This is a genomic window from Chromohalobacter nigrandesensis, assembly GCF_023061285.1.
GTDB classification, from domain to species: Bacteria; Pseudomonadota; Gammaproteobacteria; order Pseudomonadales; family Halomonadaceae; genus Chromohalobacter; species Chromohalobacter nigrandesensis.
Genome location: NZ_JAKGAM010000008.1, coordinates 55726 through 113396 on the forward strand (window position 1 = coordinate 55726; position 57671 = coordinate 113396).

The window sequence follows — 57671 nt, forward strand, 5'->3', positions numbered from 1 at the left end:
TGCCGGCGGTGGATTGAGTGGATTGGAAGCGCTTGCGCCGGAGCGTGTCTTCATCGCCATGCATGGCCGGGACGGTGAGGACGGCTCCCTGCAGGGTGCCCTGGAGCTGCTGGACATCCCTTATACGGGCAGCGGTGTGCTGGCCTCTGCGTTGGGGATGGACAAGGAACGCACCAAACAGTTCTGGCGTGCCCATGGCCTGCCCACACCGGAAAGCGTCATGTTGGAAGGGGCGGTGGACTGGGATGCCGTCATCGAGACCCTGGGGCTGCCTTTGATCGTCAAACCGGTGCATGAAGGCTCGACCCTCGGGATCAGCATCGTCGGCACACGGCAAGAGTTGATCGCGGCGCATGCCGAGGCGGCGCGCTTCGATAGCGCGATCATGGCCGAGCGTTTCGTGCAGGGCGAGGAATATACCGTGTCGCTGCTTGGCGACGAGGTCTTGCCGGCGATTCGCGTCGAGGTACCCAGCGGCTTTTACGATTACCAGGCCAAGTATCATTCCGATACCACACGCTATCTACTGCCTTGCGGCCTCGAGGCTACCGAGGAGCGGGCACTGGGCGAGCTGTGCCGCTGCGCGTTCGAGGTGATCGGCGGCAGCGGCTGGGGACGTGTCGATGTGATGCGCGATGCGCAGGGAGGCTTCTGGCTCCTCGAAGTCAACACGGTGCCGGGCATGACCGATCATAGCCTGGTGCCGCAAGCGGCAGCGCATGCCGGGCTCGACTTCGACGCGCTGGTGTTGCGAATTCTCGACGCCACGTTCGACGAGTGACGCGGCAATGAAGGAGGCCGGTTTGCGCGGAGCCTTGTTAGGCTTGATCTTGTTGGCCGTTTTACTCGGCGCGGGTGGGCGTACGTTGTGGCTGTGGCTCGACCGGCCCATCGAGCGGGTCTCCATCGGCGGTGATCTGCACTACGTTTCGGCGGCCTACTTGCAGCGCAATCTCGCGCCCTTGGTCAGCGGCGAGACCTGGCTATCCATCGATCTCGACGAAGTGCGCGACAAGGCACGCGATGTCGACTGGCTGTCGGAGGTGAAAGTCTCGCGAGAGTGGCCGGATGCGCTACGCTTCGAGCTTTTCGAACAAGCACCGGTCGCATACTGGAATGACGACGAGCTGCTCAATACGCATGGCGAACCTTTTTCGCCAGGCCCCGTCGATGACTTCGATGAACCCTTGCCGGATCTGGCGGGCCCCGAGGGTAGCGGGCCGGAAGTATTGGCATATCTCGATTCGTTGCGGCGCCGCCTGGAAACCTTGGACTTGAGTGTGACGCAATTGCGGTTGGAAGACCGTGGCGCTTGGCGTTTTCAGGTCAATGATAGTGTGTGGGTTATCCTGGGGCGTGCCGATCTCGAATCTCGTCTGGCGCGTTTTACCGCGGCTTGGCAACGACAGTTGGGGACGCAGGCGTCGCAAATTCGCTACATCGATTTACGCTACCCCAATGGTGTTTCCGTCGCCTGGCATGGACAGACCGAAACAGATGCGACAGAGTAATGGTACAGTTGCCTTTTTCGGCGCCAGGCCACGAAATCCGGGCGGTGGGGGTTTCCCTTTTTGAAAAAATCACCGTATTCTGAGTCCGGTTTCATTTGTTGGGTGGTGATGTGAAGTCACATGTTCCTATAATTGGCCCAGTACGTTTTTATAGATCAATGAATTTCAACCCCAGTGCAGTTCGAGGAGTGACCCCGACCTATGGCAGGACAATCCAATGATTCCAACATGGTGGTCGGGCTGGATATCGGAACGTCCAAGGTGGTGGCTATCGTCGGCCAGCCTTCCGATGATGGAAGCATCGAGATCGCAGGTATCGGCTCGCACCCCTCGCGTGGCATGAAAAAAGGGGTCGTCATCAATATCGAGTCGACCGTGCAGTCGATTCAGCGTGCCGTCGAGGAAGCCGAGTTGATGGCGGGTTGCGATATTCACTCGGTGTATGTTGGCGTGGCGGGTAGTCATATCAGCTCGATGAATTCCGACGGTGTCGTGGCCATCAAGGAGCGGGAAGTAACACCTTCGGATATCGATCGGGTCATCGATTCGGCCCGCGCACGTGCTATTTCCGAAGGGCAGCGTATTCTTCATGTGTTGCCCCAGGAATTCGCCATCGACAATCAGGAAGGTATCCGCGAGCCTTTGGGAATGTCCGGTGTACGTCTCGAGGCGCGGGTTCACTTGGTCACGGCGGCATTGAATGCCGTGCAGAATATCGAAAAATGCGTGCGTCGCTGCGGTCTGGAAGTCGATGACATCATTCTGGAGCAGTTGGCTTCCAGTCATGCGGTATTGACGGAAGACGAACGCGAGCTGGGCGTATGCATGGTGGATATCGGCGGCGGTACCACCGATATCGCCGTGTTTACCGAAGGCGCCATACGCCATACGGCGGTGATTCCCATCGCGGGGGATCAGGTGACCAACGATATCGCCATGGCATTGCGCACGCCGACGCAGTATGCGGAAGACATCAAGGTCAAATACGCCTGCGCGCTGACCCAGCTCGCGAGCAGCGATGAAATGATCAAGGTTCCCAGCGTGGGAGACAGGCCGGCGCGCGATCTTTCTCGCCAGGCGTTGGCCGAAGTGGTCGAACCGCGCTATGAAGAATTGTTTACATTGGTACGCGAAGAATTACGGCGTAGTGGCTACGAAGATCTCGTGGCGGCCGGTGTGGTGCTGACCGGTGGTACGTCGCGCATGGAGGGTGTCGTCGAGCTGGCTGAAGAAATCTTTCACATGCCCGTGCGAATTGCTTATCCCCAAAACGTTCGCGGCCTCGCCGATGTCGTTCGTAACCCGATTTATTCGACGGGAGTGGGTTTGCTACTCTACGGTATGAATGATGCCAAACGTAATGCTGTCGTGTCGGCTCAGCCCCGTAGAGAAGAGGCTCATACCCGACGTGGACAAAGGCAGGAACGCTCGGGGTTGGAAAGGATCAAAGGCTGGTTTAAAGGAAATTTCTGAGAGGGCCGCACTGGTAGCGGTCACAGGAGACGGGGCTTATGTTCGAACTGGTAGATAACGCACCTTCTAGCAGCGCGGTTATCAAGGTGATTGGCGTCGGTGGTGGTGGTGGCAATGCCGTCAACCACATGGTCGAAAGCAACATCGAAGGCGTTGAGTTCATCTGCGCCAATACCGACGCTCAGGCACTCAAGCGCGTCGCTGCCAAGACCGTGCTTCAGCTCGGCAGTGAAATCACCAAGGGGCTGGGAGCTGGCGCCAGCCCCGAGGTTGGTCGTCAAGCGGCGACGGAAGACCGTGAACGGATCGCCGAGCTGCTGCAAGGCGCTGACATGGTGTTCATCACGGCTGGCATGGGCGGTGGTACTGGTACCGGTGGCGCGCCTATCGTGGCTCAAGTCGCCAAGGAACTGGGTATTTTGACCGTGGCGGTGGTGACGCGTCCGTTCCCCTTCGAGGGGCCCAAGCGTATGCGGGCTGCCGAGGAAGGCATGGAAGCGCTGTCCGAGTATGTCGACTCGCTGATTACCATTCCCAACGAGAAGCTGCTCGCGGTGCTCGGCAAGAATGCCAGCCTGCTGTCGGCATTCAGTGCCGCCAACGACGTGCTGCTGGGCGCCGTCCAGGGAATCGCCGAGCTGATCACCAGCCCGGGCATCATCAACGTCGACTTTGCCGATGTGCGCACCGTGATGTCCGAGATGGGCATGGCGATGATGGGGACCGGCGCAGCGGCTGGCGAAAATCGCGCTCGTGAAGCCGCAGAAAAGGCTATCCGTAGTCCCTTGCTGGAAGATATCGACCTGCATGGCGCGCGCGGCATTCTGGTCAACATTACAGCGGGGCCAGACCTTTCCATCGGCGAGTTCAACGATGTCGGGGCTACCGTGCAGGAGTTCGCTTCCCAGGAGGCGACGATCGTGGTGGGGACGTCCATCGATATGGAATTGTCCGACGAGTTGCGCGTCACCGTGGTGGCGGCGGGTCTCGAGGGCGTCAAGGAGAAAGCGACAGTCGCCGCACCGCAACGCGAAACTGTTGCGGCGGCGCGCAGTGCCGAATCGCCTGATTATCGCAAGCTGCAGCAGCCCACAGTCATGCGTCAGCAGGCTGCCAAGGAGCAGGATGAGTCGACAAAATCTCGGCAGGAGTCGCGTCGCAAGTCGCAAGAACTCGATGACTACCTGGATATCCCGGCGTTTCTGCGCCGTCAGGCAGATTGAACGGACGACATGCTGGGCGCATAGGCGTGGCCAGGCGACATTTTTTTGTTGAAACGCTCGTTCGGTGTTATAGTGAACAGCGTTTCATAACGATTTCCAAGCTTGGCTTACGCCCATGATTAGACAACGAACATTAAAGAATACTATCCGTGCCACTGGTGTGGGGTTGCACTCAGGTGAAAAGGTCTACCTGACGTTGCGTCCTGCGCCGGTCAATACTGGCGTCGTCTTCGTACGTACCGATCTCGATCCAGTGGTCCAGATTGCTGCCAGCGCCGAATATGTGACCGATACGACGCTTTGCACCGCACTGTCGCGTGATGGCGTCAAGGTCGCGACGGTGGAGCATCTGATGTCGGCGTTTGCCGGCCTGGGGATCGACAATATTTTCGTCGAGCTCAGTGCCCCGGAAGTGCCTATCATGGATGGCAGTGCCGGTCCGTTCGTCTTCTTGATTCAGTCGGCAGGCATCGCTGAACAGGGGGCGGCCAAGAAGTTCATCCGCATCAAGCGTGAGATCGTGGTGGAAGAGGATGACAAGGAAGCGCGCTTCTTGCCGCATAACGGTTTTAAAGTAGCGTTTGCCATCGACTTCGATCATCCTGTCTTCGCGCACCAGAAGCAGACGGCAAGCGTCGACTTCTCGACGACTTCTTTCGTGAAGGAAGTTTCCCGCGCGCGCACTTTTGGTTTCATGCGTGATCTGGAGTTCCTGCGCGCCCAGAATCTGGCGCTTGGTGGAAGCCTGGATAACGCCATCGTCGTCGATGATTACCGGATCGTGAACGAAGGTGGGTTGCGCTATGACGATGAGTTCGTCAAGCACAAGGTGCTCGACGCCATCGGCGACCTGTATCAACTCGGGCATAGTCTTATCGGTGAATTCCGAGGCGTCAAATCCGGCCATGGCTTGAATAACAAGTTATGCCGTGCCTTGATGGCTCAGCAGGATGCCTGGGAAATCGTGACCTTCGAAGACGAGACGCAAGCAGCGCCTATCTCCTATGCGGCGCCAGCATTGGCCTGATAGTCACGCCGTTTGTAAGATGTAAGCGTAAGACCAAGCTTTTATTGACGCCGACCGATGGGTCGGCGTTTTTTTATTCATGGGGCGTGACGCGGCTTTCTAGGCGTTGTCCGGGGTATGGGAAGCCAGGCGTGTCAGCGCCTTTTTCAGCTTGGGGTCCGTGGTGTCGTCCGCGCATGTCTTGAGATGATGCGCCGCTTCGGAAGAAAGTGCGCGTGGCTGGTAAGCGGGTGCCTTGAGAGGATGTACGGGACGGACCTTGAAATTGAGCGTCAGTACGGCTTCGAATTCAGGAAGTTGACGCAGCAGTTTGAGGAGTCGTTGGCGTTCGTAGCGTAGCCACGTCAACCATACGGCGCCATCGGTGATGAGGGTCAGGGCGCCTTCTCGATAGCCACCGACATAGACGTGTTCGGCGATTTCGGTAGGAAGCCCGGCACGCAGGTGTTGTTGAGCCTTTTGCAGCAGTGTTGCCATACGTACCACCGACCCCAACTCGCCGGAACCGTCGATGAGATGGTGTATGGACTGGGCTCGGAAACGCTTAGCCTTTATACTCATGGGCTTGCCCGCGCGAAGGAAAGCAGAATGTCTGCGCAATCTACCATGAGCCGGAGCTCGTCGATAGCATGACCAGCGCCACGCACCATAGCTCAACGCCATCGCGTCGCGTTCGTACGCGACATCGTGCGCAATGGTGGCTTGCCGGTCTGTTGGTTGGGTGCCTATTGCCGGCGGGGTTGATGCACCCCGACGCGCTGCGTATTGCCGAGCGGTTGACGCAGATATGCCTAATGGCGCCGGACACCATTCGTGCCCAATCGCGCCGGGTGGCGCGGAGCAAGCGGTTGCTGGGCACCGGACGGCGGCGTCCCCGGTCTCCGCGCCTGTGGCGCTTGCCGCAGCGCTTCTATCATGTGTTGAGCGTGGGATTGGATGCCCTCTCGCGCCGAGGTCCACCACACAGTGTCTCGTTCCGAGATATCAGGCGACTAACCGCCTGATATCGACGTCGGCATCGCGTCTATGCGATGGCCGATATTGCGTTTTAGGCACTTTTGTATTTCAGGATCTCACATGCTCAATACTATTGTACGTAAGCTGATCGGCTCGAAGAACGAGCGGGAAGTCAAACGCATGCGCAAGGCCACCGAGGCCATCAACGCGCTGGAGCCCACGTTCGAGTCTCTCGATGATGCCGCGCTGTCGGCAAAGACCCGCGAATTCCGCAAGCGCCTGGAATCGGGTGAATCCATTGACAAGATACTTCCCGAAGCTTTCGCCGTGGTGCGCGAGGCGAGTAAACGCGTGATGGGAATGCGTCACTTCGATGTACAGATGGTCGGCGGGATGACACTGCACGAAGGGCGCATCGCCGAGATGAAAACCGGTGAGGGCAAGACCCTGGTCGGGACCCTGTCGGTCTATCTCAATGCGTTGCCCGGCAAGGGCGTACACGTAGTGACAGTCAATGACTATCTGGCGAGTCGTGATGCCGAGTGGATGCGCCCTCTCTACGAATTTCTCGACCTCAGCGTGGGTACGATCTACTCAGGCCAGGCCTCGCCCCAGAAGCGTGAAGCCTACGCCTGCGATATCACTTACGGGACCAACAACGAATTCGGCTTCGACTATCTGCGCGACAACATGGCGTTTTCACTGGATGACAAGGTCCAGCGGGCGCTGCACTACGCGATCATCGACGAGGTCGACTCGATTCTCATCGATGAGGCGCGCACGCCGCTGATCATTTCCGGCCCGGTCGAAGAAAACGTCGAACTTTATCGGCGTATCAATCAGCTTTCCCTGGGGCTCGAAGAGTGCAGCGACGAAGAGGACCCCACCAGCGGGGACTTTATCCTCGATGAGAAACAAAAGCAGGTGGAACTGACGGAAACCGGTCACCAGAAACTTGAAGGGATACTGAGAGAGTCGGAGCTTCTGGGCGCGGACGACTCGCTGTACTCGGCTCAGAATCTGGGGCTTCTGCAGCATGTGCATTCGGCGTTGCGCGCGCGCTATCTCTATCATCGCGACGTCGATTACATCGTTAACAACGATGAAGTGGTCATCGTCGACGAGCATACCGGGCGTAGCATGCCCGGTCGCCGCTGGTCCGAGGGGCTGCACCAAGCGGTCGAGGCGAAGGAAAGCGTGACGATTCAGAAAGAGAGTCAGACGCTGGCCTCGACGACTTTCCAGAATTACTTCCGTCTGTATGACAAGCTCTCGGGGATGACGGGGACCGCCGATACCGAAGCCTTCGAGTTCCGCCAGATCTACGGGCTGGATGTCATGGTGATTCCCACCAACCGCCCGTTGGTCCGTGTGGACCACAACGATCTGGTCTACATGAGCAGCGAGGAGAAATTCGAAGCCATCATCGACGACGTCAAGACGCAACGCGAAGCGGGGCGTCCCGTCTTGGTGGGCACGGCGTCGATCGAAACCTCCGAATACCTCGCCCAGCTGATGCGGCAGTATCAGATGCCGCACAATGTGCTTAACGCCAAGCAGCACCAGAGCGAAGCGGAAATCATCGCCCAGGCGGGCCAGCCCGGTGCTGTGACCATCGCCACCAACATGGCTGGACGCGGTACTGATATCGTGCTGGGCGGTAACTGGGAAGCCGAAGCGGCGGCTCTCGATGACCCTTCCGAAGATCAGATCGCGGCCCTCAAGGCGGCATGGCAGGAACGCCACGATGCTGTACTGGAGGCGGGAGGGCTCCACGTGATTGGCTCCGAGCGCCACGAATCGCGGCGTATCGACAATCAGTTGCGTGGGCGTTCCGGTCGTCAGGGCGATCCGGGCTCAACGCGCTTCTTCCTCTCGCTGGAAGATAACCTCATGCGGTTGTTCGGCTCCGATCGGGTGCAGCGGTTGATGAATGCTCTGGGCCTGGAGCATGGCGAGGCGATCGAGCACAAGATGGTGTCCAACGCCGTCGAGCGTGCCCAGAAAAAGGTCGAGGGCCGCAACTTCGATATCCGCAAGCAGTTGCTCGAATACGATGACGTCTCCAACGATCAACGCCGTGTCGTCTATCAGCAACGCGATGAGGTGCTCGCCACGGATGATCTCTCATCCAATATCGCCGAGATTCGCGAGCAGGTCCTGTCCGAAGCCATCACTAGTTATGTGCCGGCCCAGAGTCTGGCCGAGCAGTGGGATCTTCCCGGGTTGCAGGATTATCTCAGGCAGGAGTTCAACCTCGATGTGCCCTTGGTGCAATGGGCCGAGGAAGACGAACACTTCCATGAAGAATTGCTGCGTGAACGTCTGCACGATCAGCATCGCGGCCTCTTTGCCAGCAAGGCCGAGGCGGTCGGGCCGGAGCTGATGCGTCGTTTCGAGAAGCAGGTCATGTTGCAGGTCCTCGATACGCGCTGGAAGGAGCATCTGCAGCACATGGACCATCTGCGTCGCGGGATCCATCTGCGTGGTTATGCACAGAAGAATCCCAAGCAGGAATACAAGCGTGAAGCCTTCGAACTCTTCCAAACGCTGCTGGCGAATATCAAGCACGATGTCATTCGCATCCTGAGTCATGTGCAAGTGCGGCGTCAGGAGGAAGTCGATGAGCTGGAACGTGAGCGGCGTGCCACGCTGGAACGCGAACGCGCGGTCAGCCAGCCGGTTCATGAAGACGCTGTGGCCTCGGCCGAGGCGGTTGCCGCCGAAGGCGAGGAGCGTACTGGTGACGAAGACGACGGACAGCCGGTGCGCCGCGAAGGTCCCAAGGTGGGTCGCAACGACCTGTGCCATTGCGGCTCTGGCAAGAAATACAAGCATTGCCACGGCAAGTTGAGCTGAGTTCGGCGAACGTGGCGTGAGGAGAAGCGACATGGCGGTGGGAGAAGCGAGTTTTCCGGCGATGCCGGCCATCGAAGGCATTCGCCTGGGAGCGGCGATGGCGGGCATCAAAACATCAGGACGCCATGATCTGGTGGTGATCGAGTTACCCGAGGCGACGACGCTGGTGGCGGCGTTTACGCGCAATGCATTTTGCGCGGCGCCGGTTCATGTAGCGCGACGCCATCTCGAGACGGCCAAGCCTCGTTATCTGCTGGTCAATACCGGTAATGCCAATGCCGGCACTGGTGAGCAGGGCATGCGCGATGCCGAGACGAGTTGTCAAGCGTTGGGCGAGCTGGCAGGGGTCGCCGTGCAGTCTGTCTTGCCGTTTTCGACCGGAGTGATCGGCGAGCTCCTGCCGGTGAATCGGCTATGCGATGCCTTGCCGCAGGCAATTGCCGCGTTGTCGGCGGATGGCTGGCAGACGGCGGCCGAAGGCATTCTGACGACGGATACGCGTGCCAAGGGGGCCACGAGGTGTCTCGAGATCGACGGCCAGTCGGTGACGATCAACGGCATCGCCAAGGGCTCGGGCATGATCAAGCCCGATATGGCGACGATGCTGAGCTTCGTCTTCACCGATGCCGCTATCGATGACGCGCGTCTGCAAGTACTGCTGCGGTGTGCCGTCGATGACTCCTTCAACTGCATCACCGTAGACTCGGATACCTCGACCAATGACGCCTGCACATTGGCTGCCACTGGACGCGGCGCTCGCATCGACACCCCCGATCAAGAGGCTCGCTTTGCTGCGGGATTGACCGAGGTGCTGGTAGAATTGGCGCAGGCCATCATTCGTGACGCCGAGGGCGCGACCAAGTTCGTTACCCTCACGGTCGAAGGGGCAACGACTCGCCAGGAAGCGTTGGACGTTGCCTTTACCGTGGCGCATTCGCCATTGGTGAAAACGGCGCTTTATGCCAGTGATGCCAATTGGGGACGCATACTGGCAGCAGTCGGGCGTGCGCCGGTACCCGACCTGGATGTATCGCGTATCGCGATCGATCTCGGGGACGTGCCGCTCGTCGAGCGTGGCGGCCGCGCTGGCTCTTATACCGAGGAGGCAGGCAGCGCGGTCATGGCCGAGCCCGAGATCACGATCCGTATCCATCTGGGGCGCGGCGATGTTGCGGCGACGGTCTGGACGTCGGACCTGTCACACGATTATGTCTCCATCAATGCCGACTACCGTAGTTGAGTGCGAGCCTAAATACGGCTAGCCGAGTGCGGATGGCAGCAGCGATAAGCGGACCGGCTTCGGTCCGCGGATCATGAACAGTCAGTCAAGGTGAAATGACCAACATGGTGAAGAGAAGGGTACACGTAGCGGCGGCTGCCATCATTCGCGAGGATGGTCATGTGCTACTGGCACGCCGTCCCTCGATCGTCGATCAGGGTGGGCTATGGGAATTTCCGGGGGGCAAACTGGCACCCTACGAAACCGGTTATGAAGCGCTCAGGCGTGAGCTCCGCGAAGAGTTGGGCATCGAGATCCTGCGCGCTCAACCGCTCATTCGCGTTCACCATGAATATGCCGATAAGCGTATTTTGCTCGATGTCTGGCAAGTGCACGATTTCGAGGGCGAGCCCTTCGGTCGCGAGGGCCAGGCGGTGCGCTGGGTGCCACAGGCGGAGCTTAATAATTACCCGTTCCCGGAAGCCAATCATCCGATCTTGCGGGCGGTGTGTCTGCCGCACGAGTATCTGATCAGTGACGAGGAAGCCGACGACACGGTGTTTCTCGACAAGCTCGAACGTGCCCTGCGCGACGATAGCGTCCGTCTGGTGCAGCTACGGGCCAAGACACTGGATGAGAGTGCCTATCTAAAGCGTGCCGAACAAGCGTTGGCACTCTGCCGGCGTTACGAGGCACGCCTGATTCTCAATGGCGACCCCGCGCTGCTCGACAGCATCGATGCCGATGGCATTCATCTGCCCAGTCGTGTTCTGATGGCGCTCAAGCATCGTCCCATCGCCGATGATAAATGGCTGGGGGCATCGACGCACGATCCCCAACAGCTCGAACAGGCGGCTGCTATTGGTTGCGACTTCGTGACGTTCTCGCCGGTGCGCGTGACGCCAAGTCACCCAGGCGCTGCGCCCGTCGGCTGGCACGACTTTCAGCAACTGGTGGAGACGTCGGGCATGCCGGTCTATGCGCTGGGCGGCGTCACACGGGACGATATCGACCAGGCGCGTGCAGTGGGCGCTCAAGGGATCGCGACGATTCGCGATCTCTGGAAATAACGCTCTCGAAGCATCGCGATAATGCGATATCGCTTACCAACGGCTCGCCATCTTGGCGAGCCGTTGGCGTTTATGCCCTTCCTATTGGCGTGGTTCGCCTCGCTCCAGATCGTCGATCAAGCGGTCGAGATCGGTTTCATCCATGGCGGGCTCGCCCGCGATACGATGGGATTCATCGGCCCAGGCGCCAAGGTCGAGCAAGCGGCAGCGCTTCGAGCAGAAGGGGCGATACGGGTTGTCGGTTGTCCAGGCGACCTTGGTGCGACACTGGGGACAGGCGACTTCAAGGGGGCGGTCTTGGGATGTCTCCGTCATGCTAAGGCGAGTGCTCCTGATGAGTGCCATCGAATAGTTGCCGGTAACGCGCGTCGAGCTTGGCGACCTGCGCCTTCAGCGCCGTCATGTCGCCATGATTCTCGATCACGTCGTCGGCAAGCGCCAACCGCTCTTGGCGGGGCATCTGTGCTGCGAGGATAGCATGCGCCTGGGTCTCGCTCACTTCGTCGCGTGCCTGGGTACGTGTCACCTGCAGCGCTTCGGGGATATCGATCACCAAGCGACGGTCGACTAGCGAGATTTGGTCCGTCTCGAACAGCAGCGGTGACACCAGCAAGCCATAGGGCGCGTCGCCCTGGCGTATCGTCTCGAGCCGCTCGCGCAATCGCTGGCGGATGCGTGGATGCGTGACGCTTTCCAGCCACTGACGCTCGCCGTCATCGGCGAAGACAATGTCGCGCAAGGCACGACGTTGCAAGTGACCCTGGGCATCGAGCAGCGAGGAGCCGTAGCGTGCCACGATTTCATCCAGCGCGGGTTCGCCGGGCGCGACGATATCGCGTGCCACGAGGTCGGCATCGACCCAGGGAATGCCCAGTTCGGTGAACATGGCGGCGACGGTGGACTTGCCCGAGGCGATGCCACCGGTCACGCCGATGATGGGGGCGGTGGATGTCATGGCAAATTCCTCATAAGCCGGTCCAGGCGCGTAGCGGTGCGCCGAAGAGTACCGCGATCCACCCGGCGAGAGCGAGAAAGGGGCCGAACGGCAACGGCATGCCGCGCAGGCGCGGCAGCGAGAGCTGCAGCAGCACCCCGATGATCGCACCCAGCCCGGCGGAGAGCATCAGTAGCATCGGCAGCATTGTCCAGCCGAACCAGGCGCCCAGCGCCGCCAGCAGCTTGAAGTCACCGTAGCCCATGCCTTCCTTCTTGGTCAGCCACTTGAACAGCCAGTAGAAGCTCCACAGCAGCAGATAGCCGGCCATGGCGCCGACGACGGCATTCTCGAGCATATAGGGCTGAAAGAAGAGCTGATAAAGCAGGCCGGCCCAGAGCAAAGGCAGCGTGATGATATCGGGCAGTAACTGGGTGCGCAGATCGATGACGGCCAGCACCAGCAACGCCAGGCACAGTCCGCTCCAGGCCAATGCCGCCCAGGTGGCGCCATGCACGATGATGACGCTCGCCATCAACAGACCCGCCATCAGCTCGATCAATGGGTACTGTACGCTGATGCGCGTCTGGCAATGCGCGCAGCGGCCACGGCGCTTGAACCAGCCGATGAGGGGCAGGTTGTCGTGCCAGGCGATCGGCTGGCGGCAACTTGGGCATTGCGAGCGCGGTGTGCACAGGTTGTAGCGCGCCACTTCCTCCTCGGGAAGCGCCAGTGAATCGCGTGCTTCCTGGCGCCATTGCTGCATCAGCATCACCGGCAGACGTACGATGACGACATTGAGAAAACTGCCCAGCAAGGCACCGAGGACGAACGCCATTACGGCCAGCCATGCTAAAGGGATATCGGCGAGCAACGTGCCACTCCTGAAACGAACGCGCCCGGCGAAATGCCGGGGCGGATGAATGATAAACGTACCAACGTTCGAGGTCTGTCTAGATTGCCGAGCCCATCTCGAAGATCGGCAGATACATCGACACCACGAGGCCGCCGACCAGAACGCCCAGCACCACGATGATGAAGGGTTCGAGCAATGATGTCAGGGCGTCGACCTTGGTGTCGACGTCTTCTTCGTAGAAGTCCGCCACCTTGTTGAGCATCGCGTCCAGCGCGCCGGACTCTTCGCCGACCCCGATCATCTGCACTGCCAGGTTGGGAAAGCGTCCGGTGGCGCGCATGGCAAAGTTGAGTTGCTGGCCACTGGCGACGTGTTCACGCACCTCGTCGATGGCGCGCTGGTAGACGCGATTGCCGGTCGAGCCTGCTGCGGTATGCAGCGATTCGACCAAGGGCACCCCGGCGCTGAAGGTCGTCGCCAGCGTTCGCGAGAAACGCGCCACCGACGACTTGTCGAGGATATCGCCGATCACCGGCAGGCGCAGCATCAGCCCGTCGACGCGATAGGCGAAGCGCGGCGAGCGCCGTATGCCGAGACGTATCAGCAAGCCGGCAGCGATGAAGGCGCCCAGCAAGTGTGGCCAATAGGCCTGGACCCACGCCGAGAGATGAATGGTCAATTGCGTGAAGGCGGGCAGGTCGGCGCCGAAGCCGCGAAACAGGCTCTCGAATTGGGGGACGACCTTGATCAGCAGCAGGGCGGTCACTCCCATGCCCACGAGCACGACGGCGGTGGGATAATAAAGCGCCTTGCGCACGCGGGCCCGCAGCGAGTCGATCTTTTCCTTGTAGCTGGCGACGCGCTCCAGCATGCGATCCAGCGAGCCGGACTGCTCGCCGGCTTCGACCATGTTGACGAACATGCGGTCGAAATGCTGCGGATGCTGTGACAACGCCTCAGAGAAGCTGGCACCGGCCGAGACTTCATTCATCAGTGTCTCGATGAGGTGATGCATGGCGGGGCGCTTGAGGCTTTCCGAGACCACGCTGAATGCCTGCAGCAAGGGGATGCCGGCACGGATCATGGTCGCCATCTGGCGCGCGAATAGAGTGATGTCCTGTGAACGTATGCGGCCGATGCCGAAGGGACTGCGCACGCGCTGAATGCGCTTGACGAGGATATTTTGACGCCCGAGCTCCTGACGGACGCCCATTTCGTCCGCAGCAACCAGTTCGCCTTGAATGGTCTCGCCGCGGGAATTCTTGCCCTTCCACCGCCAGCGGTGCAGGACGACGCGCCGAGGCGCCTTGCTGCGTGTCGCTACCGCCATGTCGTTGCCCTCATGTCACTTGCCCTGGTCGCTTATTCCAGCACCACGCGATTGATTTCCTCGAGGCTGGTAATGCCCGCAAGTACTTTGCTCAGACCGCTGCGCCGCAGATCGGGATGGCCTTCTTGACGGGCCAGTTCGCCGAGTTCCAATGAATTGCCGTCGGCCATGATCAGTTTGCTCATGGCCTCGCTGACGGGGAGTACTTCGTAGAGACCGACGCGCCCTTTGTAGCCGTGGGTGCATTGTGAACAGCCCGTGGCGTGATAGCAGGTCGCGGTCTCGATTTCTTCAGCCGTGAAGCCTGCATCGAGAAAGAGTTCCCGAGGCAGCTCGACGGGTGCCTTGCAATGGGGGCACAGCTGACGTACCAGGCGCTGGGCGACGATCAGGGTCACCGAGCTGGCAATGTTGTAGGCCGCAACCCCCATGTTGCGCAGTCGCGTCAGGGTTTCCGCCGCCGAGTTGGTGTGCAGTGTCGAGAGTACCAGGTGGCCGGTCTGCGCGGCCTTGACGGAGATCTCTGCGGTTTCCAGGTCGCGGACCTCGCCGACCATCACCACATCGGGATCCTGACGCAGGAAGGCGCGCAGCGCGCTGGCAAAATCCAGCCCGATCTTGGGCAGCACATTGACCTGATTGATGCCGTCCAGCTTGAGTTCGACGGGGTCCTCGGCGGTGGCGATATTGCGCGCATCGGTATTGAGGATGTTGAGCCCGGTATACAGGGTCACGGTCTTGCCGCTACCGGTAGGGCCGGTGGCGAGTATCATCCCTTGCGGCTGCGCGAGCGCGTGTTCGAACAGCGCTTTCTGTGATTCGCTGAAGCCCAGTGCATCGATGCCTAGGCGCGTGGCGCCGGCATCCAGCAAACGCAGCACGATTTTTTCGCCGTGTACCGTGGGTAGCGTGCTGACACGAAAGTCGATGGTGCGCGAGGCCGAGACACGCAGTTTGATGGCGCCATCCTGCGGCAAACGGCGCTCGGAGATATCCAGGCGCGACATGACCTTGAGGCGTGCCGACAGGCGCGCGCGCAGATTGAACGGCGGCCGCGCGACCTCGACCAGGATGCCGTCGATGCGAAAGCGGATGCGAAAGGTCGACTCATAAGGCTCGAAGTGGATATCCGAGGCGCCACGCCGCGCGGCATCGAGCATCATCTTGTGTACGAAGCGCACCACCGGGGCGTCGTCGTCATCGGTGTCGAGCCCTTCGTTGAGGGGCTCGACATCATCGAGATCGAGCGTCTCGAGTGCCTCGCTGGCATCGTCGAGAGCTTCGAGCATACCGTGCGTCTCGCGCTGGACGAGATAACGCTCGATGGCCGGCTGCAACTGATCGGCGGCGACCAGCACGCCCTCGGCGGTAAGTCCGGTGGTGAACTGCAGTTCGTCGAGTTTGGCCAGCGTCGAGGGGTAGGGGATCGCCACGCTGATATGGCGCTCGCCACGCGCCAGCGGCAAGACCCCGAGACGACGAATCAACGTGTCGGACAGCCCCTCGCCGATGGGCAGGCGCTCGGGACTGACGGCCTCCAGGTCGACGAACGGCAGGCCATATTCCCACGCGGCACTCTGGGTGGCTTCGCGTGCGGGAACCCAATGTTGCTCGATGACGTACTCGAGCACCGACTGATGCGTGTCGCGCACGGCCTCCATGGCACGCTGCGCCTTGGACTCCTCGAGCAGGCCTTCCGAGACCAAGCGCGCGGCGAGCCCTTTCAAGAGCGGTGCGCCGGGGGCGGTAGGAGATGAAGACGAATGCATAAGCGTTCCGACACCAAAAGGAGTGACCAGGTGGGGTGGTCTCTACCCCGTGACTTCTCGCATCCTACCTCATGCATGACCGCCTTGGTGACCCTTGGTATGAGATATCTCGTCAATTAGAGTATGGGTATATAATCGGCCAAAAATAGGCAAACTTTAACCTCAAGTATCTTGCCAGCATGAGAAGTGTAATTTAACGTAACAGTCAGGTGGCTGCCTTGCCGTCAGCCCGCGAGGCGCCGGCGCCTCGCGGGAGCATCTGCAACGCGTTATCATCCGCCCGCGTCGGGCCCGCCCCACAGACGAACGACAGGGCATTCAACAAGGGATCACAGGAGAGCTTAATGAAACGTCAACAACACGGTTTTACACTCATCGAACTAATGATCGTCGTCGCGATCATCGGCATCCTCGCCGCCATCGCGGTTCCGCAGTACCAGAACTACGTCGCACGCTCGGAAGTCAGCTCCGCACTCGCGACCCTCAAGTCACTGCAAACGCCAGCGGAACTGGCAGTGCAAGAAGGTGATACGCCGTCGTCTGCTTCCGACCTTGGGCTTTCGGATAATGCAGTTCAGAATGGTAAAATTACGGTTGATCAGTTCGGTGACGACAAAAAGCAACCGAAACTGACCTTTACGTTTGATGATGAGGGTAACTTTTCAAGCGAAACTTTGACGCTTGAGCGTCAAGACGATGGAGGCTGGCAGTGCACAGCATCGAAGGATATTGACGACGATGTCGTGCCCGATAGCTGTGGCTAACTCTAACTAAAGGATGGCTGAGAAGTTTCCTGGTAAGCCAAAGGCCGGCATTCGCCGGCCTTTTTAGTGTCTCGCTTGTGGATTGTCTCTGAGGCCCTTCGTTCTTCTTCCTTCCCTCTTAAAACTTCCAGCTTCCAGCTTAAACCTTCAGTAAAGCGCCTTCCCTTCGTCGACGACTTCCTTCAACACTTCCAGAAACAGCCGGTCGGCTTCCGAGTGTTCGCTGGGGTCTTCGGGAATGTGCACGCTGGTGTTGTTCGAGATCTCGTTGGCGATGGTGGCCCACATCTGGCGGCTGTCGCCATCATCGCTGTAGCGCGCTCGGGCGATGACCAGGGATTGCTCGAGAATCGCCGGATCCTGCAGCAGTTTCTTGATGAATTCGCGCAGCTCGTTGATGATCCGGATTTTCTGCATTTCGGACGCGGAACTCATGGGCTCTCTCCGTATGGCCGTATGGCCGTGTTGCCGTGTGGCGCATGCGGGAACGCGTGCCGTGCATTTACGGCGTCGCGAATCGACGCGCAGGACGATGTCGCGGACGATAGCACATCGTTGCGGCGGACGGCAGTAGGCCGCCACGCTGAATGGCGGCCGCAAGGTGCGCGAGTAGCGCGCCATGATAATGAGCGCCTAGAGATCCTCACCATGCTGGTGCTGTTGACGCCCACGTTCTGGCGGAAGTGACGCTTCAGGCGTCTTCCTCGATATATCCGGCACGGTTGAGGATGGGGTTGGCGTACTGGCGCAGCCACCAATGGCGCAGGTGGTCGGGCACCGTGGCCAGACGTGCCTCGAAGCGTTCGCGGTCGGCGTCGGTGACCTCGCTGAGATCGACCAGTTCTGGTGCCAGCCCCGTGGCTTCGAGCGCGAGTTGATGGCTGGGGAACATATGGTAGTTCGCCAGCACCTGACGATCGATTTCCTCGGTGACGGCTTCCGGAGTCGCGAAGTCGCTCCCCAGGGGCGTGCCGAAGGTCAGGCGGATACGTCCCTTGTGGCCTGTGATGCCGGCGACGATGGACTGAATATCCTCGAATTCGACCTTGTCGTAGCGGCCGGCCGTGTGGCGGGCGTACAGCTCGCGTGCCTTCTGCAGGTCGCAGGGATCGTATTCGTAGCTGATGGACACCGGCACCAGGCGCAGCTCGGATACCGCGGCGCCGATATCGGCCTCGCCGTCGTCCATGCGTTGGGCCATGCCCAGCATCTTGACGATAGCGGTGTCGGCGCGGTCGATGCCGTCCTTGGCGCGTCCTTCGCGCTCGGCGATCCAGATCGAGTGGTTGTCGGCGGTGATCGAATGACGGATATAGCGCGACAACGTCTGATAGGCCTGCAGCATCGCCCGCTTGCCCTTGGCCGAACGGGGCACGATGAAGCTCTTGTTGAGGCGCATCAGGTCATTGACGAACGGCTTCTGCAGCAGGTTGTCGCCGATCGCAATGCGCACGGTATTGCGACCTTCCTGGTAGAGCGCGTAATTGACGAATGCCGGGTCCATGGCGATATCGCGATGATTGCCGATGAACAGACAGGCCTTGTCGGCGTCGAGGTGCTCGAGTCCCTCGACCTCGAAGGCATCCGTGGTGGTGGCGATCATCCGCGCCATGTAGCGCGCGATGCGCTGCTGAAAGGCGGCGACGCTGTCGATGTTGCGCATTTCGTGTTGTAGCCCCAGGCGCGCGATGAAGCGCGCCATGGGCGGTGCGTAACGCGCTAGCCGGGGCAGGCGAAAATGCGTGATCGCATCGAGCAGTTCGTCGCAGTGGGCCAGGCGGTCGAGTACCTTCGCCACCTCGTCGTCGTGATAAGGACGAATGGCGTCGAAATCGTGGGGAGCGGTTTGGGGAGTCGGTGCGTGCGTCATGATGTAGGCGCTGCCGGGTCGGCTTCGCCGCCCAGCCAGTCGATGAGTTGTTCGATGAATCCAGAGAGCACTTGGGCCATGAGAGCGAAGTCCGTTTCCAGGCGTAGCGTGGGGTCGTCATCGTCTTCTTGTTGAGAAGCTTCGTCGAGCAAGGCGTCGGCGAAGCGCAGCGATTTGAGCGTCAGGTCGTCATGCAGGATCAGCGATAGCTGATCTTCGACGTCCAGCGCCAAGCGACTGGCCTGACGCCCGCTGGCGAGCACACTTTGCACTTCTTCGCCGTCGAGGTCGATGCCGCGTGCGCGCCACACGCCATCGTCGCCATTGGCGTCTTTGAGCTCGACCTGATCGCCCAACTGCAGCCCCTCGGGACGCGAAGCGATATCCTCGAGCCAGGCGGTCATGCTGCGCGAGGGCAGTTGGCGCACGGCGAGTGGCGTGACTTTCAGCGACCCCAGCGACTGACGCAGCAGGTCCAGGGCGTCTTCGGCGCGGGCGCGGCTGGCGCAATTGACACCGATGAGGCCGCGCCGAGTATCCCACCAAATATCAATGCGCTGGCTACGCGTGAAGGCGCGCGGCAAGAATTCCTCCACGACCTGTTCCTTGAGTGCCTGGCGTTCGCGGCGCGGCAACGGGCCACCTTCGGCGGCCTCGCGCTCGGCGGCACGTTCGTCGACTTCCTCACGCACCACCGAGGCCGGCAGCAGGCGCTCCTGGCGTAACAAAGACAGCAGGCGGTGGCCCTGGATCTCATGGGCGAGCTGTTGACCGTGGCGCCCCGCAGGGCGTTGCCAGCCGAGGCGCTTGCCTTCACTTGGCGACACCGGGCGAAAGGCGAAGGCCTCCAAGGCCGATTCGAGTGCCTCGAGCGCGATGGGCGTCGTGTCGTGCAGACGATAGAGATGCAAGTGCTTGAACCACATGGGCCTATTCCGTCACAAAGGGGCTCATTATGGCGAAACGCCAAGGCGGGTGCCACTCCCCCGGTCGGACGCGTTTATTCAACGGGGCGGGAGGGCGTGTATTTTCGCGCGCTTGCGTAATGGGCGCGATTGCATTGCCAAGCCTGCCGCATCGCCACGTGAAATGGTATGATGGCACGATTCGGGCCTCCTTGAGGTGGGCCCGCCATCGAAGCTCAATGATTGCTGTGACGGCCATTGGCGTCGAGCGCTGAAGAGTCGCCTGCGGGGTTTCGTGCTTCGCAAGGCCGCTGTTCGTTTCATTCAGTGCCATGACCGATGGTATGGCGCGGTGCAAAGGATTGAACGACCCATGGGTGAGATCGCCAGAGAAATTCTGCCAGTCAATATCGAGGACGAACTCAAGCAGTCGTATCTCGATTACGCCATGAGCGTGATCATCGGCCGTGCGTTGCCGGATGTACGAGATGGCCTCAAGCCAGTGCATCGGCGCGTATTGTTTGCCATGCATGAGCTCAGCAATGACTGGAACAAAGCCTACAAGAAATCGGCGCGTGTCGTGGGTGACGTGATCGGTAAATATCACCCGCACGGGGATAGTGCGGTCTACGACACTATTGTACGCATGGCGCAGACATTCTCGATGCGTTATGTGCTGGTCGATGGCCAGGGCAACTTCGGTTCCATCGACGGCGACAGCGCGGCGGCCATGCGTTACACCGAGGTGCGCATGGCGCGGCTTGCCCATGAGCTTCTCGCCGATCTGGAAAAAGATACCGTCGACTGGGTCGACAACTACGACGGCACCGAACGCATTCCCGAGGTGCTGCCGACCAAGGTCCCTAACCTGCTGGTCAACGGGGCCTCGGGTATCGCCGTGGGCATGGCGACCAACATTCCGCCGCATAACATGCGCGAGGTGATCGATGGCTGTCTGGCGCTGATCGACGATTACACGCTCAGCATCGACGATCTCATGGCGTATATTCCGGCCCCCGATTTCCCCACCGGCGGGATCATCAACGGGCGCGCGGGAATTCTCGATGCGTACCGTACCGGGCGCGGGCGCATCTATGTGCGGGCTCGCCATACCATTGAGCACCACGACAAGACCGGTCGCGATCACATCATCGTCACCGAACTGCCGTATCAGGTGAACAAGGCGCGTCTGATCGAGAAGATCGCCGAGCTGGTCAAGGACAAGCGTATCGACGGCATCGCCGAGCTGCGCGACGAGTCCGACAAGGAAGGCCTGCGGGTGGTGATCGAGGTCAAGCGCGGCGAGTCCGGCGAAGTGGTCGTCAACAACCTGTTCGCGCATACTCAACTGCAGACCGTGTTCGGCATCAATATGGTGGCGCTGGATAACGGCCAGCCGAAGATTCTCAATCTCAAGGAGATTCTCGAGGCGTTCATTCGCCACCGTCGTGAGGTGGTGACGCGGCGTACGCTGTTCGAGCTCAAGAAGGCGCGCGACCGTGGCCATATCCTCGAAGGTCTGGCCGTGGCGATCTCCAACATCGACGATGTGATCGAGCTCATCAAAGCATCGCCCTCGGCGACCGAGGCCAAGGAAAAGCTGGTCGCGCGTGCCTGGCAACCGGGACAGGTCACCGGCATGCTCGAGCGCGCCGGGGCGACGTCCTGCAAGCCGGAAGATCTCGATGAAAGCTACGGACTCGCCGACGACGAGCGTGAATATCGCCTGTCGCCGGCCCAGGCGCAGGCGATTCTGGAATTGCGCCTGCATCGTCTGACGGGGCTCGAAACCGAGAAGCTGCTCGACGAATATCTGTCGATCCTCAAGCGTATCGCCGAGCTCAACGAGATTCTCGCCTCGCCGGAGCGCCTGCTGGAAGTTATTCGCGAGGAACTTGGCGCGATTCGTGATCAGTACGGCAACGACCGCAAGACCGAGATCCAGGCCAGTCATCTGGATCTGACCATCGAGGATCTGATCAACGAAGAAGACATGGTGGTCACCATCTCGCGCAGCGGCTATGCCAAGACGCAGCCGCTTTCCGACTACCAGGCTCAGCGGCGTGGCGGGCGTGGCAAGTCGGCGACCACCATGAAGGACGAGGATATCATCGAGCACCTGTTGGTCGCCTCGACGCATGACACCATGTTGCTGTTCTCCAATCGCGGCAAGGTCTACTGGCTCAAGGTCTACGAGATGCCCAACGCCAGTCGTGGTTCGCGGGGCAAGCCGCTGGTCAACATGCTGCCGCTGGATGATGGCGAGTCGATCAACGCCATCCTGTCGGTACGCGAATACCGCGACGACTGCTATATCTTCTTCGCCACCGCCAAGGGTACCGTCAAGCGGACCTCGCTGGAGCAATTCTCGCGGCCGCGCAGCGTGGGCTTGATCGCCATCGACCTCGAAGAAGACGACCGTCTGGTCGGTGCCGCGATTACCTCCGGCAACGATCACGCGATGCTGTTCTCGTCCAACGGCAAGGCCATTCGCTTCGAGGAAGGCAAGGTGCGCGCCATGGGACGCACCGCGCGCGGGGTACGTGGCATGCGCCTGCAGGGCGACGCCGAGGTGATCAGCTTGATCATTCCGCAGTCGTTGACCATCGATGCCGAGGCCGACGACACCGATGGCGGCGCCGAAGGGGCGTCGGTCCAGACGGTGAGCGAAGACCAGGTCTATATCCTCACCGCCTCCGAGAATGGCTACGGCAAGCGCACGCGTCTCGATGAGTTCCCGCTGCGTGGACGCGGTGGCCAAGGGGTGATCGCCATGCAGACATCGCGGCGCAACGGCGCCCTGGTGGCGGCGATTCAGGTCCGCGACAGCGATGAAATGATGCTGATCACCGACAAGGGCACGTTGGTGCGCACGCGGGTCGAGGAAATCTCGGTAAGCTCGCGCAATACCCAAGGGGTCACCCTGATTCGTACCGGTGAAGGCGAGCATCTGGTCGCCACGGTGCGGGTCGATGAGCCGGTCGAGGAATCAGCCCCTGATGAAGAAGGGGCAGTGGTCGACGAGGTGGCGCCCGCGCCGGATGACGACGCGGCACCACAAGGCGATTGAGTCTCAATGCGGCCGCTCCTCCGGGAGTGGTCGCTTTACGTTTGGAATCACGCTGATGACACGCAAGTTCAATTTCTGTGCCGGTCCAGCGGCACTTCCCGCCTCCGTGCTCGAGCGCGCCCGCGACGAGTTGCTCGACTATCAGGGCCATGGCTTGTCGGTCATGGAAATGAGTCACCGCAGCGAGGCCTTCGCGGAGATCGCCGCGCGTGCCGAGCGCGACCTGCGTGCGCTGCTGGCCGTGCCGGACAATTATCGCGTGCTGTTCATGCAGGGCGGCGCCTCCAGCCAGTTCGCGATGGTGCCCTATAACCTGCTGGGGACGGGCGGTACGCCGAACTATCTGTACACCGGTATCTGGGGCAAGAAGGCGATTGCCGAGGCACGTCATCTTGCCGGCGCGCACGTGGCGGCTTCCAGTGAGGCCAATGGACTGACGGCGGTGCCGCGGCCCGATGACATCGCCTTGTCGTCGGATGCTGCCTATCTGCATTACACGGCCAATGAAACCATCGGGGGCCTGGCATTCGACTACATTCCCGAGGTCGGCGATGTACCGCTGGTATGCGATATGTCGTCGTCGATCCTCTCGGAGCCGCTGGATGTGTCCCGCTTCGGCGTCATCTATGCCGGGGCGCAGAAGAATATCGGCCCGGCGGGACTGACATTGGTCATCGTGCGTGACGACCTGCTCGAGCGCGCCTTGCCGAACACCCCGACCATGTTCAACTATCGGGTCATGGCCGAGAATGGCTCGATGTTCAATACGCCGCCGACGTATGCCTGGTATCTCGCGGGGCTGGTTTTCGACTGGTTGCGCCACGACATGGGCGGGGTCGAAGCGATGGACCGCCTCAACGCGCGCAAGTCCGAAAAGCTGTATGCGGCCATCGATACCAGCGACTTCTATTCCAACCCCATCGCCCTGGCCAATCGGTCGCGCATGAACGTGCCTTTCGTGCTGGCGGATGAGACGCTCAATGCTGCGTTCCTCAAAGATGCCGAGGCGGAAGGGCTGTTGAATCTCAAGGGCCACCGCAGCGTGGGCGGCATGCGGGCCAGCCTCTATAATGCGGTGCCGGAAGCTGCAGTGGATGCGCTGGTCGATTTCATGAGGGAGTTCGAACGACGCCATGGCTGATCACGATATGTCCGATCACGATGCCTCTATCACATCGGCCGACCTGCCGGCACTGCGCGAGCGAATCGATACGCTGGATAGCGAGATTCTCAAGCTGATCAGCGAGCGCGCGCACTGCGCACAGCAGGTAGCGCAGGTGAAAACCGACAGCGACCCGCAGGCGACGTTCTATCGACCCGAGCGTGAGGCTCAGGTGCTGCGTCGCATCATGGCGCTCAACAAGGGCCCTCTCGATGACGAGGAAATGGCGCGCTTGTTTCGCGAGATCATGTCGGCATGCCTGGCGCTGGAGCGGCCGGTCAAGGTGGCCTATCTGGGCCCCGAGGGCACGTTTACTCAGCAGGCGGCGCTCAAGCATTTCGGCGACAGCGCGGTGAGCCTGCCGATGGCGGCCATCGATGAGGTCTTTCGCGAAGTGGAAGCGGGGGCCGCGCATTTTGGCGTGGTGCCGGTGGAAAACTCCACCGAGGGCATCGTCAATAGCACCCTGGATACCTTCATGGATGCCAGCCTGCGCATCTGTGGCGAAGTAGTGCTGCGCATTCATCATCATCTGCTGGTGTCCAGCAATACGCGCCGCGACAAGGTCTCGCGCATTTATTCGCATCCCCAGTCCCTGGCGCAGTGCCGCAAGTGGTTGGACGCGCATTATCCCCATGCCGAGCGGGTGCCGGTGTCGTCCAATGCCGAGGCGGCGCGTCTGATCAAGAGCGAATGGCACAGTGCCGCGATTGCCGGCGATATGGCCGCCAAGCGTTACGAGCTCGAGAAGGTCGCCGAGAAGATCGAGGACCGTCCCGACAACTCGACACGCTTTTTGATTATCGGCCATCAGGACACGCCGGTCTCCGAGGATGACAAGACGTCCATTGTCGTGGCCATGCGCAATCAGCCCGGAGCGTTGCACGACCTACTCGAGCCGTTCCACCGCCACAAGATCGATCTGACGCGCGTCGAGACGCGGCCGTCACGCACCGGAATCTGGAATTACGTGTTCTTCATCGACTTCAAGGGCCATCGTGACGATCCGCAGGTCGCGGCGGTACTGGAAGAGATTACGTTGCGTGCTGCCGAGCTCAAGGTGCTGGGGTCCTACCCCGTGGGTGTGCTGTAAATGTCGGAGCAGTCCTGTGCGCCGACCGAGCGCGGTATCCTCATCATCGGGTTGGGCCTGATCGGCGGCTCGCTGGCGGCGGCCTTGAAGGAAGCGGGCTTCGAGGGGCGGATTGTAGCCTGTGACCGTGATGCCGACGAAGTGGCGCGTGGCATCGATATGGGGCTGATCGATGCAGGCAGTACCGAGCTGGCCCCTTGGGTGGCCGACAGCAGCTTGATCGTGCTGGCGGTGCCGGTGTTGGCGATGGAGGCCGTGCTGCGCGAGTTGGCGCCACATCTCGGCGATCAGGTGATCACCGATGTCGGCAGCACCAAGGGCGCCATCGAGGCGACGGTCGAACGCGTTTTCGGTGACATGCCGCCGCGCTTCGTACCAGGGCATCCGATCGCGGGGTCCGAAAAAAGCGGCGTGACGGCGTCCAATCCCGCGCTTTATCGCCGCCATAAGGTGATACTGACGCCGCGCGACACTACCGATCCCGATGCCTTGGCGCGTGTGAGAGCGCTATGGGCGGCATGCGGGGCGCAACTGCTGGAAATGGACGTGGCACGTCACGATCAGGTCTTGGCGCGCACCAGTCATCTCCCCCATTTGCTGGCGTTTTCGTTGGTCGACACTCTGGCACGTCAGGACGAGCGCCTGGAGATCTTTCGCTATGCGGCGGGGGGCTTTCGCGATTTCACGCGTATCGCCGGTAGCGACCCGGTCATGTGGCGCGATATCTTCAGTGCCAACCGCGAGGCGGTGCTGGGCGCACTGGATGAGTTCGAGGCGGGCGTTGCTCGTTTACGACGCGCCATGACCGACAATGATGGCGATGCCATGCTGGCGGTCTTCGATCGTGCCAGTCATGCGCGGCAGTATTTCGATACGCTTTTGAACCAGACGAGTTATCAAGCGATGGAACAATGCAATATCCGTTACCGCGTGAGTCCCGGTGGCGATGTGCGCGGCCGGATCCGCGTGCCGGGAGACAAATCGATTTCGCATCGCTCGATCATGCTCGGTGCGCTTGCCGAAGGCGTGACCGAAGTGCATGGCTTCCTCGAGGGCGAGGATAGCCTGGCGACGCTGCAGGCGTTTCGTGACATGGGCGTGGCCATCGAAGGTCCGCACCAGGGGCGCGTGACCATCCATGGCGTCGGCTTGCATGGCCTGACGGCGCCTGCCGGCCCCCTTTATGTGGGCAATTCAGGTACGGCCATGCGTCTGTTCGCCGGCTTGCTGGCCGGGCAGGCCTTCGATACCGAATTGACCGGCGATGTGTCGCTCAACAAGCGGCCGATGGGTCGGGTGGCCGATCCGCTGCGCGAGATGGGCGCGGTGATCGAAACCGCCGAGGGCGGCCGGCCGCCGCTGACGATTCGCGGCGGCCAGGACCTTCGCGGCATTCGTTATGACATGCCCATGGCGAGCGCCCAGGTGAAGTCCTGCCTGTTGCTCGCAGGGCTCTATGCCGAGGGTGAGACGCGGGTGCGTGAGCCGGCACCGACGCGCGATCACACCGAGCGCATGCTCAACGGCTTCGGTTATGCGGTGCAGCGCGCCGCTGACGAGGCCTGGCTACAGGGCGGCGGGCGTTTGACGGCGGCGCCCATCGACGTGCCGTCGGATATTTCGTCGGCGGCGTTCTATCTGGTGGCGGCGGCCATTACGCCCGGTTCGGATCTGCTCCTGGAGCATGTGGGTACCAATCCGACGCGTATCGGGGTCATCAATATCCTCAAGGCCATGGGCGCCGATCTTGAATTGCTCAATCCTCGGGAAGTCGGCGGTGAGCCGGTCGCCGATATTCGCGTTCGCCATGCGCCGCTCAAGGGGATCGATATTCCCGTGGATCAGGTGCCACTGGCCATCGACGAGTTTCCCGTGCTGTTCATTGCTGCGGCCAATGCCGAAGGCGTGACACGCTTGCGAGGCGCGGAAGAATTGCGCGTCAAGGAATCCGATCGCATCCAGGCGATGGCCGATGGCCTGGCGATCCTGGGTGTCGAGAATACCGTCCATCCCGATGGCATCGACATCGTCGGTCGCGCCGACGCCAGCGATACGCATGTCGCGCATTATCGCGGCGGGCATGTCGATAGCCTGGGTGATCATCGCATTGCCATGGCCTTCGCCATTGCCGCCTTGCGTGCCGAGGGTGAGATCGCCATCGATGACTGCGCCAATGTAACTACGTCCTTCCCGGGGTTCGTTGACCTGGCGCGTCGCGTGGGCCTGTCGCTCGAAGAACAGGAGGTTTCATGAGCTTGTCGCACGATGAAGTGCCCGTACTGACCGTCGACGGGCCAGGCGGCGCAGGCAAGGGGACGGTCAGTCGCTTGATTGCCGAGCGGTTGGGCTGGCACTTGCTGGACTCCGGTGCGCTGTATCGTCTCACCGCGCTGGCGGCACTCAAGCACGGCCTGGTGCTGGACGATGAAGCCGCGTTGGCGACGTGTGCCGAAACCTTGGATGTCCGCTTCGTGGCGTGCGATGGCGAAACGCGTATCGAGCTGGAAGGCCATGACGTGAGTGGCGACATTCGTACCGAACAGGTCGGCGACGTTGCTTCTCAGATAGCCTCGTTGCCTCGGGTGCGTGATGCGCTGTTGACGCGCCAGCGTGACTTTCGCGATATGCCGGGACTGGTAGCGGATGGGCGAGATATGGGGACGGTGGTATTCCCCCAGGCGTCCCTGAAAGTCTATCTGACGGCTTCGGCGGAAGAGCGGGCGCGGCGACGCCATGAACAGTTGCTGAATGCCGGTCGGGATGCTAATCTAACGAGTCTTCTAGAGGAAATTAAGGCTCGTGACGCGCGCGATATGCAGCGTGCCGTAGCGCCACTCAAGCCGGCAGACGATGCCGTCTTGTTGGATAGTACGAGTCTTGCGATACCGGACGTGGTGGAGTGTATCGAAAGGCTGCTCAGTGCACGTGGGCTCGGCCTCCCGAACTGAGTAGCTGGGGTGAAACGGGCACCCATCCGGAGACCCTGGCCAGACGTCATGACGTGTGCGGGCGATAATTGAGAGCCTTCGCAGGTCGAACCAGCGCCAACGTCCCCAGGGATATGTAGGAAAGGCCCGCGCTTGCTGGTGGTGCGGAGAATGAGCGGCCTGGCCGCTATTAACGTTGATCACGTAGGAACAACATGAGCGAAAGCTTTGCTGAACTGTTCGAACAGTCTCTCCAGGACATCAATATGGAACCCGGTGCCATCGTCATGGCAACCGTGGTCGATATCGAAGGTGACTGGATTACCGTCAACGCGGGTCTGAAGTCCGAGGGGCAAATCCCCGTGGCGCAGTTCCGTGATGACAATGGCGAATTGACCATCTCCGTGGGAGATGAAGTCAAGGTTGCCCTTGAAGCCGTTGAAGACGGCTTCGGCGAGACGCGTCTGTCTCGCGAAAAGGCCAAGCGTGCCGAGGCCTGGAAAGAGCTGGAAGCGGCCTTCGAGAAGGACGAAATCGTCAAGGGCGTGATCAACGGCAAGGTCAAGGGCGGCTTCACGGTCGAAGTTTCTTCCATCCGCGCGTTCCTGCCCGGTTCTCTCGTCGACGTCCGTCCGGTACGCGATACTGCTCACCTAGAGCACAAAGAGCTGGACTTCAAGGTCATCAAGCTCGATCCCAAGCGTAACAACGTCGTTGTCTCTCGCCGTGCCGTTCTTGAGGCCGAGAACAGCGCCGAGCGTGAAGCGCTGCTGTCCACGCTTCAAGAAGGTCAGCAGATCGACGGTATCGTCAAGAACCTCACCGACTACGGTGCGTTCGTCGACTTGGGCGGCGTCGATGGCCTGCTGCACATCACCGACATGGCGTGGAAGCGCATCAAGCATCCCAGCGAGATTGTGGCCGTTGGTGATGAGGTCAACGTCAAGGTGCTCAAGTTCGATCGCGAGCGCAACCGTGTGTCTCTCGGCTTGAAGCAGCTGGGTGAAGATCCGTGGGTCAACATCAAGGATCGTTATCCGGAAAATACCCGCGTCAATGCTCGCGTCACCAACCTGACCGACTACGGCTGCTTTGCTGAGCTCGAGGAAGGTGTCGAAGGCTTGGTTCACGTCTCGGAAATGGACTGGACCAACAAGAACATCCATCCCTCGAAGGTCGTGCAGGTCGGCGATGACGTGGAAGTCATGGTGCTGGATATCGACGAAGAACGTCGTCGTATCTCCTTGGGTATCAAGCAGTGCACCACCAATCCGTGGGAAGATTTCAGCGCGCGCTATAACAAGGGCGACCGCGTCTCGGGCACCATCAAGTCAATCACCGACTTCGGTATCTTCATCGGTCTGGAAGGTGGTATTGACGGTCTGGTTCACCTGTCCGATATCTCTTGGAGCGAAACCGGCGAAGAAGCCGTGCGTAATTTCAAGAAGGGCGATGAAGCCGAAGCGGTCATTCTCTCGATCGATCCGGAACGCGAGCGTATCTCGCTCGGTATCAAGCAGCTCGAAACCGATCCGGTTTCCGAGTACTTGGCCGTCAACGACAAGGGCGCCATCGTCACCGGTCGCGTTGTCGAAGTCGATGCCAAGGAAGCACATGTCGAGTTGGCGACTGATGTTGTAGCCGTACTCAAGGCCTCCGAGATCAGCCCTGATCGCGTCGAAGATGCACGCAACGCGCTCAACGAAGGCGATAGCGTCGAAGCCAAGATCGTCGGTGTCGATCGCAAAAACCGTGCGATCAACCTGTCGGTCAAGGCGAAAGACCAGGTCGATACACGCCGTGCGATGGGCAAACTGCGCGATCAGGAAGCTGAGCCGCAGAAAGGCCCGACCACCATCGGTGATCTGATCAAGCAGCAGATGGGCGGCGAATAAGCCACGTCGCCGCTGCGTCTTCGACGCGGTGGCGGGTGCTTTATTGAGCCGTAAAAAAACCGCGCCTCTTCGAGGCGCGGTTTTTTGTGTCCGTCAGGCGGTATCTTGCTCAGGATCGACTGGTGTTTTCCAATGTCGTCAATACACCGCGCAGGATGGAGAGTTCCTTGCGAGTGGGTTGAGCGCGGGCGAAAAGTGCGCGTAGATGGTCTTCAGTGCGCGCATGAGGCTGAGTCAGAAACCCCGAGGAGGTCAGGGCCTGGTGCAGATGCGTTTCGAAGTGAGCCATCTGTTCGCGTGTCGGCAAGGCGGCCTGCTTGGATTTGGGCTGAGCGGCGATCGGTGTTTGGTGACGCCATGCACGACGTACTTCGTAGGCGAGTATCTGCACGGCCTGTGCTAGATTGAGGACGCCGTAATCGGGGTTGGCGGGGATGCTGACCTGATGCGTGCAGTGCCGAATTTCATCGTTGGTCAGTCCAGATCGCTCGCGACCGAAGACGAGTGCCACGGGGGCGTCATGCGCATACTCGACCATTTGGACGGCCATGGGCTCGGGGTCATCGAAATGGGGGAGGGGGAGGCTACGCAGACGGGCGCTGGCGCCGGCGACCTGGACGCAGTCCCCGACGGCTTGCGAAATGTGCGCGACGACGCGTGCGTTGTCGAGCACATCGGTCGCGCCAGCGGCGAGCCGAGTGGCCTCTTCATCGGGGAAACAGCGCGGATTGACCAATACCAGGTCGCTCAGGCCCATGGTTTTCATGGCGCGTGCGGCCTGGCCGATATTGCCGGGGTGGAATGTCTGAACGAGTACGATACGGATATTGGAGAGCATAGAACATCGCGATACAGTCGAAGGCAGGGCGATAGTGTACTTGGGCTACGGGCTACGCCAGGCTGATCTATACCCCGGACACGAAAAACCCCCGCCGGTTGCCCGGCAGGGGTTCGAGTCACGGGACAGTGCCCGGGAGTCTAGGCAGCGATTACATCATGCCGCCCATGCCTCCCATGCCGCCCATGTCCGGTGCGCCGCCGCCGGCTTCCTTCTCGTCCGGGTCGTCGGCGATCATGGCTTCGGTAGTGATCATCAAGCCAGCCACGGAGCCTGCGGACTGAACCGCGCTACGCGTGACCTTGGCCGGATCGAGAACGCCCATCTCGAACAGGTCGCCATATTCGTCGGTTTGTGCGTTGTAACCGTAGTTACCTTCACCGGCCTTGATCTGATTGACGACGATGGACGCTTCCTGACCTGCGTTAGTCACGATCTGACGCAGCGGCGATTCCATGGCGCGCAGGGCAATGGCGATGCCGTGGGTCTGGTCTTCGTTCTCGCCCTTGAGGTTGGCGAGATTGCCAAGGATGCGCACCAGCGCGGTACCACCGCCAGGCACGACGCCTTCTTCGACGGCGGCACGTGTGGAGTGCAGCGCATCTTCGACGCGGGCCTTCTTCTCCTTCATCTCGAACTCGGTCGCGGCACCCACGCGGATGACGGCGACACCGCCGGCCAGCTTGGCGACGCGCTCCTGGAGTTTCTCGCGGTCGTAGTCGGAGCTGGTGTCTTCGATCTGAGCGCGAATCTGGCTGACACGCGCTTCGATGTCGGACTCGGCACCGGAACCATCGATGATGGTGGTGTTTTCCTTGGACATGGTGACGCGCTTGGCGCTGCCCAGATGATCCAGGTTGGCTTGCTCGAGCGTCAGGCCGACTTCCTCGGAAATCACGGTGCCGCCGGTAAGGATGGCGATATCCTGCAGCATGGCCTTGCGACGATCACCGAAGCCAGGTGCCTTGGTCGCCGCGACCTTGACGATGCCGCGCATGGTGTTGACCACCAATGTCGCCAGCGCTTCGCCTTCGATGTCCTCGGCGATGATGCCCAACGGCTTGCCGGACTTGGCAACCGCTTCCAGCACCGGTAGCAGTTCGCGGATGTTGGAGATCTTCTTGTCGACCAGCAGCAGGTACGGATCTTCCAGTTCCACCATCATGGTGTCCTGGTTGGTCACGAAGTAGGGCGACAGGTAGCCACGATCGAACTGCATGCCTTCGACGACTTCCAGCTCGTCTTCGAAGCCGCGGCCTTCGTCGACGGTGATGACGCCTTCCTTGCCGACTTTCTGCATGGCGTCGGCGATGATCTCACCGATACGCTTGTCGCCATTCGCGGAAATGGTCCCGACCTGGGCAATGGCCTTGGCATCGGTGCACGGCACGGAAAGCTTGTGGATTTCCTTGACGGCGGCGTCGACGGCCTGGTCGATACCACGCTTGAGATCCATCGGATTCATGCCCGCCGTCACGCCTTTCATGCCTTCAGTGACAATCGACTGGGCGAGAACGGTTGCGGTGGTCGTACCGTCACCTGCCACGTCAGAAGTCTTGGAAGCGACTTCCTTGACCATCTGCGCGCCCATGTTCTCGAACTTGTCCTTGAGCTCGATTTCCTTGGCGACGGAAACCCCGTCCTTGGTCACGGTCGGTGAGCCGAAGGATTTTTCCAGTACGACGTTACGTCCTTTGGGCCCGAGGGTGACCTTGACGGCGTCGGCCAGGGTATTAATACCGCGTGCCATGCGCTTGCGGGCATCATCGGAGAATTTGATCTGTTTAGCTGCCATTTCTAGCTCTTCCCATTAATGGCGCGATCAAGTCGCGCAAACGTGAAACGAAAATATGACTGGTGAACGTCGTGAATTACTCGGCAACGGCCAGAATATCGCTTTCGCTCATGATCAGGACTTCTTCACCGTCGATTTTCTCTTTCTCGACGCCAAAGCCATCCTTGAAAATCACGGTATCACCCACCTTGACGTCCAGCGGGCGGACTTCGCCATTCTCGAGAATACGGCCGTTACCGACAGCAAGGATTTCGCCGCGGGTCGGTTTCTCTTGAGCGTTACCCGGAAGCACGATGCCGCCAGCGGTCTTCTGTTCTTCTTCTGTGCGACGGACAACGACGCGATCGTGCAAAGGACGGATTTTCATTGCTCACGTTCTCCTGATGGTTCTATGGATCATAGGACAATCCCGTTGAGCCAAGCTCAAGGGCGAAGGCTGTGCCTTCTGTTTATAAGGCCGACGCATCAAGGCGTTACGGCCGAATCATCTGTTAGGGGCTTGATTGGGTCGACGTATCCACTTTCAAGGGCCCTCCATGAATTTTTTCAATGCCGGGAATCATCCTTCCCTATGTAGTCGCCTTCGATCGGTTGTTCGTCATTCGCCTGACTGTTTTGCGAGGTCTTGTCTTGCGAAGTCTTGTCCGTGCGCCGAGTGTGTTCGTGCCAATCACTATCCGCGGTTTTTTCCTGCGCCGTGCCACTGGCGCCCATGGTAAAAAAGCGGCTGCGCCATCCTCCGCGCTTTAGTCCTCGGCCCAGCAAGCGGCGGCTGCTCGGGATGAGACACAGCAGTCCCAAGCCATCCGACAAGAAGCCTGGGGTGACCAGCAAGGCTCCGCCAAAGATCAAGGCGGCCCCGGTAATCAACTCGTCCGAGGGGATTTCTCCCTGGGCAAACCGGGCCTGGGCACGCTGCAGGGTCTGTACCCCTTCGCGTCGAATCAGGTGAAGGCCCAGTGCCCCGGATAGCAGCACCAATGCCAGCGTCGGAAGCAGACCGATCTGTCCGCCTATGGCGAACAGCACCACGAAATCGAGTAGTCCGAAAAGCGTAATGAAAAGTAACAGTGGCATGGCGGCTCCGTGTGATCTCGACTTCCCAGTAGATGGTGGCATGCGTGTGAATTGCAAGGGAAACGAGGCGCTGATGCAAGCGTGTTGTGATCCCTGCGTGGAGACGCCATGCGGTTTGATGGAACCGTGGTAGGTATAACGGGAGGCGTCATCGTCAAAGTCACGAGCCTCTCGCGTGCCGGCAACATGGGGCAGGGTAATTACAGTGCCTCCAAGGCAGGGGGCGGCGTTGACGGTCACCTGGGCGAAGGAGCTGGCGCACCAAGGCATCCGTGTAGCGGCGGTAGCGCCGGGATTCATCGAAACCGAAATGACGGCGTCCATGCGTGCCGAAGTCCTCGAGAAAATCAGCAAGGGCATTCCCTTGGGATACCTGGGACAGCCGTGCGATATCGCCTCGAGCGTGCGTTATATCGTGGAAAACGACTACTTCACGGGACGGGTGCTGGAATGCGATGGCGGGCTGAGGATCTAGTGACGCGTCGATATTTAGACGACCCCTGACGCCGGTCGAAAAGACGCTCGCCGGATGCCGGTCGAAAAGACGCTCGCCGGATGCTCCCGTGCGAGCGTCGGTAGCGTAGCTCAGAACGTGACACGATCGCCCAGGTCCTGCACCGTTCCTTCAGCGATACCTTTGACGCGGGTCAGGTCGTCGAGCGAGGCGAAAGGTCCATTCGCCTCGCGATCCTCGATGATCGCCTGTGCCTTGACGTCGCCGATGCCCGGTAGTTCGGTCAGTGCTTCAACAGAGGCATGATTGATGTCGATAGGCGCGGAGGCGTCTTCCTGGGCGACCGCGAGGGTAGTGACACTCAGTGCCAGCGTCAGTAGGGCACAGCTAAGTAAATTTTTCATGCGACCACTCCTTTAGGTATATCTTATTGAGAGATTTAACCTTACTCAGATTTCCATGTTCGCAATGTCATCTATATAGGACGTTTTTTGTAAGCTAATGACTACAATATAAAATAACTCTTATTGAATCTCGGGCAGTCGGAATACTCACAAGGTGCTAGGTCGCGACGCGGGGGCGGCGGTATAATGCCGTCGTCATCATATTGCTTGCAGGAGACATCATGCCGCGCCCCGACACGCCGTTGATCATCGCTCTCGATTACCCTGATCTCGACCAAGCGCTTGCCATGGCCGACCGGTTGGACCCCGCACGCTGCCGGGTCAAGGTTGGCAAAGAGCTATTCACGCGCAGTGGCCCGCGGGTACTTGAGGTACTGCATGCACGTGGCTTCGAGGTGTTTCTGGATCTCAAGTTTCACGATATTCCCAATACGGTGGCGGGCGCCGTCGAGGTGGCGGCGGATCATGGCGTGTGGATGGTTAACGTCCACGCCGGTGGCGGGCGGCGCATGATGGAAGCAGCCAGAGAGCGGCTCGAGAATCGCCGGCTCTCCACGCATCTGATTGCAGTCACTGTTCTGACCAGTATGGCGCGTGAGGATCTCGCCGAGATTGGCGTCGACGACGAGCCGTTGAGTCAGGTCGAGCGTTTGGCGGCGCTAGCGCAACGTAGCGGCATGGATGGGGTAGTGTGTTCGGCGCAGGAAGCAAGGGCGTTACGCGCGCTATGTGGCGAATCTTTCTTGAAGATCACACCGGGCATACGACCTAGCACTTCGAATGGCGATGACCAGCGCCGTACGTTGACCCCGGCCCAGGCTTTGGGGGCGGGGAGCACGCATCTGGTGATCGGTCGACCGGTGACGCAAGCCTTGGACCCGATGGCGGCATTGGGCGCTATCGAGCACGAGCTTGACCGCTAGTGACTATTCGCCTTCCAGTCCGGTGATGGGTTTGGTGGTACCCCAGCTTTGGCAGCGCGGACATTGCCAGTGCAATTGGGCGCTGCCGAAACCGCAGCGATCACAGCGATGCCGGGGACGTGCTGCGAGTAGCTTCTGGGTATGCTGTTTGAGTAGCAACAGGCGCTCGCGGTCGCCATGGTCCTCGCCGATCAGGTAGAGGTCCATGAGGTAATCGACACCCCGCAAGCTGGGGTGCGCTTGAAGCTGCTCGCTGATCAATTCGATGGCGGCGTCCTGACCCTCGGTATTGAGTCGGGAAGCCGCCAGCATGATCACTACGCTGGTATAGTGCGTTTCTTGTAATTTCGCGTCCAGGAATGCACGCCAGCCCGCTTCGTCCTGCAGACGCCGATACGCCTCATGCAAGGGGTCGAGTATGACGGGAAGGAAGCCGGGGTCTTGCTCGGGGATGCGGCTGAGGTGGCGGATGACCGCCTTGTAATGCCCGGTGTCGCGTTCGAGTTCAGCGAGCAACCACGTGGCTCGGATACAGCATTCATCGATCGATAGGGCCTGACGCAGACGCTTGCGGGCCACGCTGGGGCTCGCATTGTGCCGATCCTGTTGGGCGAGTTCGCAAAGCCAGTGAGCGGCTGCGCGCTTGATATCGGCATCCTGGCGGATGAGCTGCGGTGTGGCGACATCCAGCGCCTGTTGCCACTCCTTCTCTCGCTGTAGTAGATCGACCAGCAAGCGTTTGGCAGCGTCGCGCATCCCTTCGTCGGGAGTGTCCTTCACCAGTGTTTGCAGCAGGCGTTCGGCGCGATCGAGCAATCCCAGGTTCAGGAAATCCCGTGACAATTCCAGTTGCACGAGCCCGCCTTGATAAGACGTCAGTGTCGGGCGCGCCAATAGATTCTGATGAATCTTGACAGCGCGGTCGGCCTCACCGCGCGAACGAAACAGGTTACCCAGTGCGATGTGTGTCTCGATGGTATCGCTGTTGACCTCGAGCGCTTGTACAAACGTCTCGATAGCCTGATCCGGCTGCTCGTTGAGCAGATGATTGAGACCAATGAAATAGTCTCTGGGCAACGACACTTCGGGAGATAGGCGTTCGCGAACGCGACGGCGCTCGCGACGTCCGAGCCACCAGCCGATGGCAATCGCCGCGACCAATAGGCCAAGCAGCAGTGGATCAAGCATTCAGGGGGCTTCCTTGAACTCCTGGGTGCGTAGCCGATCCAGTTCCTTGCGTTGCTGTTGATTGTGGCGTTGGGCACGGGTCAGGAGCGTGCGTAGTCGTAGGTAGATGCCGGTCATGGCCAGCATGCCGAGAATCACGCCGCAGGCCAGCGATATCAGCAGCCAAAGAGACAGTGAAGCGGGTGGTAGTTCGACCCATATCAAGTCGAGCGGCATGGCTTGTTGGTTGTTGACGGCAAACAGGATGCCGAGCAACAGGACGACCAGCAAGATTATGGCCAGCACGACACCTTTAAACCAACGCATGGGCAGGTTCCTTTTGCATGGAGATTGGTGCCCCGGGGGCTTCAGTAGCCGAGTGCACGGCTGGCGTTGACCTGTTCTCGCAACTCCTTGCCGGGCTTGAAATGCGGCACGAACTTGCCCTGCAGGTCGACGGGGTCGCCGGTTTTGGGGTTGCGTCCGGTCCGGGGTTCCCGAAAGTGTAGGGAGAAGCTGCCGAACCCGCGAATTTCGACACGCCCGCCGCTGGAAAGCGAGTGGGTGATGTCTTCGAGGATGAGCTTGACCGCTGCCTCTACCTCTTTAGCCGACAGCTCGGGCTGCCGAATGGCAATCTGTTCAATCAACTCGGACTTGGTCATCGAATGTCTCCAAGCGACTTTGCCGCTCGCTGCACAGGGGCAATAAAGCGACCACGGTATTGTTGTGAATTCAGCATACTGCTCAAACCTTGATAAAACAACGCACTAGCACATTGCAAGTCAATCTTAGCCGGTTTTGAACAAGGAGTGGAAACGATGTGTCTCGCCAAGTCCTCGGGTATACTCGTCATCTATTCATGTCATGACATCGCTTGGGAGTCTCCATGCAGGACGATGTAACCATCAAACGGCTTTACTGGCACTCGCGGCGTGGCATGTGGGAGCTGGATCTACTGCTGATCCCGTTTCTCGAACATTGCTACCCCCAGCTCGATGAGGCGGACAAAGTCCGTTATCAGTCACTGATAGAGCAGGAAGACCAGGATCTCTTCATCTGGTTGATGCGCCGAGAGTGGCCTGCCGACGCCGAGTTCCGGCGCATCGTCCAGATGATCGTCGATTATGCCGAAACCACTTCCAACGATCAGTATCGTACCCTCTAGGCTCGGCTTGGCGCTCCATGCACTCGTCTGGGGATTGGTGAGTGGCTTGGTGCTCATGCTGAGTACATGGTGGCTGACGTCTGCAGTAGCGCTTAGTGGTGCGGCACTGGTGGGCTACTGGTGGCGTGGCCAGCGGCGCTGGGAACTACGGGAGCGGCTCGACGGGGAACACGCCACCTGGGAGTGGCGTGAGGCTTCTGGGCAGTGGCAGCACGCCGCGCCGATACCACTGTGTATCGGCGCGTGGTTGATCGGATTGCGCGTCGGTCGCCGTATCATTTGGCTGTGGCCGGATAGTGCGGCGCCCACTTCGCGTCGTTGGCTGCGTATACGATGGCTGGAGGCAATGCCGTCGGGGCGGCACTGATGCGCATCAGGACTGACGCTCACCGCTATCTCGGCGTCAGCGTGGGTCATCATCGCTGTGCTCCGGGGCATCCCGCGATGTATCCAGCGGCATCGCCAGACGGTCGCGAATCAGGGTGTGACGCGAGGCACGACGACGCAGGCGGGCGCTGGGCAGACGGTCGAGCGTTTGCAAGGTGTCGATGAGCGCCTGAGTTAGACGGGCCAGCTCGCGATTGAGCCACAAATAGCCGCTCGGACTGAACAGGACGCGGTCGTTTTCACCGCGTGCCTCCAGGGCGGCTTGTGCATGGCGCTGTAAGTCGAAGGCGACCACCGTGATGTCGATGGTCTGCCCCGTGCGCACCTGGAACGCCAGGCTGCCGAGCGCGCGCGCTAAGCGGTGCTGTTCGTCACGCAAGCCATCGAGTTCGGCGATGATGTCGTGACCGGCCCGCGTGGCCCAGTGGGTTTCCAGGAGCAGCTCGATCGTCGACAGCATGCGTCGTTCCAGTGACAGAATGCGTTCCAGATCGTCGCGATGCAGACGGCGCTCGCTATGGATGGCATCCACCAGGCCGCGTTGCTTGACCAGTTGATCCGTCGTGCTCTTCAGTAATTGATGTGTATCGACGTCGTCATGCTGTGTCGCATTGGTGTGCGCATGGTACAGGCGCGCTAGCTTGTCGAGATTGTCGGCGAGCAGAAAGCGTAATAAATCGGTGGCCTTCTGGGGCAGGATGAACAAGGTGGCGAGGATGCCGATGCTCGTCCCGATCAGTACGTCGAAGGCGCGCCACAGGGCGATCCCCAAATCTTGGTGGCCGTCACCCACCACCATCAGCAAGGTCACGCCGAACATCAGCGCGCTATAGCCATAGCGCGTGGCGAACGTGGTGTGTGTGGCGACTGCGATACCGATCAATGTCCAGGCCGGTATCACCCACGGTGCCGGGGCGGGAATCAACACCAGCAAGATGCCCCAGATCGCGCCGAGCACCGTGCCTAGAAGGCGTTGTCCCCCTTTGTCGATGACACCGCCGATATGCGGCAGATTGCCCATGACCATCATCGTGCTGACTAGCGCCCAACTGCCATGAGGAATCTGCAGGGCCAGAATGACGGCGAAGGTGATCGCCAGCGCCAGCGAGGTACGCAGGACGTGCAGTCGATGGCGGTAGCGGTAGATGAAGTACGGATCGCGCAGACGAGTGGGCGACATCACGCTCATGACGCTCCGTGTCGGTGTCCGGCAGGCGCTTTGGCTTTAGCGCGCGCCAATGTGGCCGCATGTACCAGGCTTGCCGTCCACAGTACGAGGAGTAGCAGCAACCAGATGAAGCCTAGCCAGCGAATGGGGATCATCATCAGCGCCATCAGAGCGATGAACCCGCCCAGCCACAGTGCGGCCCAACCCCAGCGGCGCAGGAACAGGTGACCCAGGCCCGGCAACAGGAAGGCGAGCAAGAGCGTGATGAAGAGGCGATGGCGCATGGGAACTCCGTTCGTCGTGGTCAGGGCATTCATGCTGGCGTGTCATGATACAGCGTCTCGAGTGTCGGCGCGGAGCATCGTTGGCGCTTGGTGACGATGTGGTCGTCAAATGGGCGGCGAAGAGTCGCTCCAGTGCGCCTGCATCGAGAATCCACCATGTGGGCGATGAATCCATCAAGTCTCACCTTTTTTCGTGGTGGCTTTTCGAGGCGTGGTGCGTTTTCGGGTGCGCCGCTGCGTGGTCGACGGTTTGTCGCTTGCGCTGCGCTTGGCGTTGCGGCGCTTACCTCGCGATGGTGCGGTGGGTTCGGCGCCGCCCGGCGTGGCCAGGGCCTGGCGCATGCGTTCGGCGTCCGCCTGGCTCAGTAGTTGGTGAACATCACCCACCAGAGTGTCGAGGAACGCGTTCGCATCGGCATGGCCCTCGGCGATCTCGGCCAGGCGCTGCTCCCAGAGGGCCGTGCGCTCGGGGCGCGTGGCGGTATCCGGCAAGGCCTGAATCAGCGCGCGGCCGGTCCGTGTGGTACGCAGTGCGCCTTGCTGGCGAATCACGTAACCACGCGTGATGAGCGTTTCCAGAATGCCGGCACGTGTCGCCTCGGTGCCCAGTCCGTCGGTGTCGCGCAGGGTACGACGCACCGCGTCATCGTCGACGTAGCGGGCGATGTTCATCATCGCCTTGATCAGGCTGGCGTCGGAGAACGGCTCCGGCGGGCGCGTCTGACGATCCTCCACGCCGCACGCCTGGACCCGCGCGGTTTCGCCTTCGCGCAACGCGGGCAGCGGCGGTGCTTCATCGCGGGTGGTAAATAGCGGCTTCCATCCGGCGACGAGTATCTCGCTGCCCTGGGCGCGAAAACACTCACCGAGAATCGAGAACTCGGCCTTGACGTCGCGCGTTTCCAGCGGTGGGTAGAATTGTGCCAGTACGTTGCGGGCGATCAGCCGGAAGACGTTGGCCTCATCATTGGACAGGCGGGCCGCATCGAAAGGGCGTCCGGTGGGCGCCAGTGCGTGGTGGGCGCCGACTTGCTTGTCGTTCCAGGCGCGTGAGCGGCGGCTGAAGTCCGCGCCGCGCAGCCAACCAGCAAGGGTGTCGTCAGAGGCGCAGGCCGCAGAAAGTGTCTGCTTCGCCGCAGTGAAATGCCCTTCGGGCAGGTAGCGACAGTCGGAACGTGGATAGGTGATGAGCTGATGACGCTCGTATAGCGTCTGGCAGATATCCAGTACACGCTTGGCCGGTAGCTTGTAACGGCGTGCGGCATCGACCTGCAACGCCGATAGCGAATACGGCAGCGGGGCCGTCTGGGATTTTTTCTTGGTTTGCAGAGCACTCAAGTGCCCCTCGGTACCGGGTAGGCGCGCCGCGAGTGTCTCGGCCGGCTCGCGCGCCAACAGCCGTCCCTGGTCGTCGAGCGGATGCGGCGGCTGCGGTTGCCACCAGGCGCGTAGCGTGCCGTGTTCGACGCCAAGATCCGCCCACAGGGTATAAAAGGGGCGTGAGACGAAGCGCTCGATCTCCAGGTCGCGGCGCACGATGAGCCCCAACACGGGGGTCTGCACACGTCCCACCGACAGCACACCCGAGTAGCCTGCTTGGCGGCCGGTCAAGGTCCAGGCGCGCGACAGGTTGATGCCATACAGCCAGTCGGCGCGTGAGCGTGCCTCGGCGGCTGCGAAAAGTGACTGATAGCGCGCGTTGTCTTCGAGGCGTTGCAGTGCCTGTTGCACGGCGGGGCGGTTGAGATCGCTGATCAACAATCGCGACATCGGGCCGCGCCAGCCTAGGCGTTCGATGACCTGCTGCACCAGCAATTGCCCTTCGCGGTCCGGGTCGCCGGCATGCACCACGCTATCGGCGCGCTTGAGCAGTTTACGAATTACGGCCAACTGTGCACGGGCCTTGGGGCGCGGTATGAGTTGCCATTGCTTTGGCACGATGGGTAAATCGTCAAGGCGCCATTGCTTATAGCGTGTGTCGTAGGCGTCGGGTGGCGCCTGCTCGAGAAGATGCCCGACGCACCAGCTGATGCAGGTGTCCGCGCATTCGAGATAGCCGTCCTGACGTTGCGCCTTGGCGGGCAAGGCCTCGGCGATGGCGCGTGCCAGACTGGGTTTTTCGGCGACGATCAGGCGCATGGCGTTAGACGATCCAGCATGAACATGGCGCTTATTCTGCCATGTTCGACCCGGTGTGTGGGTCGAATCGGCGCAGTGCGCAGCCAGTTTTGGGACAGTATCTAGCGGTTTCCGAAGAGACGCCGCGCACGCACCAAGGCGCGATACCAGTCGCGATGGGGTTTTCCCACGGCCGGGGGGCGATGACTGAGAAAGCTGATGTTGCGCGCGTCGCCGCGTCCCGTCAGGTTGATGTTGGAGAGCATCTGCAACGTGCTGTCACGGGCGCCGTACTGGCGTTTGAGAAACTCGATGGCCGCAGGTTCGAGTTCCACGCGATAGTGGCGTACCAATGCCAACGCCAACGATTCCGCCGCGCGTGACAGTTCGGTATCCACTTCACGGACCATCGAGGCCCCCAGCGCGGCCTTGGCGGCCGCCGACAGGTTGGGCTCGATCTGGCCGAAATCGGCGGCGTTGGAGCTATTGATGGCCCGCTGGGTGGCGGGTTGCGATAGCCCCACGTGAGGTTCGAGCGCGAGGAATATCTCGATGGCCAGGCGCTTGGCAGCATCCACGCCGACGCCGAGCTGGGTCTCGCGGTGCGCGCCGCGCCACACTTTGTGATGGCGCGACGTGATGCCCGTCTGGTTCAAGTAGCGGGCGAGATGCTTGCAGACCCGCGCCTTGGCTTCATCATCCAGTGCAATGGTGCGTTCGCGGATGCGTAATCCTCGGCGCCCCGGTCCCAGGCGCAGACGCGTCGTTTCATCGGACAGGCTGGCGGTGATGCGTTCCCAGCGATCCACGGATTTGAGCAGCTGAGCGTGACTGCGACCCACCTGCTCGTAGGCGCTGGAAACGCTCTTGTAGAGCTGGATGGCGTTGGCGAGGATATCCGCCTTGGTGCGCAGCGCGCGTTTGCGCTCTTCCTGGCCAGCCTCCACTGCCTGGGCGAGATGCACGATCTGCTCGGCCAGCGCGTTCATTGCCTGGACCGAGCGCTCCAGCAACAGTTCGGCGCGCAGCCCCGAGGCACTGTCTTCGACCAGGGTGCCGGATTGTTCGGCAAGATAGACGTTGAGTGCCTTGAGACGCGAGAGGCCGGTCGCTTGCGCGATGCGCTGGCGTGCGCGTGCCTCTTCCAGATTGTCGAATGCCTGAGCGAGGCGCCAGCGGCCTCGATACTCGAACGAGAGTACCGGAATCTTGCGCCCGCTGATCAGCTCGAAGGCCAGAATCACCATCTCTTCGACATCCTGAAGGGTCATCAGCAGGTCGTTGTCCTGCTCGATGGCCGCCATGACGCGTTCGATGAAGTTCTCGTCGCGTGGCACACCCTGGTGTAGGTCGGGGGCGCGCCCTTCGAAACGTTCGCGCAGCAGGTGCGTGGCGATGGGTGCGACATCGTAGAGGGCGTTGAACTGGGGTTCCAGCGTCTCGCGGTATTGGGTGATGAGATCGCGGATGCGGGCGTGCAAGCCGACCCGGCGGTAGACGTCGATCTGACCGATGAGGCGTGCACTTTCACGATCGTTAAGGAGTTCGATGGCTGCCAACTCGACGCCTGCCGGCGAGAGATCATGCTTGCGCAGCAACATGGCGGCGGCTTCGCGGCGCCGGGCATCGCCCTCAAGACTTTCGACGATCAGGTCGCGGGTGACCAGCAGTAGCTCGGGCAAGGTCTTGATGACCTGCTCGATCTGCCCGGATGTCTTCTCGGCCTTGCGTCCCTGAGTGAGATGGTAGCCGAGGTTGGCCAGAATCCCCGCAGCGCCGGTAATCACCGTGTAGGAAATGAAGAAGACGTAGTTTTCCGTGGTCGGTGCCTTGCCGTAACCCAGCAGGTAGCCCCCCCAGGCGCCGAGCAGCGTCACCGGACCGGCCGTCCATAGGATCTGCATCAGACTGACCGACCAGGGCACCTTCTCGACGGCTGCGGTGATGCGCCGGATTTCGTTGCGTCCTTCGCGTTCGAGGCGGACCTGTGAGGTTTCTTGAGCGGGCGATGCTTTACGCTGAAACGGCAACGGCAGGAGCACGATGACATCCCTTACATGGCGGGGTTCGGACAGTCGGCGACAATACCCGAAAAGTGCCACCGGTGCACCAAGCGGTGCCGCGGATGAGGGGCGCTCATCGGGCATGCTAGAATAAGGGGATTTTTTTAGGAGGGTCGCGATGCTGGCCGCATGGGTGGAACAATTGCTGGGATACGCCAGCGGTGCGTTGAAGGCGATACGCGACAATGAGCATTATCCGGCGCTGATGACCTGGGCGCGTGACGAAGGAGTGGTGCGTGTCGGCGGTGACCTGAGCATGGCACAGGCCTTGGCGCCCTTGTTGTGGAACGAGACGCCGCTGGTGCGGCTGGACTTCGATCCCGAGCCCTTGGCGAGGCCGGGGCGCAACGAGCCCTGCTGGTGCGATTCGGGTCGCAAGACCAAGGAATGCTGCGGCGCGGTGACGCTGCCGGGGGCGGTACCCCCGCACTTGATGTGGATGCTGTCGCTCAAGGAATGGACGGGCGAGACGCTCAAGGCGGCTCTGGGAAGCGGCAAGGCGCCGGATCAGGCACTGCTCGAGGCCGGTTTGATCGCTGCCGAAAGCGGTCAGCGCGGGCGCGCCCAGCAGATCCTCGAAAGTCTCTTCTCCAGCGAGCGTGACTGGTCGCGCCTGCCCGAGCAGGCCGAGCCGGCGTTTGAAATTCTCGTCGATCTCTATCAATCGCGCGGTTTTCATCGCAAGCGGGCGGCGTTACTTGATGAGGTCCTGGAGCGTGGCCCGACCTTTCTGCGCGGTGTGGCGCTCGAGCGCCTGTGCTTGATGCATCTCGACAGCGATGATCTGGCCAGTGCTCGGGAAGCCTTCGTGCGGGCTCAACAAACGCTGCCCGACTCGCCGACGTTGGCCTATATCGAGGCCATGCTGCTGCTGCACGAGGGCCATTCCGAAGAAGCTCGTTCTCGAGCGCATTTCTGGTGGCGGCGCCTCTCCAAGCGTTCCGATCTCGAAGCCGATCAGCTACAGTTTCTCGCCGACCTGGCCGCCAATCCCGAGGCGACCCTGGCCGAGCAGATGATCAACTCCGAGGAAGATCTGGCCGAGCCGCTGGCGGCACTTGCCGCCTTGCTCGAGACCTTGGAGACGCCGCCTTGTCTGCAATTGTCGCGTACGCCGGAAGGCTACGTGGAATATCATGCTACGGCGCGTGAGGATACGGCCTTCGCGGCATGGTTCGAATATTTCAAGGTGACCATCGACGAAGATGCCGCGCTTAGTTTCGAGTCCGACCCCTGGGAAAATGCCGTAGAATGGCTGCCCGCCTTGTGTGCTCATCCCGAATGGCTGGGCTCGCCGGCGGTGATGGAGTCGCTGTGCCTGGCGTTGACCAGCCGTTTCGGAAGCCTGCCGTGGATGGCGGAGAGCTTCTTTGCACCGCTGGCGGCACGGTTCGAGGCGTGGCTATCACAACTCGAAACCCAGCAAGGGCCCTTCGCCTGGGATGACGCCGACAACGCCACCTTGCTGCGCTGCGCCTTGGCGCTGATCGTGGGAATGGAGCGTGGCGCTCGGCCGCGTTCGCGGCATCTCGCCGAACGGGTGCTCAAGCTCGATGCAGAAGATGACCTGGGGTTGCGTGAGCTGGTGCTCGATCAGTTGCTGCGTGAAGGGCGTGACGACGAGGCCGCCGAACTTAGCGCCACGCACGATGAAGAAGAGATGATCGGCGTGACCATGGCGCGGGTGCTCGCCTTGTATCGCCTAGCCCGGCGTGATGAGGCTGACGCTGCGCTTTCCGTCGCCCAGCGGGCCAATCCCTACCTGGTGCCGATGCTGTGCGACGAGAAGCCGAAACCGGTCGCGCTGGCCGTCGATGCGCCGGCGCCGGGTACGCGGGCCGAGGCGTGGCAATATCGCCAGTTGATGCGCGATCAGTGGATGGCGACGCCGGGCGCCATGGCATGGCTGGATGCTCGTCGTTGATAAGTCACCATGCGCGAGCGTGACAGCGTTGGATATCACGTTCAGCGCTGCGTGCGGGCGAGCCACAGCGCGAGTAGCACGGCAGGCACGCCCAAGGCCGCGCTGACGGTAAAGAAGCCGGTGTAGCCGACGCCATCCACCACCAGCCCCGAGAAGCCGCCGAGAAACTTGCCGGGTAGCGTCATCAGCGATGAGAACAAGGCATACTGCGTTGCCGTGTAGGCACGTGAGGTCAGGCTCGAGAGAAAGGCGATGAACACCGTGCTCGCCAGACCATTGGCGAGGTTGTCGCTCATGATGGTCATGACCAGCATGGGGAAGCTGTGCCCCGCGTTGGCCAGGGCCACGAACATCAGGTTGGTGACGGCAGTCGCCAGGGCACCTGCCACCAGCATCCGCCCCAGTCCAAAGCGCACCACCAGCAGACCGCCGGCCACGCCGCCGAGAATGCTCATGGCGATACCGAATACCTTGGTCACATTGGCAATCTCGGAGAGGCTGAAGCCCAGGTCGATATACAGCGGGTTGGCCATCGCGGCCATCGCCAGGTCGCTGATGCGGTAGAGACCGATGAATAGCAAGAACCACAGGGCCGTGCGTCCGTGACGGGCGAAGAAATCGGTGAAGGGGCAGACAATGGCTCCGATAACCCAGGCGCCGAAACGTCGCCGTCGCCGAGACGTGTGTCGGTGCTGGTGCAGGAATGCGCGCACGCGTGGTTCATTGGCGAGCTGGGTACCAAGCGTCGAGCGCTGTGGCTCTGGCCTTACCAGGGTGGTGATGATGCCGACCCCGACGAGCGCGGCCATGCACGCGTAGGCGACATGCCAGGAGGCCGCGTCGGCGATATAAAGCGCCCCGGCGCCCGCAGCGAGCAGCCCGCCGCGATAGCCGATGATATAGGTCGAGGCCATGGCGGCCTGCACGCTTTCCTCGGCGGATTCGATGCGATAGGCATCGATGACGATATCCTGCGTCGCCGCGCCGAACGCGACCAACAGGGCCAAGCCGGCGATGGGGATAAGGTGCGCGGGCGGCGAGAGGGCGGCCAGGCCGAGTAACCCTGCGGCGATCGTCAACTGGGCGCAGAGCATCCAACTGCGGCGTTGGCCGAACCAGCGGCCCAAGCCGGGTAGGGCGACACGGTCGACGATCGGCGCCCAGGCGATCTTGATCGAATAGAGGATGCCGATCCAGGAAAAGAACCCGATGGCAGCGACATCCACGCCGACGTCGCGCAACCAGGCCGTGAGCGTCGAGAACACCAGCAGGAACGGTAGGCCGGCGGCGAAGCCGAGAAACAGCATGGTGATGACCGGTGCCTGCAGATAAACCGCCAAGGCGTCGCGCCAGCGGCGGTGTGCGACATCGTGAGTCATCGGTTCCTCCCGTGAGCGAGCCGCCCGATGCGGCTCGGACATGAATCCGGCACAATGCTAGAATGCAGCGTTTGCACGGCAACGGCCCGCGCCCAGGCGTGTGTCGCCAACGCAGGTTGCGTACCGTGGCATACCCCGACGATGAAGGCCAGAGGACATGACCGATCAGCTCGATCCAAGCGCGTCTGACGACGCGGCCGCCTGCCCGCGCTGGTATGTGGTGCAGTGCAAGGGTGGGGAATCCTTCCGTGCCAGCGAGCATCTGACCAATCAAGGCTATCGTGTCTTCCATCCGGTACTCGAGGTACAGAAGAAGCGCCGCAACAAGTTGGTCTGGATCGCCGAACCCTTGTTTCCTCATTATTTGTTCATTCGCCTCGACCGGGTGGCCAGCAATTGGCGACCCATACGCTCCACCCGGGGCGTGTTGAGGCTAGTGGCGTTTGGTGACGAGCCGCTGCCGGTGCCGGACGCGCTGGTCGAGACGTTGGTCGCCCATTCCCAGCGCGATGAGACGCTGCGTGAAGCGGGCAACGTCTACTTTCGCCCCGGTGAAGTCGTCGAGATCACCGAAGGTCCCTTTCAGGCGCTCAAGGCCGTGTTCGAGACCCAGAAGGGCGAAGAGCGCGCCATCGTCCTGCTCAACATGCTGCATCATCAGCAGCGTCTCGAGTTGCCAGTGGGCGATCTGCGCCGCACCACATGACACGCCGCTCAATGCTGTAAAGACCAGGAGTTTTCATGACCATCTCGCCGCAACACGTCGTTCGCTTGCATTATGTGTTGTGCGATTCATCAGGACATGTGCTCGACGACTCGCGTCGACGCGATGAGCCGCTCGAATATCTGCATGGCCACGCCAATATCCTGCCGGGTCTGGAAACGGCGCTGGAGGGACTTCCCAGCGGCGCTACCCGTGAGATCAACCTGACGCCGGAGGAGGCTTATGGGGCGCATGCCCCCGATCTCGTGCAGACGGTGGCGCGCACGGCCTTTCCCGGTGTCGAAGAGTTGTCACCAGGCATGCGCTTTCAGGCCGAAGGCCCCGACGGGCCGCGTACGGTAACCTTGATCGAGGCGGATGACACGCAGGTGAAGGTGGATGCCAATCATCCGCTGGCGGGGCAGGCGCTGGTGTTTCGTGTCGAAATTCTCGATATCCGCCCGGCAAGACGCGCCGAACTTGCCAAGGGTCATCCCTTGGCGGCAGACGTGACGGCGTCCGAGGTCGAGGATCGCAAGCAATAGCGGCTGCAACTTGGAGCGTCTATTCGGGCAGCGTCTTCTCCAGCCGGCGCAAAAATGCATCCATCGGCTCAGGGAGTGCTAGATAGTAGCCTTGCAGGAAGTCGATGCCGCGTGCGCATAGATAGTCTTGCTGCGCTGAGTTTTCCACCCCTTCGGCGACCACCCGGAGTTCCAGTGCCTTGCCCAGGGCGATGATGGAACGCACCAATGGTGCATCGCAGCGCGGCGTGATGGCATCGACGAAGACCTTATCGATCTTGATCTCGTCGACGCGAAAATCCTGTAGATAGCGCAGCGACGAATAGCCCGTGCCGAAGTCGTCGAGGGCGAGCCGCACGCCGAGTGCACGCAGCGCATTGAGCCTGGCGGCGACACCTGGTGTGACGAGCAGCGATTCGACGACTTCCAGGATCAACCGCCGAGGCTCGAAAGCATGACGTTCGAGCAATTGTGTCAGGTGCGTAATGAAAGCATCGTCATGCAGTTGTTGCACCGAGACGTTGACCGAGAGCGACAGTTCGCTGCCGTGCAGTGCACCACCGAGCAGGTCGCAAGCCTGGTCGAGTACCCATTGGCCCATGGGGCGAATCAGGCCGCTGTACTCGGCTTCGGCAATGAAACTGCCCGGCGCCAGCAGCCCTTCGCGTGGATGCTGCCAGCGTAAGAGCACTTCGGCGCCTGTCAGGCGTCCCGCAGGGTCGAACTGCCCCTGTAGATACAGACGAAATTGGCGTTCGTCGAGCGCGGTGCGCAGTTCGCGTGCCAGACGATTGAGGCGCTGCTCCCAATCGCTTAGTTGGCTAGTGTAGAACGCCAAGTGAGGCGGTGGTGTCTCGCGTGCGTGTTGCACCGCGAGTTCGGCGCGTTGTAACAGCGATTCGATATCCTGCGCGTCGAGCGGATAGCGTGCCACACCGGCATTGAAACGCAACTGGCTGGGCGTGCCGAAGATGCGCCAGCTATTGTCGCCCAGCGAGAGTAGTCGCGCCAGACAATAGCGGCGCAGCGACTCATCCGTTTGTCCCGGAATCGCGATCAACAGGCGATTGGCCGGGAGTCGGCCGACGTGAATGCTGCCTTGCAACTCGGTCAGGCGTTCCTGGAGTTTTTCAGCTACCTGACGAATCGCTTCATCACCAGCCTGTTGGCCGAGTGTCTCGTTGATATGACCGAGACCGCCCAGCCGCAGCACCAATAGGTGAAATGCTTCGTCGCGTTGTGTCAACGCTTGCAGGCGTTCGAGGAGTCCTCTCAATGTGGCCAGCCCAGAGACTTCGTCGTGATAGAGCTGGCGATACAGGTCATGCTCCACTTCGCGACGGCGCAAGGATTCCGAAAACTGGGAAAGCAATCCCGCGAATCCCATGAGGGTGGTGATTTCATCGCCATGCCACTCGCGTGGCGTCGTCGACTCACAGCAGATTGCCCCGCGTAGCTCACCGCCGACGAAAATCCCCACGTCCAGCATGGCGTGAATACGATTGTTGCACAGGTAATGGTGCAGGCCGCTGAGGCGTTCGTCATGTTGAGCGTCGGACGTGACCAGGCAAGGGTTTTGCGTCAGTGACGCGAGATAGCCATCCAGTCCGCTGGGCGCCAGCCTGATGCCATTGAGTGCTTCAACGAGCGACATGCGGCAGGTCAGGGAGCGATCCTTGTCGAGGAACCATAGACTGGCACGCTCTGCGCCTAGAACCTCGGCGCTGGTGTCGAGCAAAGCACGCAGGAAGGCGTCTTCATCGAGGTCGCGCTGCAGTAGTTCGCGCATCCGGCGCCAGGCTTCCTGTTGATTGGCCTGGCGTTGTTGTGCTTGGAGGAGAGCTTCCCATTGCGTAATGTTGTGGCGTGTCTGTTGGGCCATGCGATGTCGCAAAACCGCACCCATCAGCATCACCATGATCGTGATCGCCATCAACCAGGACAGGCGTTGCTCGAATAGCAGCGACGCCCCGATGGCGATCACGCTACCTACCGCAAACACGCGGAAAAGCACGCTGTTGCGGCGTTGTTCGTTACGCAAGCGTCGTAATTGGTCGACGGCATCAAGCGTCATGCGAGGCACCGATGAGCGTCGAAGCGAAGATAAGTCGTCATGCGCCATCCTATGCCATGTTGAAAAGGGCCTTGGCGCGTCGGCGTCACAATGCCGTCAAGCTCGGTGAATTCGTTGTCATGAAGCGCGAAGGATCTAGGGCACGCTGTTGTGATTGGCCTCTAGCGTTATCTTGGCAGTGAATGCGGGTCGGGGGAAGCGTGTTCGGGGCATGCCGTGGCATGCCCCGGTGCGGGTCAAGAGGACAGACGTTGGCGCAGGAAGTCGAGCATCGTATCGGCGGGTACCATGGTGACCTCGCTATCGCGGCGTCCCTTGTATTCCAGCTCGCCGTTATCCAGCCCGCGCTCGCCGATCACGACACGATGGGGGATGCCAGTGAGCTCTTGGTCAGCGAATTTGACGCCGGGGCGCAGGTCGCGATCATCGATCAGCACGTCGACGCCAGCGTTGATAAGTTGCTGATAAAGGGTTTCGGCATACTCGCGAACACGCTCGGACTTGTGCGCGTTCATGGGTACCAGCGTGACTTCGAACGGGGCGATGGTATTCGGCCAGATGATGCCTGCGGCATCGTGGCTCTGCTCGATGGCGGCGGCGACGACACGGGTGACGCCAATGCCATAGCAGCCCATCAGCAAAGGCATTGCCTGGCCATTGTCGTCGAGCACGGTAGCGTTCATTGCCGTGGAATACTTGGTTCCCAACTGGAAGACGTGGCCGACTTCGATGCCGCGTGCGATGGCCAGTGTACCCTTGCCGTCCGGCGAGGGATCGCCCTCGACCACGTTACGCAGGTCAGCCACCTTGGGCAGGGCGACGTCGCGCTCCCAGTTGATGCCGAAATAGTGCTGGCCATCGATGTTGGCGCCGGCACCGAAGTCGCTCATCAGCGCCACGCTGCGGTCGATGATCAATGGCATCTTCAGGTTGACCGGTCCCAATGAGCCGGGGCCGGCGCCCACCGCCTGGCGAATTTCCGCTTCACTGGCCATGGTCAGGGGCGCGGCAACCTCGGGCAGGTTCTCGGCCTTGACCTCGTTGAGTTCGTGATCGCCACGCACCAGCAAGGCCACCAGGCCGTCTTCTGCAGCATGCACCATCAATGTCTTGAGGGTCTTCTCGATGGGCAGGCCATGCTGCTCGACCAAGGTGGCGATAGTACGCGCATGGGGTGTGTCGACCAGGCGCAGTTCTTCCTGGGGCGCGGCGCGCTCGGGCGTCTCCCCCAGCGGCACGGGGAGCGCCTCGGCTTTCTCCATGTTGGCGGCGTAGTCAGAAGACGTGGAGAATACCACTGCATCCTCGCCGGAATCGGCCAGCACCTGAAATTCGTGGGAACCCGTACCGCCGATGTCGCCGTTGTCGGCCTCGACGGCACGGAAATCCAGTCCCAGGCGCGTGAAGATGCGTATATAGGCGTCGTACATCGCATCGTAGGAGCGCTGCAGGCCGGCCTGGTCGATATCGAAGGAGTAGGCATCCTTCATGATGAACTCGCGGGCACGCATGACGCCGAAGCGCGGACGCGTCTCGTCGCGGAACTTTGTCTGGATCTGGTAGAAGTTGGAGGGCACCTGCTTGTAGGAGCGTATTTCGTTACGCACCAGGTCGGTGATCACTTCCTCGTGCGTCGGGCCGTAGCAGAAATCGCGCTCGTGGCGGTCACGGATACGCAGCAGCAGGTTGCCGTATTGGTCCCAGCGTCCGGACTCCTGCCACAATTCTGCCGGCTGGATCGCGGGCATCAGGACTTCCTGAGCACCGGCGCGGTTCATTTCCTCGCGCACGATGTTTTCGACCTTGCGAAGCGTGCGCAGCCCCAAGGGGAGCCAGGTATAGAGCCCCGAGCTCAGGCGGCGAATCATGCCCGCGCGCAGCATCAGCTGGTGGCTGACGATGTCGGCGTCGGCGGGTGTTTCCTTGAGGGTGGAGATCAATAATTGACTGGCGCGCATGGACAAGCGGTTCCTTGGATTCGAGGCCTAACATCGCGTCGCTCTTAAGCGGCGCGGCAGATGGATGTATTGTACGGTTCAGGCGTGAACGCGGCAAAAGCGATATGGGTCGGTGCTTTCTGGAGCGACGAGGTGGACGTCGAGCTTGGTGAAGGCAGGCTCACGTTGCCGCGACGTTTGCGATATCCTTACGCGTGTAATGTCCGGCTGTTGGGTGGCGTAGTCTTGGCTCGAATAATGTATGTGAACAGGGTGAGAGGATAAAGTGATGAGTGCCATGAATGATCGAAAAGTCTTCCAGGCTCGCCGCTGGATAGCAGCACTGACCATCGTGGTTACTACCACGACGCTGGCGGGATGCGGGACCGTGTTCTATCCCGAGCGCAAGGGGCAGCCCAGTGGGCGTATCGATCCCGCAGTGGCAGTCGCCGATGGCGTGGGCCTGCTGTTTTACATCATCCCAGGTGTCGTCGCCTACGCTATCGACTTTTCCAATGGCACGATCTACCTGCCGAGTCGCGATACCGCGCAGGTGGATACGCTGCATTTCGAGGACGAATTGGATACGCAAACGCTCGAGTCGGTGCTGGCCGAACGCACGGGTGGATCAGTGCGTCTAGACGATGAACTCGTGCGCGTCGAACGGGTCGCTTCTCGTGATGAGGCGCTGGCGCTGGTGCGCATGTCAGGCACTTACGATAAAGAACGTCTTGCCTCGATGTAAGGACTTTGTTGGGGGATGAAGCAGTCTAGTGCGAGTTGCCTCACATGACTTTGATGAGTGTCATGCTACGAGGCAATTCGTGATCGGCATGAGAAAAACCAGACACGTAAACGCGAATATCAAACTGTTCTCAAAAAGGCTCTCACGCATACTGAACACTCGATTCAGACGCAGGGAGTCTACAATGACATTACAATATAAAGCTTCTCGATTCGTGGCGCCGCCCGAGCACCCGACGCAAACCTATCGTTTGAGCAATATGTGCCTGCCAACGCCCTTGTCGGTAGGCGAGCTGGAAACGTTCAGCACCATCAGTCGCCAGGTATCGCCTTTGAGAAAGCGCCAAACGCTATTTGCACAAGGCGAAGAATTCAAGAGTCTGTATATCGTTCGTTGCGGAAGCTTGAAGCAAGTCTATCGTGACATCACCAACGAAGAGCACATTACCCAGTTTTATTTGCCGGGCGAAGTAGTGGGCCTTGATGCCATTAGTAGTGGTTTTCATCCGGTAGCCACGCAGGCATTGGAAACGACGTCCGTCTGCGAAATATTGCCTGAAGCGCTCGAAGAGCTTGCCCAGAAGAGACCGAGTGAGCTGGGCATGAACGGTTGTTTTCTACGGGTGATGAGTCGCGCATTGCATCAGGAGCGCATGATGGTGCGTCTATTTTTGAATAGAACGTCCGATGTGCGTTTGGCCAGCTTTCTGCTCGCCTTGTCGACACGCTTTAGACAACAGGGATATTCGCCGTTTAGCTTCCGCCTTTCCATGTCGCGTAGCGATATAGGCAATTATCTGGGGTTAGCGGTCGAGACGGTGAGTCGTCTATTGGGACGTTTCCAGGACCTGGAGTTGCTCACGGCAAAGGGGCGAGAAATAAGAATCGACGATCTGGACGGGCTCATGGCGTTGGCGGATGGGCGTGGGCGTCAGTCCATCTGGCATACCCCGGTCACCTCGCCGAGCTCCAGACATCTCGCTGGTGTGTCGGCGCACTGAGACCAAGTGCGGGGTGGCCGCTATGTCGACGCTTTAGAGAGTTACCGACAGAAATACGAATAGGAGAGGGCGCCAAGCGCTTTATTCTACTGGTGCCCGGAGCCGGACTTGAACCGGCACGGTGTTACCACCGAGAGATTTTAAGTCTCTTGCGTCTACCTATTTCGCCATCCGGGCTAACGGATACGGAAGGGGAACACCGCAGAAAAATGGAGGCTGGAGTCGGAATCGAACCGGCGTACACGGAGTTGCAGTCCGCTGCATCACCACTCTGCCATCCAGCCTTTTTGAACGCGTTGAAGAACGAGCAACGTTCGAGTTTGGAGCGGGAAACGAGATTCGACCGGGCTGGCGTTCCAGCTTGCGACCTTCATTAACCGTTCCAATACTACCAAGTTCTGGAGCGGGAAACGAGATTCGAACTCGCGACCCTCGCCTTGGCAAGGCGATGCTCTACCGCTGAGCTATTCCCGCCGAACTCGAGGACGTATTATAGGGATAAGTCTGTGAATGTCAAACGTTTATGCGCCTCTGCGAAGTAAAAAGCACGCTCACATGGAGCGCGTCAATTCCGGCCACGCCGCGCGCAGGTACTGGAACATCGACCATAGCGTCAGCGCGGCGGCGACATAGAGCAGAACGACGCCCAGGTTGGAGATCATCGTGCCAGGCGCGAAGCCGAGCAGCAGCAACAGCGAGACCATCTGCAGGGTAGTCTTGAGTTTCCCTATCCAAGAGACGGCGACGCTACCACGCTTGCCGAGTTCCGCCATCCACTCGCGTAATGCCGAGATGACGATCTCTCGACCAATGATGACCAGGCCCGGCAGTGTCAGCCACACGGCGTCGAAACGCTCGATCAGTAGTGCGAGGGCGACGGCGACCATGAGCTTGTCTGCGACCGGGTCGAGAAAGGCGCCGAAAGGGGTGCTTTGATTCCAGCGACGAGCCAGGTAACCGTCGAGCCAGTCGGTCACGGCGGCAAGCCCAAACAACCCCGCACACAGGAGCATGCTCCAGGCATAAGGGAGATAGAAGGCGATCACCAGCAAGGGAATGAACACGATTCGAGCAAGCGTCAATAGGTTGGGGATGTTCATCGCGCGATGTAAGTCCTGACTGGTGAATGAAGTCGTCGTGCCATTGTATCTTTCCGCTCATGGCTCATCCATGCAAGGCCTGATGAATGGTCGCGGCCATTTGCGCGCTGATGCCGGGAACGCGGGCCAGCTCATCGCGGCTGGCTTGGCGGACACCCTGGAGCCCGCCGAAGAAGCGCAACAACTCCCGGCGACGCTTGGGGCCGACACCGGGGATGTCCTGCAGGGTCGAGGTACGGCGCTGCTTGTCGCGTTGCTGGCGATGCCCGGTAATCGCAAAGCGGTGCGCCTCGTCGCGGATGTGTTGAATCAGATGCAAGCCAGGGGAGGCGCTATCGAGCGATAAGGCATTGTCGACGGTTTCCAGGAACAGCGTCTCGAGGCCGGGCTTGCGTGTCGTGCCCTTGGCGACGCCCAGCAAGTGCGTTCTCATGATGCCGACATCCTCGAGCACTTCGCGGGCCATGTTGAGCTGCCCCTTGCCGCCATCGACGATAAGCACGTCGGGCAGTTTGCTTTCGTCCTGCATCAAGCGCTTGTAGCGACGTGTCAGCGCCTGGCGCATGGCCGCGTAATCGTCGCCTGCCGCGACGCCCTCGATATTGAAACGCCGATAATCGGATTTGACCGGTCCATCCTGATCGAACACCACGCACGAGGCGACGGTTGCTTCGCCGTGGCTATGGCTGATGTCGAAACACTCCAGGCGCGTGGGCGTCTCCTGCAGATCGAGCGCCTCGCGTAAGGCATCGAAGCGTTTGGCCAACTGTGAGCGATTGGCCAACTGGCTGGTGAGGTGCTGTTCGGCATTGGTGCTGGCCAGACGCAACCATTGTGCACGATGACCGCGTACCTGATGCGCCACACGGGTGCGTTTGCCGGCGCGTTCGGAGAGCGCGGCCTGGATGACATCGGCATCTACAAGCGGCAGGGCCGTGATGACCTCGCTGGGGATGTCGCGATCATGGCCCAGATAATAATGGCTAATGAATGCACCGAGCAGCTCCTCCGCCGTCAGGTCCAGGCCATTTTGCGGCATGTGGTGGCGCGCGCCGAGCATGCGTCCGCCACGTACGCTCAGGGCACTGATGCAGACACCGCCCGGGCGCTCGGCGAGAGCAAAGATATCGGCATCGCCGTCGCCGGTGTCGACGATCTGACGCTCCTGCAGTCGGCGCAGTTGCTGAATCTGATCGCGAAGACGTCCTGCTTCCTCGAAGTCCAGTGCCTGGCTGGCGGCTTCCATGTCCTGGGTGAGTTGCGCGGTCACCTGTTCGCTGCGCCCTTCCAGGGACATGATGGCGTGATCGATGTCGCGCTGGTATTCCTCGTGGCCGATATAGCCGACACAGGGGGCGCTGCAGCGCTGTATCTGATATTGAAGGCAAGGTCGGGTGCGATGGGCGAAGACACTGTCCTCGCAATTGCGGATGCGAAATATTTTCTGCACCAACGAGAGGCTTTCGCGTACAGCGGTCGTGCTGGGGAAGGGGCCCAGGTAGCGGCCGTCGCCGTGTTTCCCACGCGCACGTTTGAACTCGAGTGCCGGATAAGAGTGGCGATCCGAGACGAAGATGAACGGATAGGACTTATCATCGCGCAGGAGAATGTTGTACGGCGGTCGTTGCTCCTTGATGAGCGTCTGCTCGAGCAGCAGCGCCTCGGTCTCGGTGCGCGTAATGGTGACCTGAATATCCGCGATGCGGCCGACCAGGGCCTGCGTCTTGGTATTGAGCGCACCGCGGAAATAACTGGCGAGACGTGCCTTGAGCCGCTTGGCCTTGCCTACATACAAGATTTCGCCGTCGGTATCCAGCATACGGTATACGCCGGGCGACTCGGAAACCGTCTTTAGGAAGTGCTTGGCATCGAAGCTCATGGGCGCGGGACATTAGTTGAGTCGGTCATGCCCGCTAGTGTATCAAAGGGGAAGGGGTGCCGGAGCCCCGACTCGAAGCGCCGGCGACACCGATATCAGGAAGCTTCGTAGCCGTCTATCAAGCCATAACGCAATCCCAGGTGGGTGAGCTCGACGTCGGATTGCACATTCAGTTTTTCGAAAATGCGATAACGATAGGTATTGACGGTCTTGGGGCTCAGGAAAAGCCGGTCGGAGATATCGCTGACCTTCTGGCAGTTGACGATCATCATCGCCACTTGCAGCTCGCGATGCGAAAGCTGGTCGAAGGGGTTGTCCTGTGAGCCGATCTTGGACAGCACGACCTTCTGGGCAATATCCGGGCTGATGTAGCGCTGCCCCCCGAAGATGGCGCGAATCGCGCGGACCATTTCATCGAGTTCCGTGCCCTTGCTGATGAACCCGGCGGCACCGGCATCCATGAGACGCTGGGCAAACGCTTCTTCGAGGAATGCGGTCACGATCACGACCTTGATATCCGACATGCCGCGCATGATCTTGCGCGTGGCCTCGAGCCCACCGATACCGGGCATGCGTATATCCATCAAGACGATATCAGGGCGCAGTTCACGCGCCATGTTGACGGCTTCTTCGCCATCGACGGCTT

51 protein-coding genes, 3 tRNA genes and 1 pseudogene (2 of these 55 only partly in view) are annotated in these 57671 nt (G+C 60.7%); 25 read left to right on the forward strand and 30 right to left on the reverse strand.

The genetic code is table 11. The annotated features are described in order from the left end of the window. The 5 genes from L1073_RS11040 to lpxC all read left to right on the forward strand — a co-directional run. Positions 1-781 carry the 3' portion of a D-alanine--D-alanine ligase gene (locus L1073_RS11040; RefSeq protein ID WP_246899264.1) on the forward strand. It extends 164 nt beyond the left edge of the window, so the window shows 781 of its 945 coding nt (coding positions 165-945); its start codon lies off the left edge, out of view; it ends in the stop codon at positions 779-781. Positions 782-788: 7 nt separating this feature from the next. Next, the gene (locus tag L1073_RS11045; protein ID WP_246899265.1) at positions 789-1511 is read left to right on the forward strand and encodes a cell division protein FtsQ/DivIB; all 723 of its coding nucleotides are present in this window, start codon (positions 789-791) and stop codon (positions 1509-1511) included. A 201-nt stretch (positions 1512-1712) separates the two neighbouring features. Then, positions 1713-2984, forward strand: coding sequence for a cell division protein FtsA (gene ftsA, locus L1073_RS11050; RefSeq protein WP_246899267.1), 1272 nt, complete (start codon positions 1713-1715; stop codon positions 2982-2984). A 38-nt stretch (positions 2985-3022) separates the two neighbouring features. Beyond that, positions 3023-4207 (forward strand): cell division protein FtsZ, encoded by a 1185-nt coding sequence (gene ftsZ / locus L1073_RS11055; protein ID WP_246899268.1) that lies wholly within the window; start codon positions 3023-3025, stop codon positions 4205-4207. A 115-nt stretch (positions 4208-4322) separates the two neighbouring features. Beyond that, complete coding sequence (gene lpxC / locus L1073_RS11060) at positions 4323-5234, forward strand: UDP-3-O-acyl-N-acetylglucosamine deacetylase (protein WP_246899269.1); 912 nt, start codon at positions 4323-4325, stop codon at positions 5232-5234. A 99-nt stretch (positions 5235-5333) separates the two neighbouring features. On the opposite strand, the gene L1073_RS11065 is transcribed toward lpxC, so the two are convergent. After that, complete coding sequence (locus L1073_RS11065) at positions 5334-5795, reverse strand: DUF721 domain-containing protein (protein WP_246899271.1); 462 nt, start codon at positions 5793-5795, stop codon at positions 5334-5336. A 68-nt stretch (positions 5796-5863) separates the two neighbouring features. Between L1073_RS11065 and L1073_RS11070 the strand changes: the two genes are divergently transcribed. The 4 genes from L1073_RS11070 to L1073_RS11085 all read left to right on the forward strand — a co-directional run bounded on the left by L1073_RS11070 (position 5864) and on the right by L1073_RS11085 (position 11339). Beyond that, the gene (locus tag L1073_RS11070) at positions 5864-6238 is read left to right on the forward strand and encodes a hypothetical protein (RefSeq protein WP_246899273.1); all 375 of its coding nucleotides are present in this window, start codon (positions 5864-5866) and stop codon (positions 6236-6238) included. Positions 6239-6311: 73 nt separating this feature from the next. Further along, positions 6312-9050 (forward strand): preprotein translocase subunit SecA, encoded by a 2739-nt coding sequence (gene secA, locus L1073_RS11075; RefSeq protein ID WP_246899274.1) that lies wholly within the window; start codon positions 6312-6314, stop codon positions 9048-9050. 31 nt (positions 9051-9081) lie between these two features. Next, the gene (gene argJ / locus L1073_RS11080; RefSeq protein ID WP_246899276.1) at positions 9082-10290 is read left to right on the forward strand and encodes a bifunctional glutamate N-acetyltransferase/amino-acid acetyltransferase ArgJ; all 1209 of its coding nucleotides are present in this window, start codon (positions 9082-9084) and stop codon (positions 10288-10290) included. A 104-nt stretch (positions 10291-10394) separates the two neighbouring features. Continuing rightward, positions 10395-11339 carry a Nudix family hydrolase gene (locus tag L1073_RS11085; protein ID WP_246899278.1) on the forward strand — a complete coding sequence of 315 codons (945 nt, stop codon included), beginning with the start codon at positions 10395-10397 and terminating at the stop codon, positions 11337-11339. Positions 11340-11420: 81 nt separating this feature from the next. On the opposite strand, the gene yacG is transcribed toward L1073_RS11085, so the two are convergent. The 5 genes from yacG to pilB all read right to left on the reverse strand — a co-directional run bounded on the left by yacG (position 11421) and on the right by pilB (position 16228). Continuing rightward, the gene (gene yacG / locus L1073_RS11090; RefSeq protein ID WP_178997204.1) at positions 11421-11654 is read right to left on the reverse strand and encodes a DNA gyrase inhibitor YacG; all 234 of its coding nucleotides are present in this window, start codon (positions 11652-11654) and stop codon (positions 11421-11423) included. Between the two features lies 1 nt (position 11655). Then, on the reverse strand, positions 11656-12294 hold the full coding sequence (gene coaE, locus L1073_RS11095; protein WP_246899279.1) for a dephospho-CoA kinase: 639 nt from the start codon (positions 12292-12294) through the stop codon (positions 11656-11658). Positions 12295-12304: 10 nt separating this feature from the next. Next, positions 12305-13147: a prepilin peptidase gene (locus L1073_RS11100; RefSeq protein WP_425531579.1), complete on the reverse strand. Its 843-nt coding sequence runs from the start codon at positions 13145-13147 to the stop codon at positions 12305-12307. A 79-nt stretch (positions 13148-13226) separates the two neighbouring features. Continuing rightward, on the reverse strand, positions 13227-14459 hold the full coding sequence (locus L1073_RS11105; protein WP_246899281.1) for a type II secretion system F family protein: 1233 nt from the start codon (positions 14457-14459) through the stop codon (positions 13227-13229). Positions 14460-14491: 32 nt separating this feature from the next. Then, positions 14492-16228, reverse strand: coding sequence for a type IV-A pilus assembly ATPase PilB (pilB, locus tag L1073_RS11110; RefSeq protein ID WP_246899282.1), 1737 nt, complete (start codon positions 16226-16228; stop codon positions 14492-14494). A gap of 344 nt (positions 16229-16572) precedes the next feature. Here pilB and L1073_RS17260 point away from each other — a divergent pair, with 344 nt between their 5' ends. After that, positions 16573-16992: a pilin gene (locus L1073_RS17260; protein ID WP_281506067.1), complete on the forward strand. Its 420-nt coding sequence runs from the start codon at positions 16573-16575 to the stop codon at positions 16990-16992. 147 nt (positions 16993-17139) lie between these two features. Here the strand turns inward: L1073_RS17260 and L1073_RS11125 are convergent, their stop codons facing one another. The 3 genes from L1073_RS11125 to L1073_RS11135 all read right to left on the reverse strand — a co-directional run bounded on the left by L1073_RS11125 (position 17140) and on the right by L1073_RS11135 (position 19788). Continuing rightward, positions 17140-17427: a hypothetical protein gene (locus L1073_RS11125; protein ID WP_246899284.1), complete on the reverse strand. Its 288-nt coding sequence runs from the start codon at positions 17425-17427 to the stop codon at positions 17140-17142. Positions 17428-17683: 256 nt separating this feature from the next. Further along, positions 17684-18862, reverse strand: a complete 1179-nt coding sequence (locus L1073_RS11130) for a 1-acyl-sn-glycerol-3-phosphate acyltransferase (protein WP_246899286.1) — start codon at positions 18860-18862, stop codon at positions 17684-17686. Further along, entirely contained in the window at positions 18859-19788 is a 930-nt protein-coding gene (locus tag L1073_RS11135) for a recombination-associated protein RdgC (RefSeq protein ID WP_246899288.1), read from the reverse strand. The genes L1073_RS11130 and L1073_RS11135 overlap by 4 nt, the downstream gene beginning before the upstream one ends. A 352-nt stretch (positions 19789-20140) precedes the next feature. Here L1073_RS11135 and gyrA point away from each other — a divergent pair, with 352 nt between their 5' ends. From gyrA to rpsA, 6 genes are all read left to right on the forward strand, one after another. Further along, positions 20141-22837, forward strand: a complete 2697-nt coding sequence (gene gyrA, locus L1073_RS11140) for a DNA gyrase subunit A (protein ID WP_246899289.1) — start codon at positions 20141-20143, stop codon at positions 22835-22837. A gap of 55 nt (positions 22838-22892) precedes the next feature. Then, the gene (gene serC / locus L1073_RS11145; protein WP_246899291.1) at positions 22893-23978 is read left to right on the forward strand and encodes a 3-phosphoserine/phosphohydroxythreonine transaminase; all 1086 of its coding nucleotides are present in this window, start codon (positions 22893-22895) and stop codon (positions 23976-23978) included. Beyond that, positions 23971-25092, forward strand: coding sequence for a prephenate dehydratase (gene pheA, locus L1073_RS11150; RefSeq protein WP_246899292.1), 1122 nt, complete (start codon positions 23971-23973; stop codon positions 25090-25092). Before serC ends, pheA begins: the two co-directional genes overlap by 8 nt. Next, on the forward strand, positions 25093-27345 hold the full coding sequence (locus tag L1073_RS11155) for a bifunctional prephenate dehydrogenase/3-phosphoshikimate 1-carboxyvinyltransferase (RefSeq protein ID WP_246899294.1): 2253 nt from the start codon (positions 25093-25095) through the stop codon (positions 27343-27345). Beyond that, positions 27342-28040: a (d)CMP kinase gene (cmk, locus tag L1073_RS11160; protein ID WP_246899295.1), complete on the forward strand. Its 699-nt coding sequence runs from the start codon at positions 27342-27344 to the stop codon at positions 28038-28040. The genes L1073_RS11155 and cmk overlap by 4 nt, the downstream gene beginning before the upstream one ends. Before the next feature lie 194 nt (positions 28041-28234). Beyond that, complete coding sequence (rpsA, locus tag L1073_RS11165; RefSeq protein ID WP_246899297.1) at positions 28235-29914, forward strand: 30S ribosomal protein S1; 1680 nt, start codon at positions 28235-28237, stop codon at positions 29912-29914. A gap of 109 nt (positions 29915-30023) precedes the next feature. Here the strand turns inward: rpsA and L1073_RS11170 are convergent, their stop codons facing one another. From L1073_RS11170 to L1073_RS11185, 4 genes are all read right to left on the reverse strand, one after another. Further along, entirely contained in the window at positions 30024-30752 is a 729-nt protein-coding gene (locus tag L1073_RS11170; protein WP_246899299.1) for an RNA methyltransferase, read from the reverse strand. Positions 30753-30903: 151 nt separating this feature from the next. Next, entirely contained in the window at positions 30904-32547 is a 1644-nt protein-coding gene (gene groL, locus L1073_RS11175; RefSeq protein WP_246899301.1) for a chaperonin GroEL, read from the reverse strand. Positions 32548-32623: 76 nt separating this feature from the next. Continuing rightward, positions 32624-32914 (reverse strand): co-chaperone GroES, encoded by a 291-nt coding sequence (locus L1073_RS11180; RefSeq protein WP_246899302.1) that lies wholly within the window; start codon positions 32912-32914, stop codon positions 32624-32626. Positions 32915-33093: 179 nt separating this feature from the next. Beyond that, positions 33094-33624 (reverse strand): FxsA family protein, encoded by a 531-nt coding sequence (locus L1073_RS11185; RefSeq protein WP_246899304.1) that lies wholly within the window; start codon positions 33622-33624, stop codon positions 33094-33096. Between the two features lie 144 nt (positions 33625-33768). Here L1073_RS11185 and L1073_RS11190 point away from each other — a divergent pair. Further along, positions 33769-34099, forward strand: a pseudogene (locus L1073_RS11190) (SDR family oxidoreductase); the annotation flags it as partial. A gap of 110 nt (positions 34100-34209) precedes the next feature. Here the strand turns inward: L1073_RS11190 and L1073_RS11195 are convergent. Further along, positions 34210-34482 (reverse strand): ComEA family DNA-binding protein, encoded by a 273-nt coding sequence (locus L1073_RS11195; RefSeq protein WP_246899306.1) that lies wholly within the window; start codon positions 34480-34482, stop codon positions 34210-34212. 221 nt (positions 34483-34703) lie between these two features. Here L1073_RS11195 and pyrF point away from each other — a divergent pair, with 221 nt between their 5' ends. Beyond that, positions 34704-35405, forward strand: coding sequence for an orotidine-5'-phosphate decarboxylase (pyrF, locus tag L1073_RS11200; RefSeq protein WP_246899307.1), 702 nt, complete (start codon positions 34704-34706; stop codon positions 35403-35405). 3 nt (positions 35406-35408) lie between these two features. Here pyrF and lapB read toward each other — a convergent pair whose 3' ends face one another. The 3 genes from lapB to L1073_RS11215 are packed head-to-tail and all read right to left on the reverse strand — an operon-like array spanning position 35409 to position 37237. Beyond that, positions 35409-36593: a lipopolysaccharide assembly protein LapB gene (lapB, locus tag L1073_RS11205; protein WP_246899308.1), complete on the reverse strand. Its 1185-nt coding sequence runs from the start codon at positions 36591-36593 to the stop codon at positions 35409-35411. Further along, entirely contained in the window at positions 36594-36899 is a 306-nt protein-coding gene (locus L1073_RS11210; RefSeq protein WP_040241700.1) for a lipopolysaccharide assembly protein LapA domain-containing protein, read from the reverse strand. 41 nt (positions 36900-36940) lie between these two features. Continuing rightward, the gene (locus tag L1073_RS11215; RefSeq protein WP_133696726.1) at positions 36941-37237 is read right to left on the reverse strand and encodes an integration host factor subunit beta; all 297 of its coding nucleotides are present in this window, start codon (positions 37235-37237) and stop codon (positions 36941-36943) included. A gap of 224 nt (positions 37238-37461) precedes the next feature. Here L1073_RS11215 and L1073_RS11220 point away from each other — a divergent pair, with 224 nt between their 5' ends. Then, entirely contained in the window at positions 37462-37740 is a 279-nt protein-coding gene (locus L1073_RS11220; RefSeq protein ID WP_246899310.1) for an FAD assembly factor SdhE, read from the forward strand. A gap of 55 nt (positions 37741-37795) precedes the next feature. Continuing rightward, positions 37796-38107, forward strand: a complete 312-nt coding sequence (locus L1073_RS11225; protein ID WP_246899311.1) for a hypothetical protein — start codon at positions 37796-37798, stop codon at positions 38105-38107. A gap of 36 nt (positions 38108-38143) precedes the next feature. On the opposite strand, the gene L1073_RS11230 is transcribed toward L1073_RS11225, so the two are convergent. The 4 genes from L1073_RS11230 to L1073_RS11245 form a co-directional block, all read right to left on the reverse strand. Then, on the reverse strand, positions 38144-39316 hold the full coding sequence (locus L1073_RS11230) for an FUSC family protein (RefSeq protein WP_246899313.1): 1173 nt from the start codon (positions 39314-39316) through the stop codon (positions 38144-38146). After that, entirely contained in the window at positions 39313-39579 is a 267-nt protein-coding gene (locus L1073_RS11235; protein ID WP_246899314.1) for a hypothetical protein, read from the reverse strand. Before L1073_RS11235 ends, L1073_RS11230 begins: the two co-directional genes overlap by 4 nt. Positions 39580-39753: 174 nt before the next feature. Further along, entirely contained in the window at positions 39754-41718 is a 1965-nt protein-coding gene (locus L1073_RS11240; protein ID WP_246899316.1) for a DNA topoisomerase III, read from the reverse strand. A gap of 101 nt (positions 41719-41819) precedes the next feature. Next, a complete protein-coding gene (locus L1073_RS11245; RefSeq protein WP_246899317.1) occupies positions 41820-43739 on the reverse strand; it encodes a hypothetical protein in 1920 nt (639 codons plus the stop codon). Between the two features lie 139 nt (positions 43740-43878). Between L1073_RS11245 and L1073_RS11250 the strand changes: the two genes are divergently transcribed. Next, entirely contained in the window at positions 43879-45684 is a 1806-nt protein-coding gene (locus L1073_RS11250; RefSeq protein ID WP_246899319.1) for an SEC-C metal-binding domain-containing protein, read from the forward strand. Positions 45685-45725: 41 nt separating this feature from the next. Here the strand turns inward: L1073_RS11250 and L1073_RS11255 are convergent, their stop codons facing one another. Further along, a complete protein-coding gene (locus L1073_RS11255) occupies positions 45726-47063 on the reverse strand; it encodes an AmpG family muropeptide MFS transporter (RefSeq protein WP_246899321.1) in 1338 nt (445 codons plus the stop codon). A 157-nt stretch (positions 47064-47220) separates the two neighbouring features. Between L1073_RS11255 and rfaH the strand changes: the two genes are divergently transcribed. Both rfaH and L1073_RS11265 read left to right on the forward strand, forming a co-directional pair. Then, positions 47221-47769: a transcription/translation regulatory transformer protein RfaH gene (rfaH, locus tag L1073_RS11260; protein ID WP_246899323.1), complete on the forward strand. Its 549-nt coding sequence runs from the start codon at positions 47221-47223 to the stop codon at positions 47767-47769. Between the two features lie 35 nt (positions 47770-47804). Continuing rightward, positions 47805-48311, forward strand: coding sequence for an FKBP-type peptidyl-prolyl cis-trans isomerase (locus tag L1073_RS11265; RefSeq protein ID WP_246899325.1), 507 nt, complete (start codon positions 47805-47807; stop codon positions 48309-48311). 19 nt (positions 48312-48330) lie between these two features. Here the strand turns inward: L1073_RS11265 and L1073_RS11270 are convergent, their stop codons facing one another. Both L1073_RS11270 and L1073_RS11275 read right to left on the reverse strand, forming a co-directional pair. Then, a complete protein-coding gene (locus tag L1073_RS11270) occupies positions 48331-50364 on the reverse strand; it encodes a putative bifunctional diguanylate cyclase/phosphodiesterase (RefSeq protein WP_246899326.1) in 2034 nt (677 codons plus the stop codon). A 236-nt stretch (positions 50365-50600) separates the two neighbouring features. Further along, the gene (locus L1073_RS11275) at positions 50601-52322 is read right to left on the reverse strand and encodes a proline--tRNA ligase (protein WP_246899328.1); all 1722 of its coding nucleotides are present in this window, start codon (positions 52320-52322) and stop codon (positions 50601-50603) included. A gap of 268 nt (positions 52323-52590) precedes the next feature. Here L1073_RS11275 and L1073_RS11280 point away from each other — a divergent pair, with 268 nt between their 5' ends. Then, entirely contained in the window at positions 52591-53046 is a 456-nt protein-coding gene (locus tag L1073_RS11280; RefSeq protein ID WP_246899329.1) for a hypothetical protein, read from the forward strand. A 184-nt stretch (positions 53047-53230) separates the two neighbouring features. After that, a complete protein-coding gene (locus L1073_RS11285; RefSeq protein ID WP_246899331.1) occupies positions 53231-54046 on the forward strand; it encodes a helix-turn-helix domain-containing protein in 816 nt (271 codons plus the stop codon). 90 nt (positions 54047-54136) lie between these two features. Here L1073_RS11285 and L1073_RS11290 read toward each other — a convergent pair. The 6 genes from L1073_RS11290 to uvrY all read right to left on the reverse strand — a co-directional run. Beyond that, positions 54137-54223, reverse strand: a tRNA-Leu gene (locus L1073_RS11290). 33 nt (positions 54224-54256) lie between these two features. Beyond that, positions 54257-54330: transfer RNA gene (locus L1073_RS11295), tRNA-Cys, on the reverse strand. A gap of 115 nt (positions 54331-54445) precedes the next feature. Continuing rightward, positions 54446-54520: transfer RNA gene (locus tag L1073_RS11300), tRNA-Gly, on the reverse strand. 77 nt (positions 54521-54597) lie between these two features. Beyond that, positions 54598-55146: a CDP-diacylglycerol--glycerol-3-phosphate 3-phosphatidyltransferase gene (gene pgsA / locus L1073_RS11305; protein WP_246899333.1), complete on the reverse strand. Its 549-nt coding sequence runs from the start codon at positions 55144-55146 to the stop codon at positions 54598-54600. Positions 55147-55210: 64 nt separating this feature from the next. Beyond that, a complete protein-coding gene (uvrC, locus tag L1073_RS11310) occupies positions 55211-57025 on the reverse strand; it encodes an excinuclease ABC subunit UvrC (RefSeq protein WP_246899334.1) in 1815 nt (604 codons plus the stop codon). 95 nt (positions 57026-57120) lie between these two features. Further along, a protein-coding gene (uvrY, locus tag L1073_RS11315; RefSeq protein ID WP_246899336.1) for a UvrY/SirA/GacA family response regulator transcription factor crosses the window boundary here: on the reverse strand, positions 57121-57671 show its 3' portion. Its footprint extends 94 nt past the window's final position; only the last 551 of its 645 coding nucleotides appear in the window; its start codon lies beyond the right edge, outside the window; the stop codon is at positions 57121-57123.

Coding starts and splice junctions, on each gene's coding strand:
- L1073_RS11045 (WP_246899265.1), top strand. CDS start 789: ATGAAGGAGGCCGGTTTGCGCGGAGCCTTGTTAGGCTTGATCTTGTTG.
- ftsA (WP_246899267.1), top strand. CDS start 1,713: ATGGCAGGACAATCCAATGATTCCAACATGGTGGTCGGGCTGGATATC.
- ftsZ (WP_246899268.1), top strand. CDS start 3,023: ATGTTCGAACTGGTAGATAACGCACCTTCTAGCAGCGCGGTTATCAAG.
- lpxC (WP_246899269.1), top strand. CDS start 4,323: ATGATTAGACAACGAACATTAAAGAATACTATCCGTGCCACTGGTGTG.
- L1073_RS11065 (WP_246899271.1), bottom strand. CDS start 5,795: ATGAGTATAAAGGCTAAGCGTTTCCGAGCCCAGTCCATACACCATCTC.
- L1073_RS11070 (WP_246899273.1), top strand. CDS start 5,864: ATGACCAGCGCCACGCACCATAGCTCAACGCCATCGCGTCGCGTTCGT.
- secA (WP_246899274.1), top strand. CDS start 6,312: ATGCTCAATACTATTGTACGTAAGCTGATCGGCTCGAAGAACGAGCGG.
- argJ (WP_246899276.1), top strand. CDS start 9,082: ATGGCGGTGGGAGAAGCGAGTTTTCCGGCGATGCCGGCCATCGAAGGC.
- L1073_RS11085 (WP_246899278.1), top strand. CDS start 10,395: ATGGTGAAGAGAAGGGTACACGTAGCGGCGGCTGCCATCATTCGCGAG.
- yacG (WP_178997204.1), bottom strand. CDS start 11,654: ATGACGGAGACATCCCAAGACCGCCCCCTTGAAGTCGCCTGTCCCCAG.
- coaE (WP_246899279.1), bottom strand. CDS start 12,294: ATGACATCCACCGCCCCCATCATCGGCGTGACCGGTGGCATCGCCTCG.
- L1073_RS11105 (WP_246899281.1), bottom strand. CDS start 14,459: ATGGCGGTAGCGACACGCAGCAAGGCGCCTCGGCGCGTCGTCCTGCAC.
- pilB (WP_246899282.1), bottom strand. CDS start 16,228: ATGCATTCGTCTTCATCTCCTACCGCCCCCGGCGCACCGCTCTTGAAA.
- L1073_RS17260 (WP_281506067.1), top strand. CDS start 16,573: ATGAAACGTCAACAACACGGTTTTACACTCATCGAACTAATGATCGTC.
- L1073_RS11125 (WP_246899284.1), bottom strand. CDS start 17,427: ATGAGTTCCGCGTCCGAAATGCAGAAAATCCGGATCATCAACGAGCTG.
- L1073_RS11130 (WP_246899286.1), bottom strand. CDS start 18,862: ATGACGCACGCACCGACTCCCCAAACCGCTCCCCACGATTTCGACGCC.
- L1073_RS11135 (WP_246899288.1), bottom strand. CDS start 19,788: ATGTGGTTCAAGCACTTGCATCTCTATCGTCTGCACGACACGACGCCC.
- gyrA (WP_246899289.1), top strand. CDS start 20,141: ATGGGTGAGATCGCCAGAGAAATTCTGCCAGTCAATATCGAGGACGAA.
- serC (WP_246899291.1), top strand. CDS start 22,893: ATGACACGCAAGTTCAATTTCTGTGCCGGTCCAGCGGCACTTCCCGCC.
- pheA (WP_246899292.1), top strand. CDS start 23,971: ATGGCTGATCACGATATGTCCGATCACGATGCCTCTATCACATCGGCC.
- L1073_RS11155 (WP_246899294.1), top strand. CDS start 25,093: ATGTCGGAGCAGTCCTGTGCGCCGACCGAGCGCGGTATCCTCATCATC.
- cmk (WP_246899295.1), top strand. CDS start 27,342: ATGAGCTTGTCGCACGATGAAGTGCCCGTACTGACCGTCGACGGGCCA.
- rpsA (WP_246899297.1), top strand. CDS start 28,235: ATGAGCGAAAGCTTTGCTGAACTGTTCGAACAGTCTCTCCAGGACATC.
- L1073_RS11170 (WP_246899299.1), bottom strand. CDS start 30,752: ATGCTCTCCAATATCCGTATCGTACTCGTTCAGACATTCCACCCCGGC.
- groL (WP_246899301.1), bottom strand. CDS start 32,547: ATGGCAGCTAAACAGATCAAATTCTCCGATGATGCCCGCAAGCGCATG.
- L1073_RS11180 (WP_246899302.1), bottom strand. CDS start 32,914: ATGAAAATCCGTCCTTTGCACGATCGCGTCGTTGTCCGTCGCACAGAA.
- L1073_RS11185 (WP_246899304.1), bottom strand. CDS start 33,624: ATGCCACTGTTACTTTTCATTACGCTTTTCGGACTACTCGATTTCGTG.
- L1073_RS11195 (WP_246899306.1), bottom strand. CDS start 34,482: ATGAAAAATTTACTTAGCTGTGCCCTACTGACGCTGGCACTGAGTGTC.
- pyrF (WP_246899307.1), top strand. CDS start 34,704: ATGCCGCGCCCCGACACGCCGTTGATCATCGCTCTCGATTACCCTGAT.
- lapB (WP_246899308.1), bottom strand. CDS start 36,593: ATGCTTGATCCACTGCTGCTTGGCCTATTGGTCGCGGCGATTGCCATC.
- L1073_RS11210 (WP_040241700.1), bottom strand. CDS start 36,899: ATGCGTTGGTTTAAAGGTGTCGTGCTGGCCATAATCTTGCTGGTCGTC.
- L1073_RS11215 (WP_133696726.1), bottom strand. CDS start 37,237: ATGACCAAGTCCGAGTTGATTGAACAGATTGCCATTCGGCAGCCCGAG.
- L1073_RS11220 (WP_246899310.1), top strand. CDS start 37,462: ATGCAGGACGATGTAACCATCAAACGGCTTTACTGGCACTCGCGGCGT.
- L1073_RS11225 (WP_246899311.1), top strand. CDS start 37,796: ATGCTGAGTACATGGTGGCTGACGTCTGCAGTAGCGCTTAGTGGTGCG.
- L1073_RS11230 (WP_246899313.1), bottom strand. CDS start 39,316: ATGAGCGTGATGTCGCCCACTCGTCTGCGCGATCCGTACTTCATCTAC.
- L1073_RS11235 (WP_246899314.1), bottom strand. CDS start 39,579: ATGCGCCATCGCCTCTTCATCACGCTCTTGCTCGCCTTCCTGTTGCCG.
- L1073_RS11240 (WP_246899316.1), bottom strand. CDS start 41,718: ATGCGCCTGATCGTCGCCGAAAAACCCAGTCTGGCACGCGCCATCGCC.
- L1073_RS11250 (WP_246899319.1), top strand. CDS start 43,879: ATGCTGGCCGCATGGGTGGAACAATTGCTGGGATACGCCAGCGGTGCG.
- L1073_RS11255 (WP_246899321.1), bottom strand. CDS start 47,063: ATGACTCACGATGTCGCACACCGCCGCTGGCGCGACGCCTTGGCGGTT.
- rfaH (WP_246899323.1), top strand. CDS start 47,221: ATGACCGATCAGCTCGATCCAAGCGCGTCTGACGACGCGGCCGCCTGC.
- L1073_RS11265 (WP_246899325.1), top strand. CDS start 47,805: ATGACCATCTCGCCGCAACACGTCGTTCGCTTGCATTATGTGTTGTGC.
- L1073_RS11270 (WP_246899326.1), bottom strand. CDS start 50,364: ATGACGCTTGATGCCGTCGACCAATTACGACGCTTGCGTAACGAACAA.
- L1073_RS11275 (WP_246899328.1), bottom strand. CDS start 52,322: ATGCGCGCCAGTCAATTATTGATCTCCACCCTCAAGGAAACACCCGCC.
- L1073_RS11280 (WP_246899329.1), top strand. CDS start 52,591: ATGAGTGCCATGAATGATCGAAAAGTCTTCCAGGCTCGCCGCTGGATA.
- L1073_RS11285 (WP_246899331.1), top strand. CDS start 53,231: ATGACATTACAATATAAAGCTTCTCGATTCGTGGCGCCGCCCGAGCAC.
- pgsA (WP_246899333.1), bottom strand. CDS start 55,146: ATGAACATCCCCAACCTATTGACGCTTGCTCGAATCGTGTTCATTCCC.
- uvrC (WP_246899334.1), bottom strand. CDS start 57,025: ATGAGCTTCGATGCCAAGCACTTCCTAAAGACGGTTTCCGAGTCGCCC.